Origin of the sequence: Aureimonas frigidaquae, assembly GCF_001463905.1 — a bacterium.
Classification (GTDB): Bacteria; Pseudomonadota; Alphaproteobacteria; order Rhizobiales; family Rhizobiaceae; genus Aureimonas; species Aureimonas frigidaquae.
On the sequence record NZ_BBWR01000002.1, the window covers coordinates 740,603 to 793,160 of the forward strand.

The following is a 52,558-nucleotide window of genomic DNA, read 5'->3' on the forward strand; positions in this document are numbered from 1 at the left end:
GATCGCCCGGCCATAGGTCGAGTTGCTGGTATAGGGAATTGGCACCTGTGCGATGTCGAATCCCGCCCGCCCTTGCAGAAAGCCAAAGCCGGACGCGATGTTCGCGTTGCGCAGATTGGTTGCGGTGTTGTGGACGATCCACCACCCGAAGGCGAAGATCGCCGCCACGAGAACGACCTGGACGACCACGCCGCGAACGGTCGGATTGGTCCAGAGGCTTTCCCGCACCTCGGTTGAAGCGAGCGACTGCGTATCTGCCGTCATGAGGATCCGCTGAAAAGAGATAACCGGAAAATCAAAACCGCGGGCACCCGGTGCCCGCGGTAAAATGTCTTGCGCTCAGGATCAGCGCACCGGCGGTGCGTACTGCAGACCACCATTGGTCCACAGCGCGTTCTGGCCGCGGGCAATGCCCAGCGGCGAGCCCGTGCCGACATTGCGCTCGAAGATCTCGCCGTAATTGCCGACCGCCGCGATAGCTTTGGCCGCCCAGTCGGCCGGTAGGCCGGCATCCTGGCCGAAGGTGCCATCGGTGCCCAGGAGCCGCCGGATCTCGATGTTGTCGGAGGACTTCATCTCTTCGACATTGGCCTGGGTGATGCCGAATTCCTCAGCGTTCAGGAGCGCGAAGTGAACCCACTTCACGACATCCATCCACTGGGAATCGCCCTGGCGCACGGCAGGTCCGAGGGGCTCCTTGGAGATGATTTCGGGCAGCACGATGTGCTCGTCCGGATTGGCCAGTTCGAGGCGCGAAGCATAGAGGCCGGAAGCGTCCGTGGTCAGCGCGTCGCAGCGGCCGCTGTCGTAGGCGGCGTTCACATCGGCCTGGGATTCGATGACGACCGGATTGTACTCCAGGTTGTTGGCCCGGAAGTAGTCGGCCAGGTTCAGCTCCGTCGTGGTGCCGGCCTGTACGCAGACCGTCGCGCCCGACAGCTGCAGCGCCGAGGTGACACCGAGTTCCTCGCGGACCATGAAGCCTTGGCCGTCATAATAGTTGACGCCCACAAAATCGAGGCCAAGGGCCGTGTCGCGGCTCATCGTCCAGGTAGTGTTGCGGGCCAGGAGGTCGACTTCGTTGTTCTGCAGAGCCGGGAAGCGCTGCACTGCCGACAGGGGCGTGAACACGACCTTCGTGCCGTCACCAAAGATCGCCGCAGCGATGGCGCGGCAATAATCCACGTCGAGGCCAGCCCATTCGCCGTCGTCCTTCTGATAGCCGAAGCCCGGAAGGCCCGTATTGACCCCGCAACGCACCGTTCCACGGTCCTTCGTCGCCTGCAGCGTCTGGGCAGAGGCCGAGCCCGTGGCCACACCGGCCGCGGTCAGGCACAGGGCAGCGGTCAGAAGCTTCAATTTCATTTAGAATACCTTCCCAGTTGAAAACGATGGCGTCGGTGTCATTGATGACCGGGCAAGCGGGCGGTATCCACGCCCTGACATCCGACCGGGCAATCACATGCCAGAAACACTGACAGGTCAAGGTTCCGCCGCAATTTTTGCAGCAGCGAGGGGTGTACTCGGAATTACTGCCTCTTCTGCAATCAGAAAGACGATAACTTGAGCAACAACCATAGATCGAAGGCGTCTAATCATAGGCCGAACACCCTGGCAGCGCATGCAGGCTACGCCCCACGCGACTATCACGGCTTCGTCAATCCGCCCGTCGTACATGCCTCGACAGTCCTGTTCCCTGATACGCAGACGATGAAAAAGGCTGCGCAGCCCTACACTTACGGCCTGCGGGGCACACCGACCACGCAAGCGCTGGAACAGGCGCTCGATGCAATGGAAGGGTCTGCAGGGACGATCCTCGTCCCCTCAGGGCTGGCGGCGATCACCGTGCCGTTACTGGCATTCCTGGGCGCCGGGGACCACCTCCTCTGTGTCGATTCCGTCTACGGGCCGACGCGGCGCTTCTGCCAACAAATGTTGCAGCGCACCGGGGTGGAGGTGTCCTACTTCCACCCGTCCGACGACATCGAATCGCATATGCGGCCCAACACTCGGGTCGTTTTCCTGGAGGCGCCGGGCTCCAACACCTTCGAGATGCTGGATGTCGCCGCGGCCGCGCAGAAGGCACATGCCGGCGGTGCGCTGGTGATGATGGACAATACCTGGGCGACGCCACTCTACTTCCGCCCACTCCAGCATGGCGTGGACCTATCGATCCACGCTCTGACGAAATATCCGGCGGGCCATTCGGATGTGATGCTCGGCAGTGTGTCGGCAACGGCGCAGGCCTATCCGCGCCTGCGGGAGGCCCAGATGGCGCTCGGCGTCAACGCCGCGCCGGACGATGCCTACCAGACCCTTCGGGGGTTGCGCACCATGCCGACGCGCGTCGAGCGCCACGGCGCCTCCGCTCTGGCCCTGGCACACTGGCTGGAAGGGCACGCCATGGTGGCGCGGGTTCTGCACCCGGCTCTGCCGTCCTTTCCCGGGCACGATCTCTACCGCCGCCAGTTTTCCGGTAGCACCGGCCTGTTCGGAATCGTCCTGGGCGGCATGGGCGATACGGAGGCGGCGGCCTTTCTGGATGCGCTGGAACTCTTCGGGCTTGGCTATTCCTGGGGCGGATTCGAAAGCCTCGCCCTGCAGCCCGATCTGTCGGATCGCACCGTGGCGCATGGGCCGACGGACGGCACGATCATCCGGCTTCAGATCGGCCTCGAGGATGTGGAAGATCTTAAGGACGATCTGGAAAAGGGATTCGCTGCCATTGCCCGGTTGCGCTAGGCGCCCTGCCCCGCCCCGTTCTGCCCCGCATCGTCACGGCCGATGCGGGGCGATCTCGGCTTTCATGCGCTCGAACTGGCTGACGATGCGCGGGTCCGGCTCGGCCGGGCTCAGATCGACCCCGTCGGCCAGGATGTCGGCCACCGCTTCCAGTGCGGCGATCCGGCCGTAGCGCTTGTCATTGGCCGGGATCACCGTCCAGGGCGCGTTCTTTGCGTGCGTATGCGCAAACATGTCGTTGGCGGCTTCCTCGTAGCCGTACCACTTGTCGCGGTTGCGGAAATCCTCATAGCTGAGCTTCCAGCGCTTCAGCGGATCGTCCATTCGCTCGCGGAACCGCACGAACTGCTCTTCCGGCGTTATATACAGGAACACCTTGGCCACACGGGTGCCGGAGGCCGTCAGCGAGCGTTCGAACTCGACGATCTCTGTATAGGCGCGCTGCCAGTCCGCCTTCGGCGCCAGTTCCTCCACCCGCTCGACCAGGACGCGGCCGTACCAGGACCTGTCGAAGACGGCGATGCCGCCATGCGAGGGAAGCTTTTCCCAGAAGCGCGCCATGTAGTGCCGCCGTAGATCCTCCTGGCTCGGCGCGGCGATCGGCCAGACCTTGAAGCCGCGCGGATCCATGACGCTCGACATGCGCCGGATGGCGCCGCCCTTGCCTGCAGCGTCCCACCCTTCGAAGACGACGACCGCGCTGTCGCCTGTCTTGAGATAGGCCTGCTGGATGCGCACGAAGGTTTTCTGCACGGCCTTCAGGCGGTCTTCATATTCGTGCCGGTGGAGCCGGCGGCTCATATCGAGCTGATCGAGCCGCAGATGGGGTTCCTTGGTCTTGGTCATCCTGCGTGGCCTCGCCCCAAAAAAAGAGCGGCCCGGAGGCCGCCCCAAGTCTGACTGGAGTATCAGGCACATGCCTGAACAGGCAACAAACGTGACACACTCAAAGCTGGTTCCGTCAAAAACGACGCGCAACCAAGCGGAGGGTGCGACGTTATGGTCATGTGTTCCGCTGACGCGGCAACCGGAGCGCTGTAGCGCGCCGGTCCTGATGAAAGACGAGTCCCAAAAGGCGCAGGAGATCATACATGTTCCGCGACAAGCCCACGGCCTATGACAGGCTCACGGATGCGATCGGCGATATCGGAGAGCGCATTGCCGAACTGGAAGGGCAGATTGCCGAGCGCGTGAACCCGCGCCCCAGCGCCATCGAGCGTCTGCGCCGCGAAGCCGGGCGCCTGACGGGCCTGGCCACGCCGCGTTCGCGCTGGGACTTCCTGTCCGGCCTGCATCTGCCCAGCGCCGATACGGCGCGTCATTCGCTGCACCGGGCGCAGGAGTCCCTGCGTGATGGTGCGCATGAGGTGAGCGATCACGTTCGCGAGGGCGCGGGCGCCCTGCGTAGCTACCTGCCGGCCCTCGGCTCCTCGCTCGGGGCGCTGCGGCTGCCCGACAGCCGTGACCTGAAGCGCCTGCGCAATCACGGGCGCCCGACCGGCCTTCTCGACCATGCCCGGGCCAATCCGGGCGCGACGGCGGCGATCGTCGTGGGCGGCGTCGTCGTGGCGGCGGGTGTGGCGCTCTATGCCACCAACAAGATCGCCGAACATTCCGAGGAGCCCGACTACGATGTCGTGCGACAGGAAGGCGATATCGAAATCCGTGATTACGAGGCCATGCTCGTCGCCGAGACGATCAAGGGCGGCTACCACGAAAAGGCGCGACGCCTCGGCTTCGAGACGCTCTACAACTTCATCCGCGCCAACAACCGTTCCGGCAAGAAGATCGCCATGACGACGCCGGTCCTGCAGCAGCTGTCGGAAGGCAGTGACCGCGCCAAGGGCTGGGCGATCCGCTTCATCATGCCGAGCAAATACTCCAAGGCGAGCCTCCCCGCCCCGCAGACGGACGATGTGCAGATCGTCGAAGTGCCGGCGACGCGCGTGGTGGCGATCCGGTTCAGCGGCGTGTTCAGCGCGTCGCTGGCCAGCAAGAAGCTGATGGCGCTCTACAACTACCTGGCGGATGAGAACCTGAAGCAGAAGGGCGACCCGATCTACGCCTTCTACAACCCGCCCTGGACGCCCGGCTTCATGCGCCGGAACGAGATCCTGATCGAGGTGGAACGTTGATGGTACTCCAGTACCGCACGTTGCGGTACTAGGATACCTTAATGCGCAATCCCTTGCTTTGCAGGGGTTCGAGGCAGCCCGGAAACGCTCAGCTCAGCGTTTTCGGGCTTGCTTTTATGGACACTTGCCCGTAGAGGACTGCCTGGAAGCGGCCGGTTCGGCCGCCTTTTCGTATGCCGGGGGCCGCTCCGGTCCCCGAACGAATCCAAGGGCAGATTGATGAAAACCTTCTCGCAGAAGAACGAGACGGTCGAGAAGAAGTGGATCCTGATCGACGCCGAAGGGCTTGTCGTCGGCCGCCTCGCTTCGCTCGTCGCGCTTCGCCTCCGTGGCAAGCATAAGCCGACCTTCACCCCGCATATCGATGATGGCGACAACGTCATCATCGTCAATGCCGACAAGGTGGTGTTGACCGGCAAGAAGTACGAAAACAAGACCTACTACTGGCACACCGGCTATGCCGGCGGCATCAAGGAGCGCAAGGCGCGGGAGATCCTCGAGGGTCGTTTCCCCGAGCGCGTCCTGGAAAAGGCTGTCGAGCGCATGCTGCCGCGTGGCCCGCTGGGCCGTCGCCAGCTCAAGAACCTGCGCGTCTACGCCGGCACCGAGCATCCGCATGCCGCCCAGACGCCCGAATCGCTGGACGTCAAGGCGCTCAACGCCAAGAACTCGAGGGCTGCATAATGGCCGATCTCAACTCCCTCCAGGACCTCGGCGGCACGCAGGCTGCGACGCAGCCGGAAGCTCCGGTTCATGTCCAGAAGCTGGACGCGCATGGCCGCGCCTATGCGACCGGCAAGCGCAAGGACGCGGTCGCCCGCGTCTGGGTCAAGCCCGGCTCGGGCAAGATCACCATCAACGAGCGGGACTTCTCGGAGTATTTCGCGCGCCCCGTCCTGCAGATGGTTCTGCGCCAGCCGATCGTCGCCGCTGCGCGTGACGGCCAGTTCGACATCGTCGCGACGGTGGCGGGCGGCGGTCTGTCCGGCCAGGCCGGTGCGGTTCGCCACGGCATTTCGCGCGCGCTGACCTATTATGAGCCGGGCCTGCGCTCGGTTCTGAAGAAGGGCGGCTTCCTGACGCGCGACAGCCGTACCGTCGAGCGTAAGAAGTACGGCAAGGCCAAGGCCCGCCGTTCGTTCCAGTTCTCGAAGCGCTAATCCTTCCGCGGCTTCGTGCCTTTCGATCGAGGGCCGCGGGCAACCGCGGCCCTTTCTTTTTGGCAATGCGCCAGACAAGGGTGAACCATCATGGCCGGACGCAGCATCGACCACGCCTTCACGGCAACGGGGACCCTCGGGGCCGCCGAGGACCCGACCTATGCCGGAACGCCGTCCTTCATGCGGCGGCGCTACCAGAAGGACGTGACCGGGACCGACGTCACCGTCTGGGGCGTTCCTTACGACAGCGCCGTTTCGAACCGGCCGGGGGCGCGCTTCGGGCCGGCGGCGATCCGCCGCGCCTCCATGATCTTCGACAATGACCCGCAATATCCCTTTCACGCGGATCTGTTTGAAGCCATGTCCGTCGTCGATTACGGCGACTGCCTCCTGGATTACCGCCTGCCGGAAACGGCCCATGCCCGCATCCGCGCGGAAGCGGCCTCGCTTCTGGAGGGAACGGGTTTCCTTCTGACGCTCGGCGGCGATCATTCCATTACCTGGCCCTTGCTGCAGGCCCATGCGGACCGCCATGGCCCGCTCGCTCTGATCCACTTCGACGCGCACCAGGATACCTGGCCCCTCGCCTATGGGCTGGATGGCGCGGTGCGGGTGGATCACGGGTCTTTCCTGAAGGCGGCGGTGGAAGCGGGCATCGTCGATCCGGCCCGCTCTATCCAGATCGGCATCCGCACCCATGCGCCGGAGGATTGCGGCGTCGAGATCATTGAGGGGCACGCCCTGGACGAAATGCGCGCCGACGAGATCGCCGCGCGGATCATCGACAGGGTCGGCGCGGGGCCGGCCTATCTGACCTTCGACATCGACTGCCTCGACGTGGCCTTCGCGCCCGGGACGGGCACGCCGGTGGCCGGGGGTCCCTCCAGCGCCCGCATGCTGAATGTCCTGCGTCGCCTGGGCGGGATCGACATGGTCGGAGCGGATGTGGTGGAGGTCTCCCCACCCTTCGATCATGCGGACGTGACCGCGATTGCCGCTGCCACGGTGGCTCTGTATATGCTCGGCCTGCGTGCCGAGAAAGCCGACAGGGAGAAGGTACAGATATGAGCCCGCGCATCTTCATCGACGGGGAACACGGAACGACGGGGCTGCAGATCCGCGCCCGGCTGTCCGAGCGGCGCGACATCACCCTCCTGTCCATTCCGGAGGCCGAGCGGCGCAACCCGGCCCTGCGCGAGGATATGCTGAACGCGGCGGACATCGCCATCCTCTGCCTGCCGGACGATGCCTCCCGCGAGGTCGTCGCGCTTCTTGCCGGCAACGACACGACACGGCTGATCGATACGAGCACCGCGCACCGCACGGCGCCGGGCTGGGTCTACGGTTTTGCGGAACTGGAGCGCGACCAGGCGGCGGCGATCACCGCTGCCCGCCATGTGGCCAATCCCGGCTGCTACCCGACGGGCGCCATCGCGCTGCTGCGCCCGCTGCGCGATGCCGGTCTTCTGCCAGGGGACTACCCCGTCTCGGTCAATGCCGTGTCCGGCTATTCCGGAGGCGGCAAGCAGATGATCGCCCAGATGGAAGACGCCTCACGCCCGGATGCCATCTCCGCGCCGCACTTCCTGTACGGGCTGGATCTCACCCACAAGCACCTGCCGGAAATGCGGACCTATGGCCGCCTGCCGCGCGATCCGATCTTTGCGCCATCGGTCGGCCGCTTCCCGCAGGGCATGCTCGTCCAGGTGCCGCTGCATCTCGACGGCGTATCGGCTGAAACGGTCCATGCCGCGCTGGCGGAGCATTATGACGGCCAGGACATCGTGACTGTCGCGCCCATGCATGAAAGCGCCGCGCTCAAGCGCATCGACCCGACCGAACTGGCCGGGACCGACCGGATGGTGCTGCACGTCTTTGCCTCGCCGGACGGCGCACGGCTGAACCTCGTCGCGCTCCTGGACAATCTCGGCAAGGGTGCATCCGGCGCCGCTGTCCAGAACATGGACCTGATGCTGCAGCGTTAAGACGCCTCAGCCACCGCGCCGACCCTGGCGAACCAGGGTCGGGCATGGATGATGGCGATGGCCAGGACGCAGACGGCGCCGGCCTGATGCAGAAGCGCCCAGCCGATCGGCACATGCAGGAGCAGGGTGGTGATGCCGAGCGCGGCCTGCACGAGCACGGCGCCGAGGAGCCCGAGTGCGCCCATGGCGTAATGCGATGCGGGCGCCCGGCGGAAACACCGCACGACATGCCAGATGACGAGCGCCAACAGCGTGTAGGCGCCAATCCGATGGATGAACTGCACCGTCTTCACATTTTCGAAGAGGTTGTGCCAGAACGGGTCCATCACCAGAAGGCCGGAGGGAACGACGGCGCCGTCCATCAGGGGCCAGGTATTGTAGGCAAGGCCGGCGCCGAGGCCGGCGACGAGCCCGCCGAGATAGATCTGCGCCAGGCAGGCCAGCATGATGACAAGCGCCAGACGCCGTGTCCCGGCGCTGGCCGGCGCGTCGGGGCGCAGGGGCCGCAGGCCCTCCGCCACCCAGAGCGTGGCCGTGAAGATGATGCAGGCGAGCGTCAGGTGCACGGCCAGGCGATACTGGCTGACATCGGTTCGTTCCGTGAGCCCTGAGGCGACCATCCACCAGCCGATGGCGCCCTGCAGGCCGCCCAGCGCAAGCACGCCGACCAGGCGCGGCTTCAAGGCGGGCGCCAACCGCCCGGTGAGCCAGAAGAAGCCGAGCCCGAGTGCAAAGACGACGCCGACGCCACGCGCCAGCAAGCGGTGCGCCCATTCCCACCAGAAGATGGTCTTGAACTCATCGAGGCTCATGCCACGGTTGATGAACTGATATTGCGGGATCTGGCGGTAGAGGTCGAACTCCTCCTGCCATTCGGCGGCAGACAGCGGCGGGATTACGCCATGGATCGGCTTCCACTGCGTAATGGACAGGCCCGACTCGGTCAGCCGCGTGGCGCCGCCCACCACGACGAGGCTGAAGACGATCGCCGCGACGAGATAGAGCCACAGGCGCACGGCCCTGTCATTGCCGGCCGCACGGGTGGACGGGGTTGCCGACGCAGGCGCGAGGAGCTGGGTATCTGCCATCGAAGATGCCGTTTTCATTCACGAATTGGTCCGGCAAGGCTTGCGCCTGCCCGATAAACCGCTCATGTGAACCGAAAACCGAAGAACCGCAAGCCGGGCGTGTCGCCGAGCCGGCGACACGGGGATCACGAAACGGGGCGCACCATGCCGATACGTCTGAAGAAGCTCATCGGCACCGTCCTGTTGATCGTCATCGTGGTCGTCTATGCCGTCGTCGCCACGGCCATCGCCAGCGCCACGCTGGCCCAGTCGAGCTGGTGGGTGCACCTTCTCTACTTCCTCCTGACCGGGCTCATCTGGATCCTGCCGGCCATGCTCATCATCCGCTGGATGGAAACGCCGCCGCGCCGGTAAAGATGTCCGGTTAGCGTCTGATTAACCATAACAACCTATGGTTAACGGATCGGGCGCAGATGGCGGATGAAATGGAGCAGCCGGTTCGGGTGGTATCGTTGATCTTCGCGGCGATCCTCGCCAGCGGATGCACGAGCTATCGCCCCCCTGCCCCGGCCTTTCACCCCCAGCTCGTGGGTGAGCACACGATCGACAGTGGCGACCATCTGCGCATCGTTGTCTATGGAGAGGACGACCTTTCCAGCCAGTATGCCGTGGATCAGGCCGGCTACCTGACCATGCCGCTGATCGGCGACGTGCCGGCGCGCGGACGGACGACGGGTGAGTTGCGCAGCGTGATCGAAGCACGGTTCCGCGACGGCTTTCTTCTGCACCCGAGCGTTGCCGTCGAAGTTGCGCAGTACCGCCCGCTTTTCGTGATGGGAGCGGTCGGCGCGGCTGGCCGCCACGATTACATTCCAGGCATGACGGTGCAGAACGCCATTGCCGCCGCTGGCGGTTTCTCCGCATCCGCCGATCAGGAAAGCGTGGACCTGACGCGCAGCGTCAACGGCCAGGTGATGACGGGCCGGGTCCTTATCACGGATCCGGTCGTGCCGGGCGATACGGTGGTGGTGCGGCCGCGCTACTGAGCGTGCGAACCGCGCAGGACCAGCATCAGGGCGCCTTCCAGCGCGTCGGCACGCGGGGCGCGCAGGGACGGCTGAAGGCCCTTGCCGATCCGCGCAGCGTAGCGTTCCGCCTGCCCCCCCAGAAGGCAGAGCGCCGGGGCGCCCAGGGACAGGAGACGGCGAAGTGCGGTTTCCACGACGGCGATGCGCGGCGCAAGAATATCCAGGGCGACCGGGTCACCCGCATCCGCCGCGTCCCAGACCATGGGCGCGAAGCGCCCGAAATCCACCGGCCGCGCGCCGCCGGAAAAGCGGGCGATGGCTGCGGGTGAATCCTCGAAGGCCTTCAGGACAGCTGCCAGCAGCGGGCTTGTCGGAGCCAGTTCGTCGGCGGCCAGGAGCGCCGCCGACAGGGCCGCGCGGCCGATATCGGCACCGCTGCCAACATCGGAAACCACAAAGCCCCAACCGCCGAAGATGACGTCGCGGCCTTGTGCCCGGGCGACATAGGCCGAGCCCGTGCCCAATATGGCGATCCCGCCATCGCCGCCGCCATGCGCCCCCAGGCACGCGGCGATGGCATCGCTGCGCAGGACCGTCCGCCGGAAGGGCAAGGTGGAGGGGTCGAAGCGGGCCGCGACCTCCGCCAGATTGGCGCCGGCAAGGCCGAGCCCGGCCGAACAGTCGGCCATGCGTTCGGGGCCGAGGCCCCCGGCGGCCAGCGCCGCAGCCACCGTTTCGATAATGGTCGCGCGGGCAGCGACTGGGTCTGTGAAGATGTTGGCGCTGCCGCCCACCGCCTCACCGACCAGGGCTGCGTCCCGGGTGCGGATGCGGACGCGGCAGCGCGTGCCGCCGCCATCCACGCCCAGAAACAGATCCGTGCCCAAGGGTCAGATCAAGCCCCGCTGCGCAAGGTTCCGCATCAGGTGGCTTGGACCGAAGGTCCAGCTTTCGCAGCGGTCCGTTGCCCGGATCTCGTTCACCAGCGTGCCAAGACGGGGCGAATGGATGGCGACGACATCGCCCTCCTTGTGCGTGAAGCCCTGGCCTTCCACGTCCCGGTCATCCGTCGGGGCGAAGAGCGTACCAAGGAAGAGGACCAGACCGTCCGGATAGGAGTGATGTGCGTTCAGAGCCTGGGCGGCAAGGTCGGCCGGATCGCGGCTGATCTTGTCCATCCGCGACACGCCGGACAGGACGTAACCCTCGCGCCCCTCGACCGTCAGGTCCAGGCGCGCCTGGCGCACATCGTCCAGGCCGAACTGCCCATCGAAGAAGCGGATCACCGGCCCGATGGCGCAGCTTGCATTGTTGTCCTTGGCCTTGGACAGGAGCAGCGCGGACCGCCCCTCGAAATCGCGCAGGTTGACATCGTTGCCGAGCGTCGCGCCGACGATGGCCCCGCTCGACGCGATGACCAGCACCACTTCCGGCTCGGGGTTGTTCCAGGCCGAGTCCGGGCGGATGCCGGCAAGCTGGTTGGAGCCGACGGAAGACAGGATCTGCGCCTTGGTGAAGATCTCGGCGTCGGGGCCGATCCCCACTTCGAGATACTGGCTCCAGGCCCCCTTCTCGATCAAAACGCGCTTGAGTTCCATCGCCTCGTCGGAACCCGGCTTCAACGCCTGCAAGTCGGTGCCGATGAGGCGGCCGATCTCGTCCCGGATGGCGCGCGCGGCGGTCGGATCGCCCTTGGCGCGTTCCTCGATCACCCGCTCGAGCATGGACACGACGAAGGTGACGCCGGCCGCCTTCAGCGCCTGCAGGTCGACGGGCGCCAGAAGCCAGGGGCGGCTCGCGTCACGCGTGTCGGGATGCGCGTTGGACAAAAGGTCCGCATAGCGGCCTATTGTCTCTCCGCCGGCGGCGGCCAGCGCCGCGGCGGGATCGGCGGTTTCGCACAGATCCCGCATGGTGGGGAAGGTGGCGGAGACGTCGACGACGTCCTCGCCACGAATGGCCACGACGGCGGGGCCGTTCAGCTCCGGCCGCCAGGCGCGGCCCGCCAGGACGGCGCGATCGGCATCTTCCGGCAGGGATGCCAGCTGGTTGGCCCGCTCAGCCATGATAGGCCACCACGTCCTGCGCCTGCTCGCCCAGCCCCTGGATGCCAAGGGTCACCTTGTCTCCCGGCTTCAGGTAACGCGGCGGCTTCTTGCCCATGCCGACGCCAGGGGGCGTACCGGTGGTGACGATATCGCCCGGCTCGAGCTTCATGAAAGTGGACAGGTAGGCGATCACATGGGCGATCGTGAAGATCATGGTGGAGGTATTGCCGGTCTGCGTCCGCTCGCCGTTGACGTCCAGCCACATGTCGAGCGCCTGCGGGTCGGCGATCTCGTCGCGCGTCACCAGCCAGGGGCCGACGGGGCCGAAGGTCGGGGCGCTCTTGCCCTTGGTCCACTGCCCGCCGCGCTCCGTCTGCCAGGCACGTTCCGACACATCGTTGCAGATCGTATAGCCGGCCAGATAGGACAGGGCGTCGGCCTCGGAGATGTTGTAGGCCTCCTTGCCGATCACCACGGCGATCTCGACCTCCCAATCGGTCTTCTCGGAGTTCTTCGGGATGACGACCGGATCGAACGGGCCGCTGAGCGATGACGGCGCCTTGTTGAAGACGATCGGCTCGCTCGGGATGGGCAGATTGGATTCATGCGCATGGTCGACATAGTTCAGGCCGATGCAGATAAAATTGCCCGCCCGCGGCACCACGGCGCCGAGGCGTGACCCGTCCGGCGCGGCCGGCAGGCTGGCAAGATCGGCCGAGCGGAGCTTGTCGAGCGCAGCGTCCGACAGGTGCTCTCCGAAGAAGTCGGGCAGGATGGACGAGACGTCACGAATGGTCCCGCCTTGATCCAGGACGCCTGGCTTTTCCTGCCCGGCGGGTCCGAAACGAACAAGCTTCATGTCAGATAATCCCTCTCTCCCTCTGGCGCGGGCGCCGAAGGGCGCACGCGTATGGTGACATGCCGTACCACAGGTTACGGCATCACAACAGGCCTATTTACCCCAGCGCAGCGCCAGGGGTTCGACCTCACGCGCAAGTTCCAGGAGCCCGGCGCGCGTGGCCGGGTGAAGCTGCTCCATCGGGTGGCGCACGCGGTCGCAGCCGATGACGCCGCCTTCCTGCATCACGGTCTTGGCGGCCCGCAGGCCGCATTGCCGGTTCTCGTAATTGACCAGCGGCAGCACACGCGCATAGGCCTTGGCGGCGTCTGCCCGGTTGCCGGCACGGTGATGGTCGAAGACGGGGCGCAGCAGATCCGGCAGGAGGGCGCTGGACATGGTCCCGGTGGCGCCGGCGTCCAGATCCGCCATCATGGTGATGGCTTCCTCGCCGTCGAAGGGGCCTTCGATCACCTCGCCGCCGGCTTCGATCAGCGCACGCAGCTTGGCGGCCGCCTGGGGCGTCTCGATCTTGAAGTAGCGCACGAGCGGCAGTTCACGCGCCATGCGCACCAGGAAGGGCACGGACAACGTCACGCCCGACAGCGGGGCATCCTGCACCATGACGGGGATGCCCGCAGCTTCCGACACGATCTGGAAGTGCTCGAAGATATGCTTCTCGTCGGCGCGCAGGGCCGCGCCGTGATAGGGCGGCATCATCATCAGGATGGCCGCGCCCTGCTCGGCCGCGCGACGGGCGCGCGCCGCGGCGATATCGCTGCTGAAATGACTGCAGGTGACCATGACGGGCACGCGGCCTGCCACATGCTCCAGGCACAGGCGCGTCAGCGTTTCGCGCTCATCGTCGGACAGTAGGAACTGCTCGGAATAATTGGCCAGGATGCAGATGCCGTCCACGCCCTGATCGATCATGCAGTCCATGATCCGGCGCTGGCCCTCCAGGTCCAGCGCGCCATCCTGCAGAAACGGTGTCGGCGCCACGGGGAACAACCCGGTAAAGGGCGTATGCGCGGTGGAACTCATGTCACGTGCCTCCCAGTCAAATCGCGAATCGTGCCGCTTGCGCAGCCGGCCCGCAGTTCACAACCCTGCTGACAGGGCTGTAAAGCGGGCCGGAGCGGAAGCAAAGCCAAAAAGTATGATTAATCGAGCATTTCCGCCGGAAGCGACTGGCCGAAGTATTTTTCGTAGATGCCGTTCAGCTTCCCATTGTGGAGATTGGTGCCGACCCACTCGTCCAGATAGGTCTTCAGCGCCTCGTCGTTCTTGCGCAGGCCAATGGCCATGGGATAGGCGGCAAGGTTCAGCTTCACCTCCATGTCGAGGCCAGGATTCTGCGCCGCCAGGGCCTGCGCCGTCGACAGCGCGGCGGCAAAGAGCGTCTGCTGGCCGGTGGCCACGGCGGTGGTGGCGGTGGCCTCGTCCTCGTAACGCACGACTTCGGCGTCGACGCCCGATTCCTTGATGGCGCGTGTCAGTTCGATATCGGCCGTGGTGCCGCGTGCGACAGCCACCTGCTGGCCCGCCAAGCCGCTGGCATCGGTGATGGTCTCGGAGGCCGGGCCGGCCACGACGACCGGGATGACGCCATAGGGGCGCGAATAGTCGATGACCTTCTTGCGCTCCTCGGTGATCGAGAAGGAGGCGATGACGACATCGACCCGGTTGGAGATCAGGAAGGGCACGCGGTTGGCGCCCGACACGGCAACGACCTCGAGCGCGACGCCCATATCGTCTGCCAGGAGCTTGGCGGTCTCGATGTCGGAGCCGGTCTGCTGCGCCGTTCCGTCCAGCATGCCGTAGGGCGGGTGGCCCAGATCCACGGCGACGACGATCCGCCCGCGCGACTTGATATCCGCCAGCGTATCGGCCTTTGCCGCGGCGGCCAGGCCGCCCAGCGTGACGCCGAGCGCCACGGCGCCGGCAACGAGCTTGTTCAACATGAGGTCTCTCTCCCTTTGGATTGGCCGGTGGCTTCCCGTGCGACCGGATGTGGATGGCGCCGGCCGCTCGGGCACGGCGCGCAATCTTGTGTGTGCGGGGTTTCCTAAAGGCCGTTGCCCAGGAACTGCCGCAGCTCCTCCGTCTGCGGATTGGCGAGCATGTCGCCCTTGCCCGTTTCCCAGACCCTGCCCTGGTGCATGAAGACGACGAGATCGGCCACCTGCCGCGCAAAGGCCATTTCATGCGTGACGAGCACCATCGTCATGCCTTCCGAGGCCAGGCGCGCGATGACGCGCAGCACCTCGCCCGTCAGCTCGGGATCGAGCGCCGAGGTGACCTCGTCGAAGAGCATGAGCTTCGGGCGCATGGCGAGAGAGCGGGCGATGGCCACGCGCTGCTGCTGGCCGCCCGATAATTGCTCGGGGTAGTTGTCGGCCTTTTCGGCCAGCCCGACCTCGGTCAACACCTCGGCGGCCAGCGCACGCACCGCCTCTCCCTTGATGCCGTTCACCTTGCGCGGCGCGAGCGTTACGTTTTCGGCGACCGTCAGGTGCGGGAACAGATTGTAGCTCTGGAAGACGATGCCGACATCCTTGCGCAGCGCGCGCAGATCGATCCCCTCCCCGTGCAGCGCGCGCCCGACCACCGTCAGCTCCCCACCATTGATCTTTTCCAGCCCGTTGATGCAGCGCAGCGCCGTGCTCTTGCCCGAGCCGCTGCGGCCGATCAGGGCAACCACCTGGCCGCGCTGCACGTCGAGCGTAATTCCCTTGAGGACTTCCAGCGAGCCGAAGCTCTTGCGCACATCCCGAAAGCGGACGAGCGGTTCGTTTCCGTCATGCATGGGCTGGACCTTCTGAGACAGGGTCGATGCGTTCATAAGCGTCAGGACCCGGCACGGTTGAGGCGGCGCTCGAAGCGGCGCGCATAGACCGAGAGCGGGTAGCAGACGGCGAAGTAGAGAAGCGCGGCGAAGGTGAAGACGACGAAGGGTTCGAGCGTCGCATTGTTCAGGATCTTGGCCGAATAGGTCAGGTCGAAGAAGCCGATCACCACCGAATAGGAGGTGTTCTTGACGATCTGGACCAGGAAGCCGACCGTCGGCGGCACTGCGATGCGCAGCGCCTGCGGCAGGATCACGTAGACGAAGCGCTGCGTTCCGGTCAAAGCCAGGCACTCCCCGGCCTCCCACTGGGTGCGGGGCACCGCCAGGATGCAGCCTTTCCAGATTTCGCCCAGATAGGCGCTGGAATAGAGCGTCATGGCGATGCCGGCGGAGACGAGCGCCGACAGGGAGTATCCGTAGATGCTGAGGCCGAAATAGACCACGAACATGATGACCGGCAGCGGGATGCCCTGGATGAGCTGGACATAGAGGCTCATGCCGCGTGACAGCCAGCGGTTGCGGGAACTGCGCCCCAGGGCGACGGGCAGGCCCACGATCGTGCCACCGACGAAGCCGAGCAGCGACAGGACGATGGTCCAGCCCGCGCCCTGGATCAGGAACCAGTATTGGGAAAAGGTCAGGCCGAGCAGCATGGAGCGCGCCTCGTTGGCAATGGGTGGCTCAAAGCGGGGTCTTCAGGCGGCGCAGCCGCGGGAAGGCGGCCTGCGCAACGCCGTGCAGCAGCAGGCGCAGGGCGGACGCCAGGACCAGGTAGATCACCGCGATGACGAGGTAGACCTCGAAGCCGCGGAAGGTGAAGGACTGGATCTGGTAGGCGACACCGGTCAGCTCGTTCGCGGAAATCTGCGACATGATGGAGGTTGCCAGCATCATCAGGATGAACTGGCTGACGAGCGCCGGGTAGACGCGCTCCACCGCCTGGGGAAGCTGCACGTTGAAGAACATCTGCCGGCGGGACATGGCCAGGCACGACGCCGCTTCCAGCTGGCCGCGCGGGATGGACTGGAAGCCGGCGCGCATGATCTCGGCCGTATAGGCGCCGACATTGATCACCAGCGCGATGACAGCCGCGTTGAAGGGACCGATCCGCGCGCCCAGCACCGCAAGGCCGAAGAACAGCCAGAAGACCTGGATCACCAGCGGCGTGTTGCGAATGCCTTCGACATAGATGGTCACGATGCGCTGGGCCATGGGCGGGCCATAGAGCCGCGCCACGGCTGCCGCGGTGCCGAGGGCGAAGCCGGGAACGATCGATACGAGCGTCATCCACGCCGTCTGCTGGATGCCGAGCCACAGATCGGGCCAGTAATCATTCAGGAACGTGAAGTCGAATTCATAAGACATAAGGCCTCCCCCACGCAAATGGACTTTGCGTGGCCCCTATTCTGCTGACCTGTTTTGAAGTGTGCGCGGCTCCGGCCCGGCCGGTCCCGCGCCTATGTCATTGCCGACATGGACACGCGCTTCATACCTCCCCGACTTCACTTGCAAGTTGCATGTGAATATTCTTGACTTTCAGACGGCTATCATAGAATGGTTATTGCGTGCAATGACCAATTTTGAATCAGGTGACGCGATGTCCGACACGCTCGACAAGGCAGCCCCGACGATCCTCTTGAATCCGAAGGACAATGTGATGGTTGCCCGCGAGGATCTCGCCGCGGGGCTGGGACTGGGCGGCGGCATCACCGCGCAGGACGCCATACCGAGCGGCCACAAGGTGGCGATCCGGCCGATCGCTGCCGGCGAGTCGATCCTGAAATATGGTCAGGTCATCGGCATTGCCTCGCGCGATATCCGCCCCGGCGAGCATGTCCACCTGCAGAACCTCGCCATGCAGGATTCCACCGCCTCGCACGAATTCTCGGCCGATGCGCGCCAGACGCCGCTCCTGCCGGAGGGTGAGCGGCGCAGCTTCCAGGGCTATCTGCGGCCGGACGGCCAGGTCGGCACGCGCAACTATATCGGCATCATTTCCTCGGTGAACTGCTCGGCCACCGTGTCGCGTGCCATTGCCGATCACTTCAACCGGGGTGGCGGGCTCGACGGCTTCGACAATGTCGACGGCGTCGTGGCCCTGACGCACGGCACCGGCTGCGCCATCAACATGAAGACCGAAGGTTACGAGTATCTGATCCGCACGCTGAGCGGCTATGCCCGCAACCCGAACTTCGGCGGCATCCTGATGATCGGCCTTGGATGCGAAACGAACCAGATCTCCTTCATCACCGACAAGTATGGGCTGGAAGAAGGCCCCTTCCTGCGCACGATGACGATCCAGCAGCTCGGCGGCACCCGCAAGACCGTCGAGACGGCATCGGCCATCATCCGCGACATGCTGCCGGCGGCGAACGCCATACAGCGCAGCACGCAGCCCTTGTCCAAGCTGAAGGTGGCGCTGCAATGCGGCGGATCCGATGGCTATTCCGGCATCTCGGCCAATCCCGCGCTCGGCCATGCCGCGGACCTGATCGTCCAGAATGGCGGCACGGCGGTGTTGAGCGAAACGCCGGAAATCTACGGCGCCGAGCATCTTCTGACCCGCCGGGCCGTCTCTCCCGCCGTCGCCCAGAAGCTGATGGACCGTATCGGCTGGTGGCGTGACTATACGGCGCGCCACGGCGCCGAACTCAACAACAATCCCTCGCACGGGAACAAGGCCGGCGGGCTGACGACGATCCTGGAAAAGTCCCTCGGCGCCGTCGCCAAGGGCGGCACCATGCCGCTCGAAGCCGTCTACGAATATGCGGAGATCATCGACCGCACCGGCTTCGTCTTCATGGACACGCCGGGATACGACCCCGTGGCGGTGACGGGCCAGGTGGCCGGGGGCTGCCAGGTCATCGTCTTCACCACCGGCCGCGGTTCGGTGTCCGGCTTCAAGCCGGCGCCCTGCATCAAGGTTGCGACCAACAACCAGATGTATGAGCACATGAGCGACGACATGGACGTCAATTGCGGTGGCATCGTCACCGGCGAGGATACGATCGAAGCAGCGGGCGAACGCATCTTCGAAACGATCGTCGCGGTCGCGTCCGGCCAGAAGCCGCTCAGCGAGGTCTATGACTATGGCGACAACGAGTTCGTCCCCTGGCAGCTCGGCGCGGTGACCTGACGCCGATGAGCGAGGCCATGCCGTTGGCGAGCGACGCGCGCGAGCCCGCCTATGTCCGCATCTGCCGGACAGTGCGCGCCAGCATCGAGCGCGGCATGCTGCCCCCCGGCACGGTGCTCCTGGAAGGGCCGTTGGCGGAGTTGTTCAATTCCAGCCGCTCGCCCGTCAAGCAGGCGCTCGCCACATTGGAAGCGGAGGGGCTGCTCAGCCGCTTCGCCGGGCGCGGGCTGATGGTGGGCGAGGCCGAAAGGCCCCTGCGGATGGAGCTGACCTCCGACCATCTCGCGCTCGACGGCGCGGAGCTGCAGGACGAGCGCCCCAACACGGCCGACCGCTATTATTACGAGGTCGAGCGCGAAATCCTGAAGCGCTCCCTCTTCGGCCGGTTCCGGGTCAACGAGCTGGCGCTGGCACGCCACTTCAATGTCGGGCGGACCGTCGCGCGGGATATCCTCATCAAGGCGCAGCTTGCCGGGATCGTCTCCAAGGGAGAGAAGGCCCATTGGTGGATCGTGCCCCTGGACGAGGAGCGGCTGCGCAACCTGTACCAGCTGCGCGAGATCATCGAGCCTGCGGCGTTGATGGGCGCGGCGCCGCATCTGCCGCGCTCGGTCATTGCGCAGACGCGCCGGCACCTGGAGCGTGCCGCGACCCGTTTTCCCGATCTGAGCATCGCCGAACTCGACCAGCTCGAGCACGATCTGCATGCGCGGTGCCTCGGCTACTGCCCGAACCGCGAATTGATCGAGGCCTTGGGGCGCAGCCGCGCGTCGATCATCTCGGGCAAGCATATGCAAAGCATCCTGATGCTGACGCCGAGCACCGATGCCTTCCTGGACGAACATCTGGCGGTGGTCGCCGCGCTGGACGAGCAGCGCCCGGACGCGGCATCCGAAGCGCTCTTGCGCCATCTGGTCATCTCGCGCGAGAAGGGCGTACAGCGTCTGGCCGAATTTCACCGGCGCTTTACCGCGGAGGCGGTGGATTACATCATGGACTGAAGCGGTCCATGGCATGGGAGGGGACATGAACAGTATCGATCTGACCGGACGCGTCGCCATCGTCACCGGCGGTGCCCGGGGCCTCGGCGCGGCAACGGCGCGCCGCTTCATCGACAGCGGGGCGCGGGTCTCCATCTGGGATATCGACGCGGATCTGATCGCGCAGACGGTCGGGGAGCTGGGCGCAGGCGCGCGCGGGCAGGTCGTGGAGCTGACCGACGAAGCGGCGGTGGCCAGGGCGGCGGCGGAGCTGGTGGCGGCGGAAGGCCGTATCGACATCCTCGTCAACAATGCGGGCATCACCGGCGGCAACGGCAAGCTCTGGGACCTTCAGCCCGACGTGTGGCGCAGTGTGCTCGAGGTCAACCTCATCGCCCCGTATCTGACCTGCCGTGCCGTCGTGCCGGGCATGCTGGCGCAGGGCTATGGGCGCATCGTCAATATCGCCTCCATCGCCGGCAAGGAAGGCAACCCCAACGCCTCCCACTATTCCGCCTCGAAGGCGGGGCTGATCGGTCTGACGAAATCTCTTGCCAAGGAAGTGGCCGGCACCGGCATCATCGTCAACGCCGTCACGCCCGCTGCGGCGCGCACGCCGATCTTCGATCAGATGAGCCAGGAACATATCGACTACATGCTGGCGAAGATTCCGCTGAACCGCTTCCTGGAGCCGCACGAAGCAGCGGCCATGATCGCCTGGCTGGCATCGGAGGAATGCTCCTTCTCCACCGGAGCGGTCTTCGACCTGTCCGGCGGACGCGCCGTCTACTGAGCGCTCCTGGCCGCAACAAAATTGCGCGCCGCCCGGTGCCGACATGCCGGAATTGCTCATGGGCAGGCACGGCGGCGGACGGGCTTCCTTGTCACGCGGCCGCAAATCACGGACACTATGATGCATCTGGACGAGGATACATCTGACATGGCCGAGTGGGACGAACGGACGGACGCCGAGCGCGAGCGCCCCCAGCGGATGGGTGAACTGGCCACCCTCCCCGTCTTCTTCGACCTGTCCGGCAAGCCCGTCATCATGGCCGGCGGTTCCGACGGCGCCGCCTGGAAGGCGGAGCTCCTGGCCGCTGCCGGCGCGCATGTGCGGCTGCATGCGCCGCTGGGCGAGCTGACCGCCGAGATGCGCGCCGTGCTGGGCGTGCGGTTCAACAGTGGCACCATCACCCATGTGGATCGGCACTGGGCCGCCGGGGACTTCATCGGCGCGGCGCTCGCCGTCGCCGATTGCGAGACGGACGAAGAGGCCGCACGCTTCCACGCGGCGGCCCGGCAGGCCGGCATCCCCGTCAACGTCATCGACAAGCCGGCTTTCTGCCAGTTCCGCTTCGGCACGATCGTGAATCGCTCGCCCGTCGTGGTGGGCATTTCCACCGACGGCGCCGCGCCGATTCTCGGACAGTCGATCCGCCGCCGCATCGAAACGCTGCTGCCGCCGTCCCTGACGGGATGGGCCCGGCTTGCGGCCCGGCTGCGTGCCGACGTCATGGAACGGCTGCTGCCAGGGCCGCAGCGGCGCAGCTTCTGGGAGCGTTTTTCCGACAATGCCTTCACGGGCAAGAGCCCGGACGAGGGCGATGAAGCCGCCGCATTGCGGCTCGTATCGCAACTGGCAAACGCGCCGGAAAGCGGCGGCCGTGTCACGCTGGTCGGCGCCGGCCCCGGCGAAGCGGAGCTTCTGACGCTGAAAGCCGTGCGCGCCCTGCAGGCGGCCGACGTGATCCTGTTCGACGATCTCGTCTCCGACGATATACTGGAACTCGCCCGGCGAGAGGCCCGGCGCATGCTGGTCGGCAAGCGCGCCTCGCGCGATAGCTGCCGCCAGGAAGACATCAACCGCATGATGATCCAGTTCGCCCGGGCGGGCAAACATGTGGTCCGGCTGAAGAGCGGCGATGTGTCGATCTTCGGCCGCGCCGGCGAAGAGATCGAGGAGCTGCGCGCCGAGGGCATTCCCGTGCGGATCGTGCCCGGCATCACGGCTGCATCGGCCCTGGCGGCGGGCTTCGGCGTCTCCCTCACCCATCGTGACTGCGCGCAGCAGGTCCGCTTCGTGACCGGCCATTCGCGCAAGGGCGGGCTGCCGCAGGATCTCGACTGGCCGGCGCTCGCCGACGATAAGGCCACCACGATCTTCTATATGGGCGGGCGCATGTCCGGCCAGATCGCCGAGCGGCTGATCGCCGAAGGCCTGCCGGCCGCAACGCCCGTCGCGGTGGCGGCCAATCTGTCCCGCGCGGACGAGACCCGCGCCGTCGGCCGGCTCGACGAACTCGGCGACATCGTCGCCCGGGTCGGGGTCGACCGGCCGCTGCTGATCGGCGTCGGCCGAGTCTTCTCCGCCTGCGAGGCCAATGTCGGCCATGGCTATGCGCCCACGGCCATGTCGCGCCTGCCGGCCCGCGTCGCCTGACGGGTCAGACGTAGTCGGTCGGGTCCTTCTGACGGTAGCCGTAAGCGGCCTTCAACGCATCGAGCACGTCCGCCGCCGCGCGCGCCACCGGCGTTCCCGGCGGGAAGATGGCGGCGGCCCCGGCCTGCCGCAGCGGTTCCTCGTCGCTCGGCGGTATGACGCCGCCCACCACCACCAATATGTCCGGGCGTCCCAGCCGCCGCAGGGCGGCCTTGAGCTCGGGCACCAGGGTCAGATGGCCGGCAGCCAGGGATGAAACCCCGACCACATGGACATCGGCGCCGGCCGCCTGTTCGGCAACCTCGTCAGGCGTGGCGAAGAGCGGGCCAATGGTGACGTCGAAGCCCAGATCCCCGAAGGCGGAGGCAATGACCTTCTGCCCCCGGTCGTGCCCATCCTGGCCCATCTTGGCCACCAGGATGCGCGGGGCGCAGCCTTCGAGGTCGCGGAAATCGTCCACCAAAGCGCGTGTGCGCAGGGTCGCGTCGTCCGGCGCGCCGAATTCACGCTGGTAGACGCCCTGGTTGACGCGGATCTCCGCCCGGTGGCGGCCCCATGCCGTTTCCAGCGCTGCGGAAATTTCGCCGACGGTCGCCTTGGCGCGGGCCGCTTCGACTGCTGCCGCCAGAAGGTTGCCCTTTCCGTCCCGCGCGAAGGCCGTGAGGCGGTCCAGCGCCTGGCGCAGCGCCGCTTCGTCACGCTCGGCCCGTAGCTGCGCCAGCTTGGCGAGCTGGCGTTCGCGCACGGCGGAATTGTCGACCTTCAGGACGTCGATGGCCTGCTCGTCGCGGGCCACATGGCGGTTGACGCCGACCACGGTCTGCAGGCCGGAATCGATGCGCGCCTGCGTGCGTGCGGCGGCTTCCTCGATGCGCAGCTTCGGAACGCCGGTGCCGATGGCCTTTGCCATGCCGCCGAGGGCTTCCACTTCGTCGATATGGGCGCGGGCACGCTCCGCCAGTTCGTGCGTCAGCCGCTCGACATAATAGGACCCGCCCCAGGGATCGATGATCCGGGTTGTCCCGCTTTCTGCCTGCAGGAGGAGCTGGGTGTTGCGGGCGATCCGTGCCGAGAAATCGGTGGGCAGGGCCAGAGCCTCGTCGAGCGAGTTGGTGTGCAGGGACTGGGTGTGCCCCTGCGTCGCCGCCATGGCCTCGACCATGGTCCGGGTGACGTTGTTGTAAACGTCCTGCGCGGTGAGCGACCATCCGCTCGTCTGGCAATGAGCCCGGAGCGCCAGCGACTTTTCGCTCTTCGGATGAAAGCGGGCGACGCGTTCGCTCCACAGGAGCCGGCCGGCGCGCAGCTTGGCCACCTCCATGAAAAAGTTCATCCCCACCGCCCAGAAGAAGGACAGGCGCGGGGCAAAGGCATCGATGGCAAGGCCCGCATCCACGCCGGCGCGGATATATTCCAGCCCGTCGGCCAGCGTATAGGCCAGTTCCAGATCCGCCGTCGCCCCGGCTTCCTGCATGTGATAGCCGGAGATCGAGATGGAGTTGAAGCGCGGCATGTGCTGCGAGGTATAGGCGAAGATGTCGGAGATGATCCGCATCGACCCCTCCGGGGGGTAGATATAGGTGTTGCGGACCATGAACTCCTTCAGGATGTCGTTCTGGATCGTCCCGGACAGGCGTTCCGGCGCAACGCCCTGTTCCTCCCCCGCCACGATGTAGAGCGCCAGTATCGGCAGGACGGCGCCGTTCATGGTCATGGATACGCTCATCTTGTCGAGCGGGATGCCGTCGAAGAGCGTGCGCATATCCAGGATGGAATCGATCGCCACCCCTGCCATGCCGACATCGCCCGCCACGCGCGGATGGTCGCTGTCATAGCCGCGGTGTGTCGCCAGGTCGAAGGCGATGGACAGGCCCTTCTGGCCGGCCGCCAGATTGCGCCGGTAGAAGGCGTTGGATTCTTCCGCGGTCGAAAAGCCGGCATATTGCCGGATGGTCCAGGGCTGGTTCACATACATGGTCGGGTATGGCCCGCGCAGGAACGGCACCATTCCGGGAAAGCTGTCCAGCGCCGGCAGCCCCGCCCGGTCGTCCGGCCCGTAGACGGGGCGCACGGCGATGCCCTCCGGCGTCTGCCATTCCTGGCCGCCGCCTGGCGCCGGCAGGATGGGCCGCCCGCGTGGCTGGCGGGAAAAATCGGGAATGCGGCTCATACGGGGTCCTGCTCCTCGAACGGCGCTGCGTCCCGCAGGGCCATCAGCGGGTCCGTGCCGGGCTCTCGCGGCCGGGCAAGCGGCGCGCCGCGCTCGGACGCATCGGGATACAGCGTCACGCCCAGAATGGCTTTTGCACCGGCGGCGATTTGCGCCTGGCGCTGCGCATGGGCCTGCGCCAGCCGTTCGGCCCATCTTCCGTCCGACACCATCGCCCGGATACCGCCTTCTGCCTCGATGTCCTGAAACAGGCTCCAGGCGCGATCGGCAAGCTGAGCGGTCATGGCCTCGAAGGCGCCGGCCCCTGCGGCCGGGTCGGCAACGGCGCAGACATGGGATTCCTCGATCAGAATGACGCTCTGGTTGCGGGCAATGCGGCGCGCAAAGGCATCCGGCAGGCCGAGCGCCAGGGTGTGCGGCAGGATGGTCAACCTGTCCGCGCCGCCGATGGCCGACCCAAAACCGGCCAGCGCGTTGCGCAGCATGTTGGTAGCTGCGTCCTTGCGCGCTTGCATGCGGAAGGAGGTCTGCGCCCACAGTTCCACGGGCTCGGCATCCATGCCGATGGCAAGCGCGATATCGGCCCAGAGAAGCCGCGCCGCCCGGAACTTCGAAATGGTCAGGAACAGATCGGCATCGGCGGAAAGTTCCAGTGCAAGGCGCTCGCGCGCCGCTTCCGGCGACAGGCCGGCCGCGTCCATGGCGCGCAGTCCGGCCACGGCCGACGACAGGACGGCCGCCAGTTCCAGCGCACCATCGGCACCCCGGTCGTGATGCGGACACCCGGACGCTGTAACGAGCGTTCCCGGCAGACCACTGGCCAGCAGTGCGCCCATCTCGGCCGTGCTAAGGCGGGCGGGATCGGCCGCGATGGAGATGGTCGACAGCGCGGCAGGCAGGCGCGCGGCGCTTAAGTGCGCCGCAAGCCCTTCCAGCATCTCCGGCACGGCGCCGGGCGCCGGCTCGATGCGCAACCGCTGCCGGTCGAGGTCGATGCCGCGCAGGACGGCGGCCATATCGCCCGTCCGAACCCCGAATCCATGGGCGCCGTCCGAGCCCTCCAGGCACAGGGTCAGGATGTCGGCCCCGCCTTGCAGGTCTTCGGCCGCCTGGCGGGCAGCGCTGTCGGGGAGCGGATCGTCGATTCGCTGCACGATCGCAAATGGACGGTCCGGCTGCGCGCGCACGGCGCGCGACGCGGCTTCCGGCGGCACCGGATACAGGGGTTCCAGCGTCAGCCCTTCCGGTGTAACCGAACGGAGCGTTGAGAAATCCTGGTCACCCAGGACCTTCGCAACGCGGCCAAGCCATTCCTGCGCGCTCAATCGGCTTCTCCTCCCGCCCGAACAGGGCATGTCCCGCAACTTTAAGGCAGGCGGGCGCGCAAGCCAATCGGCCCTGCGGCGGCTGCGCCATCCCTTCAGCGGACGGGCACGATACCGATGATGGACGCGCATCCTCCGCCTGGACTATGCAGGGTGTAGAAGTTGGCATGGGAAGGGCGCAGCGGCGATGCAGGATCAGGAAGCCAATGAGGCCGTCGTCATCGGTGCCGGCGTGGTGGGGCTGTCCGTCGCCATCGCCCTGCAGTCCGAGGGGCGCACCGTCACCGTCCTGGACAAGGCCGGCGTGGCGCAGGGTGCGAGCGCCGGAAATGCCGGCATGCTCGCCTTTTCCGAGATCATGCCCCATGCCTCCCCCGGCATCATGCGCCAGGCCCCGCGCTGGCTGGCAGACCCCCTGGGCCCGCTTTCCATTCGCCCGGCCTATGCCGTGAAGATCCTGCCCTTCCTGGCGCGGTTTTCGGCGGCGAGCCGTCCTGCGATATACCGGCGGATCCTGGCGGCACAGGCCTCCTTCATGCCGATGGCCGAAGAGGCCTTCGACAGGCTCGTCTCTTCGGCCGCGCTTGCCCGCCATGTCCAGACCACCGGAACGTTAAGCCTTTACGATACGCAGGCCTCCTTCGCGGCCAGCGCGGCCGAGTGGGAGATCCGGCGACAGGCCGGCATTTCCTTCCAGGAGATCGCGGGCGCGGAGATCGACGCATTGCAACCCGGCCTCGCGCCGCAATTGCGGGGGCTTGCACGCTATGTCCCGGGCGGCCGGCAGGTGGTCGATCCCAGGCTCTATACGCAGGCTCTGGCGGCCCATTTCGAGGCGCGCGGCGGCAAGCTGGAAAGGGCTGAGGTCCTGAAGGTCGAAGCGATGGAACGCGGCGCCAGGCTGATCCTGCCCGGCGGGCGCCAGCGCAAGGCCGCGACGGTCGTCCTGTGCGCCGGCGCCTGGTCGAAGACCCTTGCGGCCTGGCTAGGCGACCGGATTCCACTGGAAACAGAGCGGGGGTACAACACCACGCTCGCCCCGGGCGCCTTCGACCTGCGACGGCAGATCTATTTCCCCGATCATGGGTTCGTGGCGACGCCTGTCGGCGGTGGAGTGCGCATCGGCGGCGCGGTGGAACTGGGTGGGCTTGCCCTTCCCCCGAACTATCGCCGTGCCGATGCCATGCTGGCCAAGGCGGCGCGCTTCCTGCCCGGGCTTAACACGAACGGCGGAACGCAGTGGATGGGCTTCCGGCCGTCCATGCCAGACACGCTCGCGGTGATCGGCCCCGCCTCCGCGAGCCGGGACATCGTCTATGCCTTCGGCCATGGCCATCTCGGCCTCACGCAATCGGCCGGCACGGGCCGGCTTATCGCGGATCTGCTTGCCGGACGGCAGGCGCCGATCGACATGGCGCCCTTTGCGCCGGCGCGCTTCCGCTAGAGGAAGCGCGCCTTGGCCGCGCCTAGAACACGGCGAGGTAGCGCAGCAGCGAGATGATCCCGATGATGATGACGACAGCCTGCACGATCTGCTTGATGCGGCCATCCAGCGGCAGTTGCTGAACGAGCCACAGAACCAGGATGACCACCAGGAAGGTGATCAGAATGCTGATGAGAATGCTCATCGGGCGTACTCCTCCGCCGCCCCTCGGACGGCTCAAACGCGATCCCCTGTCCGGGGGACCCTCACGACCCGATCACATTTAGGAGGCGGGACCCCGACGGCGAGAGGCACAGGCGCGTAAAGCGTGCGGCGCCGGGAACGTATCGCGGCCGCGGAGGATTGTAGACGCGGGCGCCGACAACTCCAGGGAGGACGGGATGAAGATCCGTCTCGCATTACTGGTTGCCGCCGGGCTGGCCCTTTCGCCGTCCATCGCCACCGCCGATTGCCATGACAAGAGCGCTGAGGGCGCCAACACGATCTCCAAGGACGGGACGGTCGCCCCGCTTCAGGATGCCGAAGGCGAAGCACAGACGGGCGGCGCGGCCGAGGGCACCACGACCAATATGGAAACCGCCGAACAAGGCGCCATCGCCAAGGATGGCTCGACCATGCCGATGGCCGCCTCGCCGGGTGGGGGCGATGCCCAGAAGGCAACCTCACCCCAGGATGTCGCCGCGCAGCAGGAGGGCGGCGATACCGCCATGGCGAGCGCGGACAAGGCCTGCGCCAACTGAACGTTCGAGCGGGGGACCAGCCCCCGCTCCACGCCTGCCACGCGGTCAGTTCGCCGGCATCAGCACCGTATCGATGATGTGCACCACGCCATTGGCCTGGAGCACGTCGGCCTGCGTCACGGTTGCGACATTGCCCTTGGCATCGGTGACGGTGATGTTGTCACCGGACATGGCCAGCGTCAGCGGCTCGCCTTCCACGGTGGTCACGGTGTGCTTGCCGCCATCGTCCTTGATCATCTGCGCCGCGGCCTGCGACGTCGCCCGGGCCGGAACGACGTGGTAGGTCAGGATCTTGGTCAGCATTTCCTTGTTTTCCGGCTTCACCAGGGTCTCGACGGTGCCGGCCGGAAGCTTCTCGAAGGCAGCATTGTCGGGTGCGAAGACCGTGAAGGGGCCTGGGCCGCCGAGCGTCTCGACAAGGCCGGCCGCCTTGACCGCCGCCACCAGCGTCGTCAGGTTCGAGGCCTTGGGGGCGTTTTCGGCAATGGTCCGGTTGGCATACATGGGCGCACCGCCGACCTCGACGCTTGCGCCGCTGTCCTGGGCCATGGACATATTGTCGTTCATAGGCGCCGAGCTTCCATTGTCGGACGCGGCCAGGGCCGGCGTCGCGATCAGCGTGGCGAGGGTCAGTGCAATGATCGTCTTCATGGTTTCTCTCCGTGATTTGCCTTGCGGGGCCCAGATACGGAACAGGTTGGATGTCGGATGCACCTTGGATTGCGATTTTTTGCAGAGCGCTCCCTCGTAAGGTGGCTATGCGGCGCTAGCTCCGGCTTGAAACCATAGGGAGAGCCGCCGGCATGGCGCAGAACGAGGCCCCGGACGATGTGCAGCGTGCAGCGCTCCAGGCCGCCCTGGTAAACACCGGCAAGGGGGACCGCGCCGCATTCGCAGCGCTCTATCGCATGACCAGCGCGAAACTGTTTGGTATCTGCATCCGTATCCTCCCCTCGCGACAGGATGCGGAGGAAGTCTTGCAGGAGGTCTTTATCGGAATCTGGGACAAGGCCCGTCAATACGACCCCCATCGCGCGGGTGCCATGGCGTGGCTCTGCACGGTCGCGCGCAACCGGGCGATCGACCGGCTGCGTTCGGTGCGCGGGCGTGGTCGGGAAGCGGACCTCGACACCGTTGCCGAGCGGATCGCCGACGAAGGACCCGATGCCTTTTCACAGTTGGCCTTCGGCCAGGATCTGCACCGCTTGAATGCCTGCCTGTCCCAGCTGGAGGAACGTTCCGCCTGGGCAATCCGCACGGCGTTCCTGTCGGGCGTCACGCATGAACAGCTTGCAATACGCAGTGGAATGCCGGCCGGCACGTTGAAAAGCATCATACGACGCGGTCTCCTGCGCCTGCGGAGGTGTATGGAACCATGAGCGAGCCAGTGGAACACGATCCGGACGACGCACTGGCGGCGGAATACGCCCTCGGCACGCTGGAGCATGACGCCCGCGAACGGGTGCGACTGCGGGTGGCGAGCGATCCCGCCTTCGCCGCACGTGTATCGCAATGGGAAGCGACGCTCGCCCCGCTTTTTGCCTATGCAGCACCGGTCGAGCCGCCGCGCGGGGCCTGGCAGCGTATTGCCGCCGCCACGTTTGCCAGGCGTCCGCCCGGCTTCGTGCCCGCCTTCTGGAAATGGCTGGCGCTCGGAACGGGGTCGCTCGCAGCGGCCAGCCTGGCCGCGCTCGTCTTCGTGGCGCGGATGGAACCCCCGCCGACGGTCATCGCCAACAATGCGCTCGTCGCCGGTCAGGACGGCCAGGCGCTGCTGATCGTTTCCATAGCGCCCGATGGGCAGAGCGCCATGGTCACGCCGGTCGGCCTCCCGCGGGACAGCCAGCGCAGCCTGGAGCTGTGGCAGATCGCCACCGACGGCGTGCCGCATTCGCTCGGCCTCGTGGCGACCGGTCACACAACGCGAATTCGCCTTGCCAGTCCGATGGTGCAAAGCTCCGACGATGGCAACATCTTCGCCGTTTCATCCGAGCCGGAAGGCGGCTCACCGACTGGCCAGCCCACGGGCCCGGTGATCGGCCAAGGCCATGCACGGCCTATCTGACCAAGGCAATATGCTTGGCCTGCCACCCTTCGCCCGGCAGGCGCAGGCCTTGAAACCGAATGTATGAACGCCAGATTAACACGTACATCGCGGCCTTCCTTGGCCTTATTGGGGAGGTGAAGCTCATGGAGTACGATGTTTTCAAGACGCCGTTGAAAGTGTTCCTCGGCATAGGCGTTGCGCGGGACATCCATACGGTGACCCAGGCTTATGCCTGGTTGCACAACTGCCGGACCGCCATGCGGCGCGAGGCGCATGTAAATGCTCTGCAGGCCTGCAAGGCCGCTTTCTCCCGGCAGCTCAGCGCGGAGGCCGCCCGTCGGCCGATCGAACGCTTTGCGGATGAAACCGGACTGCTTGTCCCCACGCTGGATGAGGCGGTCATCGCTTCGACAGCCTCGGCGGCACGGCGCTTGCCAGCCTGAACCCCTCGAAAGGCCGCTCATGGTGAGCGGCCTTTTCGTATGTGGGTTGTGCTTACGATCCTTTCGTGCTGCCAACCGCGGCGACAACGGTTGGAAATGCGCTCCTGTGCCATAAATCGTTCAGACGAACGTATCTCTACTGCTCGGAATTGATCTCATGTCGAACATCAGGAACTGGAAGCCAGCCAGCCAGACGTCGTCAACGCCCGAGAAACCCCGTGCCGCCAACGAGAATGGTATGGGAAGCGCGGGCGTCGAGGGCAAGACGCTGATGCCGACGGCGGATCGTCCCTCCGCCTGGCTGGATGGCGACACGGCGAAAAAGTCGTCCGCTTCCGCCCCGCAAAAGACATCCGGCCAAACAGGTCGAAGCAAGTCGGCAACGGTTACCTATCTCGTCCTCGGCATTGCGGTGGCGGCAATTCTCTATTTTCTGTCGGCGCCTTTGATGCAGATGTTCGGGGCATCCGGCGTGGTCGGCGTCGACTAACTCAAGGTCGCGAAGATGGCGGCCTTGCAGCGCGATGGTGTCACTCTTCACGTGGAGGAGGTGCCGGGCAATGCGCCTCCCCTCCTCCTGGTCCACGGCTGGTGCTGCGACCTGAGCTTCCTTGCCCCGCAGGCCCGGCACTTTGCCAGGCTTGGCCACCGCGTCGTTTCCGTAGATCTGCGCGGGCACGGGGCAAGCGATGCTCCCGGGCAATCCTATGAACATGTCTTTGCCGATGATCTCGCCTGGATCTGCGCCCGGCTGCACATCGACAAGCCGATCGTGGTCGGCCATTCCATGGGCGGCATCGTCGCCTACGACCTTGCCAAGCGCCATGCCGACGTGCCACGCGCAATCGTGATGCTGGATTCTGCCGTGGCGCTGCCCGATGCGGTTCGCGCAAAGGTGGGGCCCTTTCTGGCAGCGCTGCGCGGCCCACACTACCGGGACACGCTGTCACGCTTCGTCGAGGACAGTCTTTTCCTGCCCACGGACAATGCGGAGCGCCGCCGCGCCATCATCGCGCGTATGAATGCGACCCCGCAGCATGTCATGGTGGCAGCCTATGAGGCGCTGGCAACCTTCGATCTGGCAGAGGGCAAGACCGGGCCATCGGTACCATGCCTCTACATCCAGGCCGACGAGGCGACCCCGCGATCCGATCTCGGCCGCCTCCTTGCCACCGCGCCACAGACGATGATCGGCCGGGTGGTCGGAGCGGGGCACTTCTGCCAGCTCGAAGTGCCCGACCAGGTGAACGCCATGATCGAGCGCTTCATCGCGCTCCTGCCGGCAGCAGGGGCGCCGCCCCGCAGCAGCCGACCTGAAACGTGAAAAGGCCCCGCATTCTTGCGAATGCAGGGCCTTATCTCATGCGCCGTGCGTCAAGCGGTGGCGGTCAGAAGGAGTGAGCGGTTCGCCAGTACATCCGTGGTCGGCCGCTGATCTCACAAAACCTCATCTACCGCGACAAGCGCGTGCGACAATCGGCTCAGCCGACGGTCGAGATGTTCTCGGCAGCCATCTTGCCGCTGCGGCGGTCGGCGACCAGCTCGTAGGTGACCTTTTGGCCATCGGCCAGGCCGGACAGACCCGAACGCTCGATCGCGCTGATGTGCACGAAAGCGTCCTGACCGCCGTCATCCGGAGAAATGAAGCCAAAGCCCTTTTGAGCATTGAAGAATTTTACGGTTCCCGAGATCATGGGACACCCTTTCGAAGTCAAGTTCAAGCCAGCACGCGATCATCGCACGCCGTTGTAGATCGATATTTGCGGAAAGATTGTAACTAGACGCTGCTTTCGCAGCGAAAGGCCATGCATCCGGCCGTCATTCGACAAAGCCAATATGCATCATCCGCACACAGGATACAAGGCAAGCGGTACAATTATTCTCGTGCCCCGTCACGCATCGCCCTTTTCGTCAGTCGATGCGCTCATAAGAAATGACATAGGCGCCAAGGGCCGTGCCGCCCTGCTCGGCCTCCCAGGCTTCCATCGCGTCGTTGAGGTGAGCATTCGGATTTTCGTCTTCCGCCCACGCATCTTCCACCATGTGAACGATATCGCCATCCTTGCGAATGAAAATCCTGTATCCGACGATTGCCACCGCGCTCTCCCGTACATCACAGGGCTAGGTGCGGCGCGCGCGCCAGCTTTCAATGAAGCATGGCAAAGATTGCGGTGAATGGCCCCGCCAAGCGCAAACGGGCGCCTGCGCCGGGGTACGAGATAACGGGAGCGGTCGGGCAATGACGACGGGCGGCGATAGCGCATGCATAGACACTGCGGATGCACTCGAGGCCCTGTACGGCCCCGTGGCGCCGACATCCATCCTCAAGGAGGTGGATCACATCCATCCGCTGTATCGCCCGTTCATCGAGGCCGCGCCTTTCGCAGTGCTGGCCACCGCCGGCCCCAATGGGCTGGACGCTTCCCCGCGTGGAGACCCGGCGGGGTTCGTCACGATCGAGGATGACAGGACGCTCGTCCTGCCCGACCGACGCGGCAACAACCGGATCGACAGCTTGCGCAACATCATCGCGGATCCGCGCGTCGCCCTTCTGTTCCTGATCCCCGGCATCGGCGAGACGCTTCGGGTCAACGGAACGGGGCGCATTCATGCCGGGCCGGATGATCTGGCCCGCTACGAAGTGGACGGGCGGGTGCCGAAGACGCTCCTGCGCATCCATGTCACGTCCGTCTTCTTCCAGTGCAGCCGCGCCATCATCCGATCCGGGCTGTGGACGCAGGCGGCGCATGTGACGCACGATCGCCTTCCGAGCCCGGGCACCATCCTGCGGGCCGTATCCGACCAGTCCTTCGATGGAGAGGCTTACGACGCCGCCCTGCCCCGCCGCCTGGCCGACACGCTCTACTGAACGGCGTGGCGGCTCCGCTACCCCATGCGCTTCAGAACCGGTCCACCTCGAGCGTCAGATGCGACAGGTCGTGGATATGGGCAAGCTTGGCGCGGTAAGTGTCGAGCGGCTGCGGGTTGGCCGAGCGGATCGCAACGATGGCGGCATGATGGCCCGGGCCGACCTGCCAGACATGCAGGTCGGTGATGCGGTCGCCATCGGCGCCCAGCGCCGCCCGGATTTCATCCGGCAGATCCTCGCCCGGCGGAACATAGTCGAGCAGCACGCCCCCGGCATCGCGCACAAGCCCCCATGACCAGCGGGCAATGACGAGCGCGCCCACCAGGCCCATGACGGGGTCTGGCCAAAGCCAGCCATAAACGCTCCCCAGCACGAGCGCCACGATGGCGAGCACCGAGGTCAGCGCATCGGCCAGGACATGCACATAGGCGGCGCGCAGGTTGTTGTCCCGTCCGCCGTGGGCGCCATCCGCAGGATGATCATGGGCGTGGCCATGGTGGTGATGCGCGTGGTCATCCTTCAGGAGCCAGGCCGAGACGAGGTTTACGACAAGGCCGACCACGGCCACCCCGATGGCCGAGCCGAAGGCGATCGGAACCGGATTGGAGAGGCGCAGGAGGCTTTCATAACCGATCAAGAGCGCGATGAGCGCCAGGATCACCGCGCTCGCAAAGCCGGCCAGATCCCCGAACTTGCCGGTGCCGAAGGTGAAGCGGCTATTGGAAAGGTGCTTGCGGGCGTAAAAATAGGCCGTGGCGGCGATCAGCATGGCGGCCGCATGGGTCGACATATGCAGCCCGTCGGCCACCAGCGCCATCGAGCCGAAGGCGATGCCGGAGCCGATTTCCACCACCATCATGGTGACCGTCAGCGCGATGACGGCCCAGACCCGCCGTTCGTTGCGACCATGGTTCGCCCCCAGGAAATCGTGACCGTGCGGTGTGCCTCCGCTCAGGCGCGCTTCAGGGACGATCTCCACCATGGATCAACTCCTTACTTCAGGTAGGTCTTGAGGACGGACAGGAGATCGGCCGCGCCCTTGGCCTTTTCGACATCGGCCTCCCGGTCGGGATCGACGACATGGTGGCGGATGTGATCCTCGATCAACTCCACGGTCAGTCCGTTCACCGCGCCCCGGATCGACGCGACGAGTTGGAGCACGTCATCGCAGGAGGCGCCGCCCTCCAGCCCGCGGGCGACCGCGTCGAGCTGTCCCTGGATGCGTCGTACGCGGGCGATGAGCCGGGTCGGGTCTTTCGAAAGATGCGCCATAGGATACCCCCTACCCTATCTCGCCGACGCAATCCATAGGTTTGACGCGGTGCGTACGCAGCGCACGGCAGAAGCGAGCGTTGCCGCGGCGAAGCGCTATCCGCATGTCGAAGGGAATTGTGACGGCGTCCAGCAGCACACAGTCTGCGGACCGCACCGACAGGAAATGATAACTGAGCTCAGCGGATTGGCGCCGCCTGAAACACGAATGGTGCGGTCGAGAAGACTCGAACTTCCACGGGTTGCCCCACAGCGACCTCAACGCTGCGCGTCTACCAATTCCGCCACGACCGCACGTCGTGTGCCGGTGCATCACCGGCGGGCCGGTCATCGACCGGTGGCGGGCATGTAACAAAGCCATGGCAGGCGCACAAGCGGCATTTTGTGCGGCATGCGGAAAATTCGCGCGGCTGCCGGGCGGACTTCCGAAAAAGCAGGGGAATGGCTAGAGAGATGCCATGGAAAAAGATCACGCACGCCCCTCCCCGGCACGGCTGTCCATCGAGCCGACGCAGTTTGCGGGCGCACCGGACGGACCGCCTGTCGCCTGGATGATTCGCGCCGGGCTGACGCCCTATCCGGACGCCCTGGACTTCATGGAACAGCGCGTGGCGGCCATTGCAGCCGGTGAGGCGCCGGAGACGGTGCTGCTCCTGGAGCATCCCCCGCTCTACACGGCCGGCACCAGCGCCCGCCGGGAGGATCTGACGGATCCGGACCGCTTCGCCGTCTATGAGGCGGGGCGCGGTGGGGAATACACCTATCACGGCCCCGGCCAGCGCATCGCCTATGTCATGCTGGATCTCAAGCGCCGGCGCCCGGATGTCCGGGCCTATGTCGCGGCGCTGGAGCAATGGATCATCGCCACACTTGCCGAGTTCCAGGTGCGCGGCGAGCGCAGGGAGGACCGGGTGGGCGTCTGGGTGACGCGGCCGGAGCGGCCGCGAGGGCCGGACGGATCGGTCGCAGAGGACAAGATCGCCGCCATCGGCATCCGCGTCCGCCGCTGGGTGACGTTTCACGGCATCAGCCTGAACGTCGATCCGGATCTGACCCATTTTTCGGGCATCGTTCCCTGTGGCGTGCGCGGCCATGGCGTGACCAGCCTGACCGATCTCGGCATCCTGGTCTCGCTGCCGGAGGTGGACGGCGTCCTGCGTCGCAATTTCGAAACCGTGTTCGGGCCAACCGCATGAGAATCCTGGTCGATGCCGATGCATGCCCCGTCAAGGACGAGGTCCTGGAGATCGCCGGACGGCTCGGTGCCGAGGTCGTCTACGTCTCCAATGGCGGCTTGCGCCCCTCGCGCTATCCAGGCGCGCAGCTCGTCACCGTTTCGGCCGGCGCGGACGCAGCCGATGACTGGATCGTCGCGCAGGCACACTCCGGGGACATCGTGGTGACGGCGGATATTCCACTGGCCGGCCGTGCGCTGGAGGTCGGAGCGCTTGTCCTCAACCCGAATGGGCGGGCCTTTACGGCCGAGACGATCGGCGCCGCCCTCTCCTTTCGCGCCTTCAATCAGCATCTTCGGGAAACGGGCGAGAGCAAGGGCCATAATGCGGCCTTTTCACCGTCCGATCGTGCGCGCTTCAAGCAGGAGCTGAATCGGCTTATCCTCGCGGCACGCGGATGAGCCGCAGCGGCGCGCCGGGAGGTGGAGCATGAGCGATGAGCCTTCGCAGGCGAGGGTCTACCGGCATCGTCTGCCCACCCGGCTGACGCACTGGCTCTGGGCCATATCGCTCTTCTTCCTGCTACTGTCGGGGCTGCAGATCTTCATGGCGCGCCCCGATCTCTATATCGGCCGGCAGTCGGGATTTGCCTTCGACAATACGGTCCTGTCGATCGGCGCCGTCATGGACGGGGCGCAGATGCGCGGCGTGACCGAGCTCTTCGGGCACCGCTTCGACACGACGGGCTGGCTCGGCGCCGTGGAGGAACAGGGACGGCTGGTCTCCAAAAGCTTTCCCGGCTGGATGACCATCCCCTCCTATCGCGATCTTGCCAGCGGACGCGTGGTGCACTTCTTCTTCGCGTGGCTCCTGGTCGGCACGCTGGCGGCCTGGCTTCTTGCCGGAATGCTGAACGGGCATCTGCGCCGCGATATCGTGCCCGGCCGCCGCGACCTTGCCGCCCTGCCGCGCGACGTGGCCGACCATGCCCGACTGCGCCTGAAGCATGGCCGTGGCTACGGCCCGCTCCAGAAGCTGTCCTATGCCTTCATCCTCATCCTGGCGCTGCCGCTGATGATCCTGACCGGGCTGACCATGTCACCCGGCGTCAACGCCATGGTGCCCTTCCTGGCCGATCTGTTCGGCGGACGGCAGTCAGCCCGCACGCTGCACTTCGTCATTATGCTCGTGCTGGTCGGCTTCTTCGTCGTCCATATCGTCATGGTCCTTCTGGCGCATCCGGTGGACCAGCTCCGATCCATGATCACCGGCTGGTCGCGCGACGGCGGAGACAAACAATGACCTTCGATCCGAAACGCCGCCGCTTTCTGAAGGCCGGTGCCGCCAGCCTCGCCACCCTGCCGCTTGCCGGCTGCTTCGACGTGGCGGGAGATCGCGACAGCACCGTGCGCAAGGTGCTGATGTCGGCCAACGACCTTACCTACCGGGTGCAGCGCTTCCTCCTGAACGCCGATGCCTTGGCGCAGGAGTTTCCCGCCACGGAAATCCGCCAGCCGATGCGGCCGAACGGCGTGACCAACCCGCAGGATGCCGATTACCGCGCCCTGGCGGCGAACGACTTTGCCGATTACCGGCTGACCATCGACGGGCTCGTCGAGCGGCCACGGCAGTTCGGCCTTGCCGAAATCCGGAGCATGTCCGGCCGCACGCAGATCACCCGGCACGACTGCGTGGAAGGCTGGAGCTGCATCGCCATGTGGACGGGTGTCCCCCTGTCCTATCTTCTCCAAGCCGTCGGCGTGCGGCCGACCGCGCGCTTTGCGGTCTTTTCGTGCTTCGACACGCTGGAAAACGGCTTCACGGGACCCATCCGCTATTATGAATCCATCGATCTGCGGGATGCCTACCACCCGCAGACGATCCTGGCCCATGCGATGAACGGCCAGAAGCTGCCCATCGCCAACGGCGCGCCATTGCGCCTGCGCGTCGAGCGCCAGCTCGGCTACAAGATGGCAAAATACATCCACACCATCACGCTGACGGACAGTCTGGCGGGCTTCGGCGAAGGCTCGGGCGGTTACTGGGAAGACCGCGGCTACGAGTGGTTCGCCGGCATCTGACCGGACATCTGCCGGTAGAGCCGTTCCGCCACCAGCATATCCGCACGCCGTGCGGCGCGCCGCGCGGCCGCCTCGGCGTCGTCGCCCCAGAGCGAAATGTTCCAGTCTTCGTCGACATGCGCCAGTTCGAAGGCATCCGCCCCCGTGACCCGCTCTTCGGCCACGGCGAGCGCCAGGATCGCCGAGCCGGTCAGGGTGGTCATCTGGTGCAGCGCCGCGACGCGGAACGGATCTGACGTCTGCGACAGAATCGCACGGAAGCGCTCCAGGGTCTGCGGCGGCTGGGCGACATGCATGACGCCCGTTGCCATGTGGAACGGGCCCCCGATCCGCTCCTGTGCCCAGGCGAGGATCGGATCCCAGCCTTCGGACTGGCGCCGGCACAGCCCCTCCGGCCCCTCTGCGCGGTAGACGAGAAGATCGGTCTCCACATAGCGGGAAAGGTCGTCGCGGATCGCAGCCGGGTCCGGCACGACGCCGTCGACGATCGTGTTGACGAGCCGCGTCATGGGCATGGTCGACGGATCGATCCGCTCGCCCTGCGCGGCCCATTCCGCAGCCGTCTCCTGCGCCGTCTCCTGCGCGGACAGTTGGATGACAGCCTTGCCCGGCGTGCGCAGCGCCCGCCCGTCCAGATGCACCTGATGGCCCCCGGCCGTTTCGACGGCGGTCGCCTGCGCGTAGAAGCGCTTGGGGAGTTCCGGCGGTGTAATGGGAGACACTGTCATGGATGGATCCTTGCCAAGGGAGGCATGGTGGCAGGCGCCTGCGCCCACGCGGCCAGAAGAGCCTCCAGATGCGGCACGTCGAGCGCGACGGACGCGGCCCCCGCCCTCACCAAAACATCGCTCGACGCCGCTCCCCAGGCCACGCCCACCGCATGCGCGCCGGCGGCCACGGCCATGGCCATGTCGAAGGGCGCATCGCCGATGACGACGGTATCGGCCGGCGCCACGCCCATGGCGGCACAGCATTCCAGGACCATGGCGGGATGCGGCTTGGACGGACAATCATCGGCCGTGCGGATGACATGGAACAGCGGCGCCAGCCCGTGATGCTCCAGAATATGGTCCACCCCGCGGCGGGACTTTCCCGTCACCATGCCGATCAAATGATCGTCCACGGCGCACAGGCGGCGGACCAGATCGGCCATGCCGTCGAAGAGCGGTTCATCGACAAGCCCCTCGGCCCGGGCCGCCTGGAACTGCGTGCGGTAGGCATCGGCCAGCCGCGCGGCATCGTCCAGGCTCGAGCCGGGCACCAAGCGGTGCATGGCCTCCCGCAGGGACAGGCCGATAATGCCGAGGATCGCGACATCGTCCGGGATGGGCAGGCCCTCCGCGTGGAAAGCGCGTTTCATGGTGCCGCAGATGACGGCGAAACTGTCGGCCAGCGTCCCGTCGCAGTCGAAGAGGAACAGGCGCATCAATCGTTCTCGGCGGCCTCGTCGAAGCCGAACAGGTTCCAGGTTTGGACCATGTGGGGCGGAAGCGGCGCGATCTGATCGACAAAGCCGCCATCGGGATGGGGAATGATGATGCGCCGCGCATGCAGATGCAGCTTCTTCTGCACCCCACCCGGGAAATCCCAGTTGGTATCGTGCTCGAAATATTTCGGATCACCCAGAATGGGATGGCCGATATGAGCGGCATGGACGCGCAGCTGGTGCGTACGGCCCGTATAGGGCTCCATCTCCAGCCAGGCGAAGTTCTGAGCCACCTGGTCGATGACCCGATAGTTCGATACCGCGTGGTCGGCGCCGTCCTCGCCATGGCGGGCAATGCGCATCCGGTCCCCGTCCGGCGTCTGCTCCTTGACGAGATAGGTCGATATGCGCCCTTCCCGCTTGCCCGGAACGCCTTTGACCAGCGCCCAATAGAGCTTCTTGGTCTCCCGCTCCCGGAAGGCCTTGGTCAGCGCCACAGCGGCGCCGCGGGTCCGGGCGACGACGAGGATGCCCGTGGTGTCACGGTCGATCCGGTGGACGAGACGCGGCTTTTCACCCCGCTTGTTCCGCCAGGCTTCGAGCATCTTGTCCACATGCCGCGAAACGCCCGACCCGCCCTGGACCGCCAGCCCCGCCGGCTTGTTGAAGACGAGGACCTTGTCATCCTCGTAGATCAGCATCTGGGCGAGCACGTCGGCATCGTGCCGGTCGCGGATCGTGTTGGCGGTCAGCGGTGCGACCTTCAGCCGTGCCGCCGTACCGTCGATGGGCGGAATGCGCACCATCTGCCCCGCCTGCAACCGGGTGTCGGTCTTGGCGCGGCCGCCATCGACCCGGACCTGACCGGAGCGCAGGAGCTTCTGCAGAAGGCCGAAACCGAGGCCGGGATAATGCAGCTTGAACCAGCGGTCCAGCCGCAGGCCGGCTTCGTCCGCCTCAACCCGCACTTGCTCCACACTCGACATCGTGACGACATTCCCCGTTTCGTTTCGGCTCCTGCCTAAACCATATGCCTGCAAAGCGGAATGGGTTTGGCGTTCGGCCCCGTTCCGCTCAACCCCATGTGCGCCCCGCCCACAGGCCCGCAAAGAGCGCGAGAATGCCGACCACGGTGCTGGCGATCAGGTAGAGGCAGGCGAGCCAGAGCTGCCCGCGCTCCCACAGGACGGCAAAATCCAGGGAAAAGGTGGAAAAGGTGGTGAAGCCGCCCAGGAAGCCGGTCACCAACAGGAGCCGCAGCATGTCCGGCGCCGCGCCATGACGCGCGATCAACTCCACGAAAAGGCCGATCAGGAAAGAGCCCGTTACATTGACGAAGACCGTCCCGATGGGAAATTGCGGGCCGAAATAGCTGCCCGCGGCCAGGATGCAGAGATAACGCAGGACGGAGCCTGCAGCGCCGCCTGCAGCCACGAGGGCGATGTTCAGCATGTCAGCCCCCACCCCGTTCCCGGCGGAGCCGCGCCCATTCCGCCAGCCGCGCGCCGATCTCCCGCTCCGCGCCGCGCGGCACGGGGCGATAGAAGGATTGGCGGCCCATGCCCTCGGGAAAGTAATCCTGCCCGGAAAACGCGTCCGGCGCGTCATGATCGTATCGGTAGCCGCCGCCATAGCCCTCGTCCTTCATGAGCTTGGTCGGCGCGTTCAGGATATGCCGCGGCGGCAGCAAGGATCCGTTTTCCTTGGCCGTGCGCATGGCCGCCTTGTATGCGACATAGACCGCGTTCGACTTCGGGGCGCTCGCCAGATAGACGGTGGCCTGCGCCAGGGCGAGTTCGCCCTCCGGGGAGCCGAGGTAATCATAGGCATCCTTGGCGGCATTGGCGACGACGAGCGCCTGCGGATCGGCAAGGCCGATATCCTCGACCGCCATGCGCACCAGCCGGCGGCCCAGATAGAGCGGGTCTTCCCCCGCATCGAGCATGCGGCACAGATAGTAGAGGGCAGCGTCCGGGTCCGACCCGCGCACGGATTTGTGCAGGGCCGAGATCAGGTTGTAATGGCCATCCTGCCCCTTGTCGTAGATGGGGGCACGGCGCTGGACGATATCTCCGACCTGCCCGGCATCGAAGATTTCACCAGGCTTTGCGGAGCGCCAGACCTCTTCCGCCAAAGTCAGGATCGCCCGGCCATCGCCATCCGCCATGCGGATGAGGGACTCGCGCGCCTGTGCATCGAGCGGCAGAGCGCGGCCTTCGCTCGCCTCCGCCCGGTCCAGAAGCTGGCTAAGGCTCTCCGCATCGTGCGAGCGGAATGTCAGGACGCGCGCGCGGGACAGGAGCGCCGCATTCAGCTCGAAGGAGGGATTCTCGGTCGTCGCACCCACCAGCACGACGGTTCCGTCTTCCATTACCGGCAGGAAGGAGTCCTGCTGCGCACGGTTGAAGCGATGAATCTCGTCCACGAACAGGAGCGTGCGTCGGCCGTTGCTGCGGCGCATACGGGCCGATTCGAAGACTTTCTTCAGATCCGCCACGCCGGAAAAGATCGCCGAAATCTGCTCGAAGGCAAAATCGACCTCATGGGCTAGCAGCCGCGCGACCGTCGTCTTGCCGGTTCCCGGCGGCCCCCAGAAGATGACCGAGCCGAGGCTGCCCTTGTCGAGCATGCGGGTCAGCGCGCCGTCCGGGCCCGTCAGATGCGGCTGGCCGACCACCTCCGCCAGGCTGCGCGGCCGCAGGCGATCGGCGAGCGGCCGGCTCGAATCCACCGGTGGCGTGTCGGCGGCCGCCTTGCGCGGCTGCGACGGTGCGGGCTGCGTGCCGAACAGGTCTGCCATGGCGGTTCTCCGGACGGATCCTAAGGCCAGGCCGCCGCGCGTCAGCGAATGGACTGCGTCAGCCTCTGCCCGTTGCGTTCGATAGCGTAGTTCCAGCCCCGGGAGCGTAAGTCCAGTATGGTGGACAGCTTTTCCGTGTTGTCCACCGTCTCGCCATTGACCTCGAGCACGATATCGCGCGGCTGCAGGCGCAGCCGCGCGGCGATGGAGCCGTCTTCCACGGCGGTGACGACCACGCCGCGCTTGGTCGTCGGCATTTCCAGTTCGTCGGCGGTGCGGGGCGACAGGTTCGCCACGGTTACGCCGGAAAACGGGTTGTTTCCGGCAATGGTCCGCTCGTCACGGGCGGGCGTTTCGGGTGCGGGCTCCAGCGCCAGCTCCACCGTCCTCTCAGTCCCCTGCGAAAGGACCGTCAGGGTGACGGTCCGGCCGATCCCCGCCGTCGCGAGCCGGTAGCCAAGCGCGTCGGGGCCATCGATGGCGAAATCCCCCATCCGCAGGACGACATCGCCCACCGACAGCCCTGCGCCATCGGCGGCTGCTCCCGGAACGACCTCCTGCACCAGGGCGCCGGTCGGCCGCTGCAAACCGAGGGCCTCCGCGATATCGCCTGTCACCGGCGCGAAGCCGGCGCCGATATAGGGGCGCTCGAAACGCCCGCCATTGCGCGCCGCATCCACGAAAACGCGGACCATGTTGGAGGGAATGGCAAAGCCGATCCCGTTCGATCCCCCGGATCGACTGAAGATGGCGGTGTTCACCCCGATGAGCCGGCCTTGCATATCGATCAGCGGCCCGCCCGAATTGCCGGGATTGATGGCCGCGTCCGTCTGGATGAAATAGCCGAAGTCGTTCACGCCGATATGCGTGCGCGCCAGGGCCGATACGATGCCACTCGTCACCGTCTGGCCGATCCCGAACGGGTTGCCGATCGCCAGGACGAGATCGCCGATGGAGATGGCGTCGGAGTCCGCCACCGGGATGGTGGCGAAAGGCTCGCTCCCCTCGATCTTCAGGACGGCGAGGTCCGCACGCGCATCCTTCATGAGGATGGTGGAGGCATATTCCCGGCCATCCGCCAGCGCGACCTTCACCTCATCCGCGCCATCGACCACATGATTGTTGGTGACGATGAGGCCGGAGGTATCCACGATGACGCCGGAGCCGAGCGAGGATTCCATGCGCGGCTGACTGGGAAGGTTGCGCCCGAAGAACTGCTCGAAGAAGGGATCGCCCGCAAAGGGCGAGCGCGTCGGGACCTGCCGGGCCGCATAGACATTCACGACCGCCGGAGCCGTGTCGCGGACCAGGGGCGCAAAAGTCAGCGATATCTCGCTCCGGCTGTCCGGCACTTTCTCCGCCGCCACGGCATGGGACGGAACCGGAATCCGATCCTGCGCCCCGGCCGGGCCAAGAAGGAGGGCCATGGTGCAGGCCATGGACAAGGCGGAACGGCGGAAACGCTGGAACACTGGCATCATCCCGAATCGCACGCGAACTAGGAGATACGGTATCGGCCCCAAACTGGCACAAAAAAAGGGCCGTGCGGCCCTTTCTGCCCGACTGGTCGGATGGGTCAGTCTGCGGCGATAGGCTGCACGGACTGGATGGCGGAGCTTTCCACCGGAAGATCGGCGGTGGCATAGCTGGCCGTCAGAATGGCGAAGGCCGCCAGGGCTCCAAGCAGGACGAAAACAGTGCGGCGCATCGAGAACTCGCTGACGGTGGTGCTTGAGTTCACATTGTCCATGGCGATCTTAAATCCGCGTAAAGATACCGACTCGAAGTGCATTTCGAGCGAGTGGGTTACAATTGCCAGTACAATGCGGTCCGGGGGCGAAGGTTGCTTTCTCCGCAAACCGAATTCCCCGACTGATGCGCATATGCCACGCTAGGCTTCGAGCCCGCTATCGCCGGAATGCAACAGTGGCCGGGAGTTCACTTCAACCGCGGGTTTTCCCCATGCGCGAAGGTCGTGCCCCCGCGCCTAGGGGCGCACGAGGCCGAAGCGGATCAGGCTTTCCCCAAGGTCGGTCACGGCCTCTTCGATGGTGCGGAACTGCATCTGCAGGACATCCCTTGCCGGCGCCGTATCGAGCGCCCGTTCCGCTCCGAGCTCGGCCGCCAGCATGCCGGCTTGCCGTGACAGGCGAGCGGCGAGCCGCACCGTCCAGTCCGGCAGGTTCCACATGTGGAGGCGGCGACCATACTGCGGAAAGGCATCCGACAGAATATCGGCCACGGCGCGCAGGGGCTCTGTCCCAGCGCTGACGATGAAGCGGCGCCCTGCGGCAGCCTCGATTTCCATGGCGCGGATATGCGCCTGCGCGATGTCCCGCACATCCACCATGCCGAAGCGGACATTCGGCATGGCCGGAATCTTGCCATTCATCATCATCGCAACGAGACGGGCCGAGGTGCCGGCTGTCGCGTCCAGCAACGGCCCGAAGACCAGCGAGGGGTTGATCGTCACAAGATCCGTCGAGCTGCCCTGCATCATGGACCAGGCCGCTTGTTCGGCGAGGGTCTTGGACACGGCATAGGGGGTTATATGCGGGCTCTCCACGTTGGAAAAATCTCCTTCCCCGAAGGGCCGACCGAGCGGGCGTGCGTGCCCGTAAAGGATCGACGCCACGGACGAGGTCAGGACCAGCCGTTCCGCCCCGCCATCGCGGGCGGCGCGGCAGACCCGTTCCGTTCCGCCCCGCGCCAGCGGGACAAGGCCGAATTTGTCCCGTGGCTGATTCTCTGGAAAGGGCGATGCCGTGTGCAGCACATAGCGGCAGTTCTGCACCGCTTCGTTCCAGCCGGCATCGGACGCCAGATCGGCCTGAACCGTTTCCAGCCGGTCCACCGGCGCGCCGTAGAGCGCCATGGTCTGCGCAAGCGCCTCGCCCTTCGCCCGATCGCGCACCGTCCCCCGGACCCGGTAGCCGCGTTGCAGAAGCCCGAGCACGATATGCTTGGCAATAAAGCCCGACGCACCCGTTACGAGGACCAGAGAATCGGAACTGTCGCGCATCCATGCATCCTTCTTGCCTGAGACCTGGTGCCGAGCCGCTGCCTAGTGGATGATATGTCATCCTGTCCCCTTCCATGCCTTGCCCAACGCCAATGGCGGAACGCGCCAGATGGCCGCCTGTTGCTGTGGCCCGGACAATGGTCCGTACGGGGTGCATCCTGCGAAGACAGCGCCTCTTGATGCCGGGCGCTCGTTACATGGCGCTGCCGAGACAGGCGTCGATACAACACGGTGGTTGCCGGAGCTCAAGATCCGTGGGCGAAAGCCGCCACGAAGAATCAGGATTCGACGCGCTTGGAACCCGCCAAAGGGCAGCGTGTTGCAGATGGCCCCGGAAACGATCCGTACCGGATCGTACACAAGCCGGCGTTCGCGCTTTTGGATCCCAAGCTTTTCCGTCTTAAGGCGCTGTCGGGCCCGCCGCCGGCGCAATGCGGTCGCAGCACATCGTGCAGGCGGGCTTCACCGCGCCGACACGGGGTTCGGAAACGCAAACGACCCCCACGCGGCGAAGCCATTCTTCACGATCGATGGGCGCAGGGCACCTCGAAGGATCAGGCTCCATCATGCTTGGAACCGGTCGGATGGCGGCGTGTTACAGGCGGCCCCGAAAACGATCCACACAGGGGCATACACGCCCCCCGGGTTTGCGCTCTTGATTTCCCGGCTTGTCATAAGGCGCTGTCAGGACAGGCCTTGGCGCAACGCGGCGGCCACACGGCGTGCAAGCAGGCTCCGCCCTGCCGACACGCGGCTCACAAACGCAAAAGGCCCCGCGCGGCGGGGCCTTTCCTCACGATCCGTGGGCGCAGGGCGCCGCGAAGGATCAGGCTTCGTCGGAAGCGTCGGCTTCGGTGCGGGCGCGGTCTGCTGCGCCACGGGCTTCCGGATCGCGATCGACGAACTCGATCACGGCCAGCGGGGCGTTGTCGCCGCGGCGGAACCCAGCCTTGAGGACGCGCGTGTAACCGCCATTGCGGTCTGCATAGCGCGTGGCCAGCGCGTCGAACAGCTTGCGAACGACGGTCTCGTCGCGCACCTGGCTGATGGCCTGGCGGCGGGCGTGAAGGTCGCCGCGCTTGCCGAGCGTGATCAGCTTCTCGACGATCGGGCGCAGGTCCTTCGCCTTGGGCAGGGTGGTGACGATCTGCTCGTGCTCGATCAGCGATGCCGCCATATTGGCGAACATGGCCTTGCGGTGCGAGGCGGTACGGTTGAGCTTACGGCCGCGATTGGCGTGGCGCATGGGTGTTCTCCTTGAAGAGCCGGATCAGATCCGGCGGTCGGCATCCTCGCATCCCGGTTTCCGGGGCATGTGCCTTTGAATGATTGTCGTCGTTCGCCGGAGGCTCCGGCATCATGCTCGTTGCCGCCGCCCCAGATGGGGCGGCGGCCAGTTCGTGGGATCAGTACTGATCTTCGTAGCGCTTGGCCAAATCGTCGATGTTCTCCGGCGGCCAGGCGGGCACTTCCATGCCGAGATGCAGACCCATGGAGGCCAGCACTTCCTTGATCTCGTTCAGCGACTTGCGCCCGAAGTTCGGCGTGCGGAGCATTTCCGCCTCGGTCTTCTGGATCAGGTCGCCGATATAGACGATGTTGTCGTTCTTCAGGCAGTTCGCCGAGCGGACCGACAGTTCCAGCTCGTCGACCTTCTTGAGAAGGGCCGGGTTGAAGGCCAGTTCCGCAATCTGCTCCTCGGCGCCGCGCGTATCGCGCTGCGGCTCCTCGAAGTTTATGAAGACGGACAGCTGATCCTGCAGGATACGCGCGGCGTAGGCCACGGCATCCTCACCGGAGATCGAGCCATCGGTCTCGATCTGCATGGTGAGCTTGTCCTTGTTCAGGTCCTGCCCCTCGCGGGTATTCTCGACCTTGTAGGACACCTTCTTGACGGGCGAAAAGAGCGCGTCGACCGGGATGAGGCCGATCGGGGCATCCTCGGCGCGGTTCTGGTCCGCGGGAACATAGCCCTTGCCCGTATTGACGGTAAGCTCCATGCGGATCTCCGCGCCCTCGTCCAGGGTGCAGATCTCGTGCTCGGGGTTCAGGATCTCGATATCGCCGACCGTCTGGATATCCCCAGCCGTCACGACACCCGGGCCCGACTTGCGCAGGACCATGCGCTTCGGCCCTTCGCCCTGCATACCGATGTTGATTTCCTTGACGTTCAGGACGATGTCCGTCACGTCTTCGCGCACGCCCGCGATGGACGAGAATTCATGCAGCACGCCATCGATCTGGATGGCGGTGACCGCCGCCCCCTGGAGGGACGACAGCAGGATGCGCCGCAGCGCGTTGCCCAGCGTCAGGCCGAAGCCGCGCTCGAGCGGCTCGGCCGTCAGCGAAGCCCGCGTCCGGCTGGTGCTGCCGAAGACGACCTGATTGGGTTTGGTAAGGTCTTGCCAGTTGCTGGCGATCATCGCGCTTGCCTTTCAGCTACCCCGCCACCATCCAATCGTGGCGATGGGTCTCCAATGAGAGGATCCCCCTCTCGAAACGGCCAAAACCGCACTGCCGGATAAGCAGTGCGGTTCATGCTCATGGCCAGGCGTCAGACGCGGCGCTTCTTGCGCGGGCGGACACCATTGTGCGGGATCGGCGTCACATCACGGATCGAGGTGATGGTGAAGCCTGCTGCCTGCAGCGCCCGCAAAGCCGACTCACGGCCCGAACCAGGACCGGAGACTTCGACTTCGAGCGTGCGCATTCCGTGTTCCTGCGCCTTCTTCGCGGCGTCCTCGGCGGCGATCTGCGCGGCGAAGGGCGTCGACTTGCGCGAACCCTTGAAACCCTGCGCGCCTGCGGAGGACCAGGCAATCGTATTGCCCTGCGCGTCCGTGATGGTGATCAGCGTGTTGTTGAAGGAAGAGTTCACGTGGGCAACGCCGGACGTGATGTTCTTACGCTCGCGACGACGAACGCGTTGTTCCTTGGCCATAGTCTCACTTTCCTAAGATCTCGACACCGCCGTCATGCCAGCGGCTCCACCAGGACGGGCAAATGGCCCGTCCCTCCCCGCTGCGGCCGAAGCCGCAGGAAGGTTACTTCTTCTTGCCGGCGATCGGCTTGGCCGGACCCTTGCGGGTGCGGGCATTGGTGTGCGTGCGCTGGCCGCGAACCGGCAGGCTGCGGCGATGACGCAGGCCGCGGTAGCAACCCAGATCCATCAGACGCTTGATGTTCATCGACGTCTCGCGGCGCAGGTCACCCTCGACCTGGTAGTCGCGGTCGATGATCTCGCGGATCTGCAGCACCTCGGCGTCCGTCAGGTCGTTCACGCGGCGCTCGGCTGCAAGCCGGGCCTTTTCCACGATTTCCTGCGCGAAGCGGGGGCCGATGCCATGAATGTACTGCAGCGCGATGACGACGCGCTTGTTGGTTGGGATGTTGACGCCAGCGATACGTGCCACGTCCGTACTCCTAGGTTTGGGGCCGCTCGGCACCCGCATGGTTCTTACGGGGCCGATAAGCGAAAGCGATCGGTTCAGCCCCAGACACAGGACCGCCCCGACCGCAAAGATTCGCGAATGGGCGGCTTATAAGAAAAACAATGGATTGAGTCAATCCGGACAGCCCTCAGGCGCGCTGTCCGGCGACCACCTCTTCCAGTCCCACGCGGATCTGCGCCGTGACCTCGTCCATCGACGCCATTCCGTCGATCTGATGCACCATGTCGCGGGCCCTGTAATAGGGGCCGACGGCAGCCGTCGCCTGGCGAAACTCGTCGAGCCGCCGGCGGAAGACGTCGGGATTGTCGTCCTTGCGAACGGGCAGGCCCTTGGCTTCCGTCTCGGCGGCGCGCCGCGCGATCCGCTCGACGAGTCGACCTTCGTCCACCTTGAACTCGATCACCCGGTCGATCCGCAGGCCCTTGTCGGCCAGCATCTTTTCCAGCGCTTCGGCCTGCGCCACCGTCCGCGGGAAGCCGTCCAGGATGAAGCCGCCGCGCGCATCCGCCTGCTCGATCCGATCGGCCACGATGCCGATGACGACATCGTCCGGGACGAGCTGGCCGGCATCCATCAGAGCCTGAGCCTTGCGGCCGACCTCGGTGCCCTGGGCCACGGCCTCGCGGAGCATGTCGCCGGTCGAAAGCTGCGGAATGCCATAGGCTTCGGTCAACCTGTGCGCCTGCGTCCCCTTGCCTGCACCCGGCGGTCCGAGCAGTATCAGTCTCATCGCGTTCCCCGCTTGCCCCCGCGGAGCTTCGCCTTCTTGACGAGCCCCTCATATTGATGGGCCAGCAGATGGCCCTGCACCTGCGCCACCGTGTCCATCGTGACCGAAACGACGATCAGCAACGAGGTCCCGCCGAGATAGAAGGGGATCCCCACGGCCGAGATCAGGAACTCCGGCAAGAGGCAGATGGCGACGAGGTAGATCGCGCCCAGCACGGTGATGCGTGTCAGCACGTAGTCGATGTAATCGGCCGTACGGTCGCCGGGCCGGATGCCCGGGATGAAGCCGCCATGCTTCTTCAGATTGTCGGCCGTATCCTTCGGGTTGAAGACGATGGCCGTGTAGAAGAATGCGAAGAAGGCGATCATCGACGCATACAGGATCATGTAGAGCGGCTGCCCATGCCCAAGCGAGGCCACGATGGCCGTTGCCCAGCCGGGCAGCTGGCTCGTATCCGAGAAGTTCGCGATCGTGACCGGCAGGAGCAGCAGCGACGAAGCGAAGATCGGCGGAATGACACCGGCCGTGTTCAGCTTGAGCGGCAGATGGGACGTATCGCCCTGGAACATGCGGTTGCCGACCTGCCGCTTCGGATACTGAATCAGAAGCCGGCGCTGGGCACGCTCGAAGAAGACGATGAAGGCGATGCAGCCGATCGCCACCACGATCACCAGCATGATGACGAAGCTCGACAGCGCCCCGGTGCGCCCCAGTTCCAGGAGGTTGGCGACAGCCGAGGGCAGGTTCGCCACGATGCCCGCGAAAATGATCAGCGAAATGCCGTTGCCGATGCCCCGCGCGGTGATCTGCTCGCCGAGCCACATCAGGAACATGGTGCCGCCGACCAGCGTGATGACGCTGGACACAACGAAGAACATGCCCGGATTGGTCACGATATTGCTGGAAGACTGGAGTCCGACCGCGATGCCGTAAGCCTGGACCGTGGCCAGGATCACCGTCCCGTAGCGCGTATACTGGTTGATGACCTTGCGGCCCTGCTCGCCCTCTTTCTTGAGGGTTTCGAGCGACGGCACGACCGAGGTCATGAGCTGGATGATGATCGAGGCCGAGATATACGGCATGATGCCGAGCGCGAAGATGGCCATACGGCCGACGGCGCCACCGGCAAACATGTTGAAGACGCCCAGGATGCCCGTCGACTGCTGCTGGAAAGCCTGCGCCAGCGCATGAGGATCGATACCGGGCATCGGGATATAGGTGCCGAGTCGATAGACCAGGAGCGCGCCCAGCGTGAACCAGATGCGCTTTTTTAGGTCTTCCGCCTTGGAGAAGGCGGCGAAGTTCAGATTTGCGGCTAGTTGTTCCGCGGCCGATGCCATGTTCGAAATCTCTCCGGGTAGCCCTCGGGCACCGTCGCGTCCTGCGGCGGCACCCCCGGTTTCCAAAGCCGCAATCTCCGGAGCGACGCCAACCGCCGAGCCGAAATTGCACCTGTGCGACAGCCCCTCGCCGCGCCTGCAGACTGGCCTGGAGGGGTGCCTTGTGTACGCCTGCCCCGGAACCCGCGGCAGGGACGGATCCCGCGCCACCGGTCCGCCCACGGGAAGCGGCGGCCTCTTGGCGCGCCCTCCGCGGAACGGGAGTCGAATCACACGGCGAAGCGGCCCGATGGGGCCGCTTCGCATATCCTCAATCTGGCGAGTTACCGCCCATGACGCAAGGGGCTTGCGGCTCAGGCTTCCGCGCTGGCCGGAAGCGCGACCTTGCCGCCGGCCTTCTCGACCTTGTCGATGGCGGACTTCGAAGCGCCGTCCACCGAAATGTCGAGCTTGGCCGTCAGTTCGCCATCGCCCAGGAGCCGGATGCCGTCACGGCTCTTGCGCACCAGGCCCGCGGCGCGAAGCGCCTCGAGGTCGATCGCAGCCTTGGCGTCGAGCCGGCCCGCATCGATCGCCTGCTGAATGCGGCCGACCGACACGATGTTGTAGTCCTTGGCGAAGATGTTGACGAAGCCACGCTTCGGCAACCGGCGATACAGCGGCATCTGGCCGCCTTCGAAGCCGTTGATGGCCACGCCCGAACGGGACTTCTGACCCTTGACGCCACGGCCACCCGTCTTGCCCGAGCCGGAGCCGATGCCACGGCCCAGACGCTTGCGGGAATGGGTTGCGCCTTCCTTGTCGGCGAGTTCGTTGAGTTTCATGTCTGCTACTCCCGGCTCACTGGCCGTCAACGACGCGGACGAGGTGGCTGACCTTGGCGATCATGCCACGCACAGAGGGGGTATCCTCCAGCGTCCGGCGACGGTGCAACTTGTTAAGACCCAGGCCCACGAGCGTCTGGCGCTGGTCCTTGGGGCGGCGAAGCGGGCTTCCGATCTGCTCGACGGTGATCGTGTTCCCGGTCTCTTGCTTGTCAGCCATCCTGTGGCTCCTTCTTCAATGGCTCGACCGTCGGTCCTGCAACAACCCGGAGGTTGTCGTTCAGGCCTCGACGTCCGATCCGACCAGGTCGCGACGCCGTGCCTGCAGCGTCGAATACTTCAGGCCGCGCTTGGCAGCGACATCCTTCGGATGCGCCTGACCCTTCAGGGCGTCGAACGTCGCGCGGACCATGTTGTAGGGGTTGGAGGACCCCATCGACTTGGCGACAACGTCGTGCATGCCGACGGCCTCGAAGACGGCGCGCATCGGACCACCGGCGATGATACCGGTACCGGCTTCCGCCGTCCGCAGGATCACCTTGCCGGCGCCGTGGCGGCCCTGCACGTCATGATGCAGCGTGCGCGCATCGCGCAGCGGAACGAAGATCATGTCGCGCTTGGCGGCTTCCGTCGCCTTGCGGATGGCTTCCGGCACTTCACGCGCCTTGCCATGGCCGAAGCCGACCCGGCCCTTCAGATCACCCACGACGACGAGCGCGGCGAAGCCGAAGCGACGTCCGCCCTTCACCACCTTGGCGACGCGGTTGATGTGGACGAGCTTGTCGACGAAGCCGTCATCCCGCTCTTCGCGGTCGTTACGTTCATTACGAGGCGCCATATCCTGTTCCTTGTTTTTTTCCGGAGGCGTCCGAGATGTGGGCGGGATCATGACGATCCGCACCCGGCGATGTCCGAAACGAGCTGCGTCGTGCCGGACCTGTCCGATACGTCGGTCAGCAGGCCTGTGAGGGCCTGCTCTCGCACGATCGGGAAACTGACTGCGATGGGCGCATGAAAAGCCCGTGGC

The 52,558-nt window shown here is 65.8% G+C and carries 61 protein-coding genes and 1 tRNA gene (1 of these 62 only partly in view); 24 read left to right on the top strand and 38 right to left on the bottom strand.

Annotated features, from left to right (window positions below; all coding sequences use genetic code 11):
• Positions 1–264, bottom strand: partial view of an amino acid ABC transporter permease gene (locus tag AUL30_RS03380; protein ID WP_062226390.1) — the 5' portion only. It extends 927 nt beyond the left edge of the window; 264 of the gene's 1,191 nt are visible here — the first part of the coding sequence; the start codon lies at positions 262–264; its stop codon lies off the left edge, out of view.
• Positions 265–345: 81 nt separating this feature from the next.
• Positions 346–1,365, bottom strand: a complete 1,020-nt coding sequence (locus AUL30_RS03385) for an amino acid ABC transporter substrate-binding protein (RefSeq protein ID WP_062226391.1) — start codon at positions 1,363–1,365, stop codon at positions 346–348.
• A gap of 198 nt (positions 1,366–1,563) precedes the next feature.
• Here AUL30_RS03385 and metC point away from each other — a divergent pair, with 198 nt between their 5' ends.
• Positions 1,564–2,742, top strand: coding sequence for a cystathionine beta-lyase (metC, locus tag AUL30_RS03390; protein ID WP_062226392.1), 1,179 nt, complete (start codon positions 1,564–1,566; stop codon positions 2,740–2,742).
• Positions 2,743–2,775: 33 nt separating this feature from the next.
• Here the strand turns inward: metC and AUL30_RS03395 are convergent, their stop codons facing one another.
• On the bottom strand, positions 2,776–3,588 hold the full coding sequence (locus tag AUL30_RS03395) for a polyphosphate kinase 2 family protein (protein WP_062226393.1): 813 nt from the start codon (positions 3,586–3,588) through the stop codon (positions 2,776–2,778).
• Positions 3,589–3,833: 245 nt separating this feature from the next.
• On the opposite strand from AUL30_RS03395, the gene AUL30_RS03400 reads away from it, so the two are divergent.
• From AUL30_RS03400 to argC, 5 genes are all read left to right on the top strand, one after another.
• The gene (locus tag AUL30_RS03400; RefSeq protein ID WP_062226394.1) at positions 3,834–4,877 is read left to right on the top strand and encodes an SOUL family heme-binding protein; all 1,044 of its coding nucleotides are present in this window, start codon (positions 3,834–3,836) and stop codon (positions 4,875–4,877) included.
• 219 nt (positions 4,878–5,096) lie between these two features.
• Positions 5,097–5,561: a 50S ribosomal protein L13 gene (rplM, locus tag AUL30_RS03405; protein ID WP_062226395.1), complete on the top strand. Its 465-nt coding sequence runs from the start codon at positions 5,097–5,099 to the stop codon at positions 5,559–5,561.
• Positions 5,561–6,037: a 30S ribosomal protein S9 gene (rpsI, locus tag AUL30_RS03410; RefSeq protein ID WP_062226396.1), complete on the top strand. Its 477-nt coding sequence runs from the start codon at positions 5,561–5,563 to the stop codon at positions 6,035–6,037. The genes rplM and rpsI overlap by 1 nt, the downstream gene beginning before the upstream one ends.
• A gap of 90 nt (positions 6,038–6,127) precedes the next feature.
• Positions 6,128–7,105, top strand: coding sequence for an agmatinase (gene speB, locus AUL30_RS03415; protein WP_062226397.1), 978 nt, complete (start codon positions 6,128–6,130; stop codon positions 7,103–7,105).
• Entirely contained in the window at positions 7,102–8,022 is a 921-nt protein-coding gene (argC, locus tag AUL30_RS03420) for an N-acetyl-gamma-glutamyl-phosphate reductase (RefSeq protein WP_062226398.1), read from the top strand. Before speB ends, argC begins: the two co-directional genes overlap by 4 nt.
• On the opposite strand, the gene AUL30_RS03425 is transcribed toward argC, so the two are convergent.
• Positions 8,019–9,110, bottom strand: coding sequence for a COX15/CtaA family protein (locus AUL30_RS03425; RefSeq protein ID WP_083507637.1), 1,092 nt, complete (start codon positions 9,108–9,110; stop codon positions 8,019–8,021). The two genes, argC and AUL30_RS03425, sit on opposite strands and share 4 nt — an antisense overlap.
• A gap of 144 nt (positions 9,111–9,254) precedes the next feature.
• Between AUL30_RS03425 and AUL30_RS03430 the strand changes: the two genes are divergently transcribed.
• The gene (locus AUL30_RS03430) at positions 9,255–9,464 is read left to right on the top strand and encodes a DUF2842 domain-containing protein (RefSeq protein ID WP_062226399.1); all 210 of its coding nucleotides are present in this window, start codon (positions 9,255–9,257) and stop codon (positions 9,462–9,464) included.
• Between the two features lie 59 nt (positions 9,465–9,523).
• Positions 9,524–10,096 carry a polysaccharide biosynthesis/export family protein gene (locus AUL30_RS03435; RefSeq protein WP_062226400.1) on the top strand — a complete coding sequence of 191 codons (573 nt, stop codon included), beginning with the start codon at positions 9,524–9,526 and terminating at the stop codon, positions 10,094–10,096.
• Here AUL30_RS03435 and AUL30_RS03440 read toward each other — a convergent pair.
• From AUL30_RS03440 to AUL30_RS03475, 8 genes are all read right to left on the bottom strand, one after another.
• Complete coding sequence (locus tag AUL30_RS03440; protein WP_062226401.1) at positions 10,090–10,965, bottom strand: BadF/BadG/BcrA/BcrD ATPase family protein; 876 nt, start codon at positions 10,963–10,965, stop codon at positions 10,090–10,092. The two genes, AUL30_RS03435 and AUL30_RS03440, sit on opposite strands and share 7 nt — an antisense overlap.
• Before the next feature lie 3 nt (positions 10,966–10,968).
• Positions 10,969–12,144, bottom strand: a complete 1,176-nt coding sequence (locus AUL30_RS03445) for a fumarylacetoacetate hydrolase family protein (protein WP_062226402.1) — start codon at positions 12,142–12,144, stop codon at positions 10,969–10,971.
• Positions 12,137–12,985: a fumarylacetoacetate hydrolase family protein gene (locus AUL30_RS03450; RefSeq protein ID WP_062226403.1), complete on the bottom strand. Its 849-nt coding sequence runs from the start codon at positions 12,983–12,985 to the stop codon at positions 12,137–12,139. Before AUL30_RS03450 ends, AUL30_RS03445 begins: the two co-directional genes overlap by 8 nt.
• Positions 12,986–13,078: 93 nt before the next feature.
• Complete coding sequence (locus AUL30_RS03455) at positions 13,079–14,008, bottom strand: dihydrodipicolinate synthase family protein (protein WP_062226404.1); 930 nt, start codon at positions 14,006–14,008, stop codon at positions 13,079–13,081.
• Between the two features lie 119 nt (positions 14,009–14,127).
• A complete protein-coding gene (locus AUL30_RS03460; RefSeq protein ID WP_062226405.1) occupies positions 14,128–14,928 on the bottom strand; it encodes a transporter substrate-binding domain-containing protein in 801 nt (266 codons plus the stop codon).
• A gap of 104 nt (positions 14,929–15,032) precedes the next feature.
• Complete coding sequence (locus tag AUL30_RS03465; RefSeq protein WP_083507657.1) at positions 15,033–15,773, bottom strand: amino acid ABC transporter ATP-binding protein; 741 nt, start codon at positions 15,771–15,773, stop codon at positions 15,033–15,035.
• A 41-nt stretch (positions 15,774–15,814) separates the two neighbouring features.
• Positions 15,815–16,465, bottom strand: coding sequence for an amino acid ABC transporter permease (locus AUL30_RS03470; protein ID WP_157069873.1), 651 nt, complete (start codon positions 16,463–16,465; stop codon positions 15,815–15,817).
• Positions 16,466–16,496: 31 nt separating this feature from the next.
• Positions 16,497–17,180, bottom strand: a complete 684-nt coding sequence (locus tag AUL30_RS03475; protein WP_062226408.1) for an amino acid ABC transporter permease — start codon at positions 17,178–17,180, stop codon at positions 16,497–16,499.
• A 232-nt stretch (positions 17,181–17,412) separates the two neighbouring features.
• Here AUL30_RS03475 and AUL30_RS03480 point away from each other — a divergent pair, with 232 nt between their 5' ends.
• The 4 genes from AUL30_RS03480 (at position 17,413) to cysG (ending at position 22,371) form a co-directional block, all read left to right on the top strand.
• The gene (locus AUL30_RS03480) at positions 17,413–18,951 is read left to right on the top strand and encodes a UxaA family hydrolase (protein WP_062226409.1); all 1,539 of its coding nucleotides are present in this window, start codon (positions 17,413–17,415) and stop codon (positions 18,949–18,951) included.
• Positions 18,952–18,956: 5 nt separating this feature from the next.
• The gene (locus tag AUL30_RS03485) at positions 18,957–19,952 is read left to right on the top strand and encodes a GntR family transcriptional regulator (RefSeq protein WP_202814470.1); all 996 of its coding nucleotides are present in this window, start codon (positions 18,957–18,959) and stop codon (positions 19,950–19,952) included.
• 25 nt (positions 19,953–19,977) lie between these two features.
• Positions 19,978–20,724, top strand: coding sequence for an SDR family NAD(P)-dependent oxidoreductase (locus AUL30_RS03490; protein ID WP_062226411.1), 747 nt, complete (start codon positions 19,978–19,980; stop codon positions 20,722–20,724).
• A gap of 198 nt (positions 20,725–20,922) precedes the next feature.
• Positions 20,923–22,371, top strand: coding sequence for a siroheme synthase CysG (gene cysG / locus AUL30_RS03495; protein WP_062226539.1), 1,449 nt, complete (start codon positions 20,923–20,925; stop codon positions 22,369–22,371).
• A gap of 4 nt (positions 22,372–22,375) precedes the next feature.
• Here the strand turns inward: cysG and scpA are convergent, their stop codons facing one another.
• Together scpA and AUL30_RS03505 are read right to left on the bottom strand one after the other, a co-directional pair.
• Positions 22,376–24,541: a methylmalonyl-CoA mutase gene (gene scpA, locus AUL30_RS03500; protein WP_062226412.1), complete on the bottom strand. Its 2,166-nt coding sequence runs from the start codon at positions 24,539–24,541 to the stop codon at positions 22,376–22,378.
• Positions 24,538–25,866, bottom strand: coding sequence for a methylmalonyl-CoA mutase family protein (locus AUL30_RS03505; RefSeq protein ID WP_062226413.1), 1,329 nt, complete (start codon positions 25,864–25,866; stop codon positions 24,538–24,540). The genes scpA and AUL30_RS03505 overlap by 4 nt, the downstream gene beginning before the upstream one ends.
• 187 nt (positions 25,867–26,053) lie before the next feature.
• Between AUL30_RS03505 and AUL30_RS03510 the strand changes: the two genes are divergently transcribed.
• Entirely contained in the window at positions 26,054–27,310 is a 1,257-nt protein-coding gene (locus AUL30_RS03510) for an NAD(P)/FAD-dependent oxidoreductase (protein ID WP_062226414.1), read from the top strand.
• Between the two features lie 22 nt (positions 27,311–27,332).
• On the opposite strand, the gene AUL30_RS19635 is transcribed toward AUL30_RS03510, so the two are convergent.
• Complete coding sequence (locus AUL30_RS19635) at positions 27,333–27,494, bottom strand: Thivi_2564 family membrane protein (protein ID WP_157069842.1); 162 nt, start codon at positions 27,492–27,494, stop codon at positions 27,333–27,335.
• Positions 27,495–27,690: 196 nt separating this feature from the next.
• On the opposite strand from AUL30_RS19635, the gene AUL30_RS03515 reads away from it, so the two are divergent.
• Complete coding sequence (locus AUL30_RS03515) at positions 27,691–28,050, top strand: hypothetical protein (protein ID WP_062226415.1); 360 nt, start codon at positions 27,691–27,693, stop codon at positions 28,048–28,050.
• Positions 28,051–28,095: 45 nt separating this feature from the next.
• Here the strand turns inward: AUL30_RS03515 and AUL30_RS03520 are convergent, their stop codons facing one another.
• Positions 28,096–28,701: a fasciclin domain-containing protein gene (locus AUL30_RS03520; RefSeq protein ID WP_062226416.1), complete on the bottom strand. Its 606-nt coding sequence runs from the start codon at positions 28,699–28,701 to the stop codon at positions 28,096–28,098.
• A gap of 152 nt (positions 28,702–28,853) precedes the next feature.
• On the opposite strand from AUL30_RS03520, the gene AUL30_RS03525 reads away from it, so the two are divergent.
• The 5 genes from AUL30_RS03525 to AUL30_RS03545 all read left to right on the top strand — a co-directional run bounded on the left by AUL30_RS03525 (position 28,854) and on the right by AUL30_RS03545 (position 31,864).
• On the top strand, positions 28,854–29,429 hold the full coding sequence (locus AUL30_RS03525) for a sigma-70 family RNA polymerase sigma factor (protein ID WP_062226417.1): 576 nt from the start codon (positions 28,854–28,856) through the stop codon (positions 29,427–29,429).
• Positions 29,426–30,115, top strand: coding sequence for an anti-sigma factor (locus AUL30_RS03530; protein ID WP_062226418.1), 690 nt, complete (start codon positions 29,426–29,428; stop codon positions 30,113–30,115). The genes AUL30_RS03525 and AUL30_RS03530 overlap by 4 nt, the downstream gene beginning before the upstream one ends.
• Before the next feature lie 59 nt (positions 30,116–30,174).
• Positions 30,175–30,540, top strand: a complete 366-nt coding sequence (locus AUL30_RS03535) for a DUF982 domain-containing protein (protein WP_062226419.1) — start codon at positions 30,175–30,177, stop codon at positions 30,538–30,540.
• A gap of 157 nt (positions 30,541–30,697) precedes the next feature.
• On the top strand, positions 30,698–31,030 hold the full coding sequence (locus AUL30_RS03540) for a hypothetical protein (RefSeq protein ID WP_157069843.1): 333 nt from the start codon (positions 30,698–30,700) through the stop codon (positions 31,028–31,030).
• A 15-nt stretch (positions 31,031–31,045) separates the two neighbouring features.
• Positions 31,046–31,864 carry an alpha/beta fold hydrolase gene (locus tag AUL30_RS03545; protein ID WP_062226421.1) on the top strand — a complete coding sequence of 273 codons (819 nt, stop codon included), beginning with the start codon at positions 31,046–31,048 and terminating at the stop codon, positions 31,862–31,864.
• Positions 31,865–32,021: 157 nt separating this feature from the next.
• Here AUL30_RS03545 and AUL30_RS03550 read toward each other — a convergent pair whose 3' ends face one another.
• Both AUL30_RS03550 and AUL30_RS03555 read right to left on the bottom strand, forming a co-directional pair.
• Positions 32,022–32,234, bottom strand: a complete 213-nt coding sequence (locus AUL30_RS03550; RefSeq protein ID WP_062226422.1) for a cold-shock protein — start codon at positions 32,232–32,234, stop codon at positions 32,022–32,024.
• Positions 32,235–32,451: 217 nt separating this feature from the next.
• A complete protein-coding gene (locus AUL30_RS03555) occupies positions 32,452–32,637 on the bottom strand; it encodes a hypothetical protein (RefSeq protein WP_062226423.1) in 186 nt (61 codons plus the stop codon).
• A gap of 142 nt (positions 32,638–32,779) precedes the next feature.
• Between AUL30_RS03555 and AUL30_RS03560 the strand changes: the two genes are divergently transcribed.
• A complete protein-coding gene (locus tag AUL30_RS03560; RefSeq protein ID WP_062226424.1) occupies positions 32,780–33,409 on the top strand; it encodes a pyridoxamine 5'-phosphate oxidase family protein in 630 nt (209 codons plus the stop codon).
• Between the two features lie 31 nt (positions 33,410–33,440).
• On the opposite strand, the gene dmeF is transcribed toward AUL30_RS03560, so the two are convergent.
• The 3 genes from dmeF to AUL30_RS03575 all read right to left on the bottom strand — a co-directional run bounded on the left by dmeF (position 33,441) and on the right by AUL30_RS03575 (position 34,975).
• Complete coding sequence (gene dmeF, locus AUL30_RS03565; protein ID WP_062226425.1) at positions 33,441–34,391, bottom strand: CDF family Co(II)/Ni(II) efflux transporter DmeF; 951 nt, start codon at positions 34,389–34,391, stop codon at positions 33,441–33,443.
• Between the two features lie 11 nt (positions 34,392–34,402).
• Positions 34,403–34,681: a metal/formaldehyde-sensitive transcriptional repressor gene (locus tag AUL30_RS03570; RefSeq protein WP_062226426.1), complete on the bottom strand. Its 279-nt coding sequence runs from the start codon at positions 34,679–34,681 to the stop codon at positions 34,403–34,405.
• A 209-nt stretch (positions 34,682–34,890) separates the two neighbouring features.
• A tRNA-Leu gene (locus tag AUL30_RS03575) sits at positions 34,891–34,975 on the bottom strand.
• Between the two features lie 164 nt (positions 34,976–35,139).
• Here AUL30_RS03575 and lipB point away from each other — a divergent pair.
• From lipB to AUL30_RS03595, 4 genes are read left to right on the top strand one after another with little or no spacing between them, the layout of a single operon-like run.
• Positions 35,140–35,877: a lipoyl(octanoyl) transferase LipB gene (lipB, locus tag AUL30_RS03580; RefSeq protein ID WP_062226427.1), complete on the top strand. Its 738-nt coding sequence runs from the start codon at positions 35,140–35,142 to the stop codon at positions 35,875–35,877.
• On the top strand, positions 35,874–36,317 hold the full coding sequence (locus AUL30_RS03585; RefSeq protein WP_062226428.1) for a YaiI/YqxD family protein: 444 nt from the start codon (positions 35,874–35,876) through the stop codon (positions 36,315–36,317). The genes lipB and AUL30_RS03585 overlap by 4 nt, the downstream gene beginning before the upstream one ends.
• 28 nt (positions 36,318–36,345) lie before the next feature.
• Positions 36,346–37,158, top strand: coding sequence for a cytochrome b/b6 domain-containing protein (locus AUL30_RS03590; RefSeq protein ID WP_062226429.1), 813 nt, complete (start codon positions 36,346–36,348; stop codon positions 37,156–37,158).
• Positions 37,155–37,937: a molybdopterin-binding protein gene (locus tag AUL30_RS03595; protein WP_062226430.1), complete on the top strand. Its 783-nt coding sequence runs from the start codon at positions 37,155–37,157 to the stop codon at positions 37,935–37,937. The genes AUL30_RS03590 and AUL30_RS03595 overlap by 4 nt, the downstream gene beginning before the upstream one ends.
• Here AUL30_RS03595 and AUL30_RS03600 read toward each other — a convergent pair.
• The 17 genes from AUL30_RS03600 to rpsE form a co-directional block, all read right to left on the bottom strand.
• The gene (locus tag AUL30_RS03600) at positions 37,913–38,665 is read right to left on the bottom strand and encodes an ATP12 family chaperone protein (RefSeq protein ID WP_062226431.1); all 753 of its coding nucleotides are present in this window, start codon (positions 38,663–38,665) and stop codon (positions 37,913–37,915) included. The two genes, AUL30_RS03595 and AUL30_RS03600, sit on opposite strands and share 25 nt — an antisense overlap.
• Positions 38,662–39,363 carry an HAD-IA family hydrolase gene (locus tag AUL30_RS03605; protein WP_062226432.1) on the bottom strand — a complete coding sequence of 234 codons (702 nt, stop codon included), beginning with the start codon at positions 39,361–39,363 and terminating at the stop codon, positions 38,662–38,664. Before AUL30_RS03605 ends, AUL30_RS03600 begins: the two co-directional genes overlap by 4 nt.
• On the bottom strand, positions 39,363–40,349 hold the full coding sequence (locus AUL30_RS03610; RefSeq protein WP_062226433.1) for an RluA family pseudouridine synthase: 987 nt from the start codon (positions 40,347–40,349) through the stop codon (positions 39,363–39,365). Before AUL30_RS03610 ends, AUL30_RS03605 begins: the two co-directional genes overlap by 1 nt.
• 88 nt (positions 40,350–40,437) lie before the next feature.
• Positions 40,438–40,815, bottom strand: coding sequence for a fluoride efflux transporter CrcB (gene crcB / locus AUL30_RS03615; protein ID WP_062226434.1), 378 nt, complete (start codon positions 40,813–40,815; stop codon positions 40,438–40,440).
• A gap of 1 nt (position 40,816) precedes the next feature.
• Complete coding sequence (locus AUL30_RS03620; RefSeq protein WP_062226435.1) at positions 40,817–42,163, bottom strand: replication-associated recombination protein A; 1,347 nt, start codon at positions 42,161–42,163, stop codon at positions 40,817–40,819.
• Positions 42,164–42,204: 41 nt separating this feature from the next.
• On the bottom strand, positions 42,205–43,590 hold the full coding sequence (locus AUL30_RS03625) for a DegQ family serine endoprotease (protein ID WP_157069875.1): 1,386 nt from the start codon (positions 43,588–43,590) through the stop codon (positions 42,205–42,207).
• Positions 43,591–43,739: 149 nt separating this feature from the next.
• On the bottom strand, positions 43,740–43,913 hold the full coding sequence (locus tag AUL30_RS19640) for a hypothetical protein (RefSeq protein WP_157069845.1): 174 nt from the start codon (positions 43,911–43,913) through the stop codon (positions 43,740–43,742).
• A 237-nt stretch (positions 43,914–44,150) separates the two neighbouring features.
• Positions 44,151–45,185: an SDR family oxidoreductase gene (locus tag AUL30_RS03630; protein ID WP_062226436.1), complete on the bottom strand. Its 1,035-nt coding sequence runs from the start codon at positions 45,183–45,185 to the stop codon at positions 44,151–44,153.
• An 826-nt stretch (positions 45,186–46,011) separates the two neighbouring features.
• The gene (gene rplQ / locus AUL30_RS03635) at positions 46,012–46,431 is read right to left on the bottom strand and encodes a 50S ribosomal protein L17 (protein WP_062226437.1); all 420 of its coding nucleotides are present in this window, start codon (positions 46,429–46,431) and stop codon (positions 46,012–46,014) included.
• Between the two features lie 160 nt (positions 46,432–46,591).
• Positions 46,592–47,608, bottom strand: coding sequence for a DNA-directed RNA polymerase subunit alpha (locus tag AUL30_RS03640; RefSeq protein WP_062226438.1), 1,017 nt, complete (start codon positions 47,606–47,608; stop codon positions 46,592–46,594).
• A gap of 131 nt (positions 47,609–47,739) precedes the next feature.
• A complete protein-coding gene (gene rpsK, locus AUL30_RS03645; RefSeq protein ID WP_062226439.1) occupies positions 47,740–48,126 on the bottom strand; it encodes a 30S ribosomal protein S11 in 387 nt (128 codons plus the stop codon).
• 103 nt (positions 48,127–48,229) lie between these two features.
• Positions 48,230–48,598 carry a 30S ribosomal protein S13 gene (rpsM, locus tag AUL30_RS03650; RefSeq protein WP_062226440.1) on the bottom strand — a complete coding sequence of 123 codons (369 nt, stop codon included), beginning with the start codon at positions 48,596–48,598 and terminating at the stop codon, positions 48,230–48,232.
• Between the two features lie 166 nt (positions 48,599–48,764).
• On the bottom strand, positions 48,765–49,367 hold the full coding sequence (locus tag AUL30_RS03655; protein ID WP_062226441.1) for an adenylate kinase: 603 nt from the start codon (positions 49,365–49,367) through the stop codon (positions 48,765–48,767).
• Entirely contained in the window at positions 49,364–50,707 is a 1,344-nt protein-coding gene (gene secY / locus AUL30_RS03660) for a preprotein translocase subunit SecY (RefSeq protein WP_062226442.1), read from the bottom strand. The genes AUL30_RS03655 and secY overlap by 4 nt, the downstream gene beginning before the upstream one ends.
• A gap of 353 nt (positions 50,708–51,060) precedes the next feature.
• A complete protein-coding gene (gene rplO / locus AUL30_RS03665; protein WP_062226443.1) occupies positions 51,061–51,531 on the bottom strand; it encodes a 50S ribosomal protein L15 in 471 nt (156 codons plus the stop codon).
• A 16-nt stretch (positions 51,532–51,547) separates the two neighbouring features.
• Positions 51,548–51,751, bottom strand: coding sequence for a 50S ribosomal protein L30 (rpmD, locus tag AUL30_RS03670; protein ID WP_062226444.1), 204 nt, complete (start codon positions 51,749–51,751; stop codon positions 51,548–51,550).
• 60 nt (positions 51,752–51,811) lie between these two features.
• On the bottom strand, positions 51,812–52,369 hold the full coding sequence (gene rpsE, locus AUL30_RS03675) for a 30S ribosomal protein S5 (protein ID WP_062226445.1): 558 nt from the start codon (positions 52,367–52,369) through the stop codon (positions 51,812–51,814).
• Positions 52,370–52,558: the final 189 nt, after the last annotated feature.

Coding starts and splice junctions, on each gene's coding strand:
- rplM (WP_062226395.1), top strand. CDS start 5,097: ATGAAAACCTTCTCGCAGAAGAACGAGACGGTCGAGAAGAAGTGGATC.
- AUL30_RS03445 (WP_062226402.1), bottom strand. CDS start 12,144: ATGGCTGAGCGGGCCAACCAGCTGGCATCCCTGCCGGAAGATGCCGAT.
- AUL30_RS03460 (WP_062226405.1), bottom strand. CDS start 14,928: ATGTTGAACAAGCTCGTTGCCGGCGCCGTGGCGCTCGGCGTCACGCTG.
- AUL30_RS03475 (WP_062226408.1), bottom strand. CDS start 17,180: ATGTCTTATGAATTCGACTTCACGTTCCTGAATGATTACTGGCCCGAT.
- argC (WP_062226398.1), top strand. CDS start 7,102: ATGAGCCCGCGCATCTTCATCGACGGGGAACACGGAACGACGGGGCTG.
- AUL30_RS03545 (WP_062226421.1), top strand. CDS start 31,046: ATGGCGGCCTTGCAGCGCGATGGTGTCACTCTTCACGTGGAGGAGGTG.
- AUL30_RS03520 (WP_062226416.1), bottom strand. CDS start 28,701: ATGAAGACGATCATTGCACTGACCCTCGCCACGCTGATCGCGACGCCG.
- AUL30_RS03595 (WP_062226430.1), top strand. CDS start 37,155: ATGACCTTCGATCCGAAACGCCGCCGCTTTCTGAAGGCCGGTGCCGCC.
- AUL30_RS03430 (WP_062226399.1), top strand. CDS start 9,255: ATGCCGATACGTCTGAAGAAGCTCATCGGCACCGTCCTGTTGATCGTC.
- crcB (WP_062226434.1), bottom strand. CDS start 40,815: ATGCTGAACATCGCCCTCGTGGCTGCAGGCGGCGCTGCAGGCTCCGTC.
- AUL30_RS03640 (WP_062226438.1), bottom strand. CDS start 47,608: ATGATCGCCAGCAACTGGCAAGACCTTACCAAACCCAATCAGGTCGTC.
- AUL30_RS03585 (WP_062226428.1), top strand. CDS start 35,874: ATGAGAATCCTGGTCGATGCCGATGCATGCCCCGTCAAGGACGAGGTC.
- AUL30_RS03395 (WP_062226393.1), bottom strand. CDS start 3,588: ATGACCAAGACCAAGGAACCCCATCTGCGGCTCGATCAGCTCGATATG.
- AUL30_RS03550 (WP_062226422.1), bottom strand. CDS start 32,234: ATGATCTCGGGAACCGTAAAATTCTTCAATGCTCAAAAGGGCTTTGGC.
- AUL30_RS03570 (WP_062226426.1), bottom strand. CDS start 34,681: ATGGCGCATCTTTCGAAAGACCCGACCCGGCTCATCGCCCGCGTACGA.
- rplQ (WP_062226437.1), bottom strand. CDS start 46,431: ATGCGCCACGCCAATCGCGGCCGTAAGCTCAACCGTACCGCCTCGCAC.
- AUL30_RS03540 (WP_157069843.1), top strand. CDS start 30,698: ATGTCGAACATCAGGAACTGGAAGCCAGCCAGCCAGACGTCGTCAACG.
- AUL30_RS03465 (WP_083507657.1), bottom strand. CDS start 15,773: ATGCATGACGGAAACGAACCGCTCGTCCGCTTTCGGGATGTGCGCAAG.
- AUL30_RS03620 (WP_062226435.1), bottom strand. CDS start 42,163: ATGGCAGACCTGTTCGGCACGCAGCCCGCACCGTCGCAGCCGCGCAAG.
- AUL30_RS03655 (WP_062226441.1), bottom strand. CDS start 49,367: ATGAGACTGATACTGCTCGGACCGCCGGGTGCAGGCAAGGGGACGCAG.
- rpsI (WP_062226396.1), top strand. CDS start 5,561: ATGGCCGATCTCAACTCCCTCCAGGACCTCGGCGGCACGCAGGCTGCG.
- AUL30_RS03510 (WP_062226414.1), top strand. CDS start 26,054: ATGCAGGATCAGGAAGCCAATGAGGCCGTCGTCATCGGTGCCGGCGTG.
- AUL30_RS03425 (WP_083507637.1), bottom strand. CDS start 9,110: ATGGCAGATACCCAGCTCCTCGCGCCTGCGTCGGCAACCCCGTCCACC.
- AUL30_RS03630 (WP_062226436.1), bottom strand. CDS start 45,185: ATGCGCGACAGTTCCGATTCTCTGGTCCTCGTAACGGGTGCGTCGGGC.
- AUL30_RS03515 (WP_062226415.1), top strand. CDS start 27,691: ATGAAGATCCGTCTCGCATTACTGGTTGCCGCCGGGCTGGCCCTTTCG.
- lipB (WP_062226427.1), top strand. CDS start 35,140: ATGGAAAAAGATCACGCACGCCCCTCCCCGGCACGGCTGTCCATCGAG.
- AUL30_RS03485 (WP_202814470.1), top strand. CDS start 18,957: ATGAGCGAGGCCATGCCGTTGGCGAGCGACGCGCGCGAGCCCGCCTAT.
- AUL30_RS03600 (WP_062226431.1), bottom strand. CDS start 38,665: ATGACAGTGTCTCCCATTACACCGCCGGAACTCCCCAAGCGCTTCTAC.
- AUL30_RS19640 (WP_157069845.1), bottom strand. CDS start 43,913: ATGGACAATGTGAACTCAAGCACCACCGTCAGCGAGTTCTCGATGCGC.
- scpA (WP_062226412.1), bottom strand. CDS start 24,541: ATGAGCCGCATTCCCGATTTTTCCCGCCAGCCACGCGGGCGGCCCATC.
- AUL30_RS03535 (WP_062226419.1), top strand. CDS start 30,175: ATGTATGAACGCCAGATTAACACGTACATCGCGGCCTTCCTTGGCCTT.
- AUL30_RS03560 (WP_062226424.1), top strand. CDS start 32,780: ATGACGACGGGCGGCGATAGCGCATGCATAGACACTGCGGATGCACTC.
- rplO (WP_062226443.1), bottom strand. CDS start 51,531: ATGAAACTCAACGAACTCGCCGACAAGGAAGGCGCAACCCATTCCCGC.
- rpsK (WP_062226439.1), bottom strand. CDS start 48,126: ATGGCCAAGGAACAACGCGTTCGTCGTCGCGAGCGTAAGAACATCACG.
- AUL30_RS03435 (WP_062226400.1), top strand. CDS start 9,524: ATGGCGGATGAAATGGAGCAGCCGGTTCGGGTGGTATCGTTGATCTTC.
- cysG (WP_062226539.1), top strand. CDS start 20,923: ATGGGTGAACTGGCCACCCTCCCCGTCTTCTTCGACCTGTCCGGCAAG.
- AUL30_RS03385 (WP_062226391.1), bottom strand. CDS start 1,365: ATGAAATTGAAGCTTCTGACCGCTGCCCTGTGCCTGACCGCGGCCGGT.
- AUL30_RS03590 (WP_062226429.1), top strand. CDS start 36,346: ATGAGCGATGAGCCTTCGCAGGCGAGGGTCTACCGGCATCGTCTGCCC.
- speB (WP_062226397.1), top strand. CDS start 6,128: ATGGCCGGACGCAGCATCGACCACGCCTTCACGGCAACGGGGACCCTC.
- AUL30_RS03480 (WP_062226409.1), top strand. CDS start 17,413: ATGTCCGACACGCTCGACAAGGCAGCCCCGACGATCCTCTTGAATCCG.
- rpmD (WP_062226444.1), bottom strand. CDS start 51,751: ATGGCTGACAAGCAAGAGACCGGGAACACGATCACCGTCGAGCAGATC.
- AUL30_RS03400 (WP_062226394.1), top strand. CDS start 3,834: ATGTTCCGCGACAAGCCCACGGCCTATGACAGGCTCACGGATGCGATC.
- AUL30_RS03450 (WP_062226403.1), bottom strand. CDS start 12,985: ATGAAGCTTGTTCGTTTCGGACCCGCCGGGCAGGAAAAGCCAGGCGTC.
- AUL30_RS03525 (WP_062226417.1), top strand. CDS start 28,854: ATGGCGCAGAACGAGGCCCCGGACGATGTGCAGCGTGCAGCGCTCCAG.
- AUL30_RS03455 (WP_062226404.1), bottom strand. CDS start 14,008: ATGAGTTCCACCGCGCATACGCCCTTTACCGGGTTGTTCCCCGTGGCG.
- AUL30_RS03625 (WP_157069875.1), bottom strand. CDS start 43,590: ATGGCCCTCCTTCTTGGCCCGGCCGGGGCGCAGGATCGGATTCCGGTT.
- rpsE (WP_062226445.1), bottom strand. CDS start 52,369: ATGGCGCCTCGTAATGAACGTAACGACCGCGAAGAGCGGGATGACGGC.
- AUL30_RS03530 (WP_062226418.1), top strand. CDS start 29,426: ATGAGCGAGCCAGTGGAACACGATCCGGACGACGCACTGGCGGCGGAA.
- AUL30_RS03610 (WP_062226433.1), bottom strand. CDS start 40,349: ATGTCGAGTGTGGAGCAAGTGCGGGTTGAGGCGGACGAAGCCGGCCTG.
- AUL30_RS03490 (WP_062226411.1), top strand. CDS start 19,978: ATGAACAGTATCGATCTGACCGGACGCGTCGCCATCGTCACCGGCGGT.
- AUL30_RS03605 (WP_062226432.1), bottom strand. CDS start 39,363: ATGCGCCTGTTCCTCTTCGACTGCGACGGGACGCTGGCCGACAGTTTC.
- secY (WP_062226442.1), bottom strand. CDS start 50,707: ATGGCATCGGCCGCGGAACAACTAGCCGCAAATCTGAACTTCGCCGCC.
- dmeF (WP_062226425.1), bottom strand. CDS start 34,391: ATGGTGGAGATCGTCCCTGAAGCGCGCCTGAGCGGAGGCACACCGCAC.
- AUL30_RS19635 (WP_157069842.1), bottom strand. CDS start 27,494: ATGAGCATTCTCATCAGCATTCTGATCACCTTCCTGGTGGTCATCCTG.